Origin of the sequence: Planctopirus limnophila DSM 3776 (assembly GCF_000092105.1) — a bacterium.
Lineage (GTDB): Bacteria > Planctomycetota > Planctomycetia > Planctomycetales > Planctomycetaceae > Planctopirus > Planctopirus limnophila.
Genome location: NC_014148.1, coordinates 930,856 through 988,526, shown reverse-complemented (window position 1 = coordinate 988,526; position 57,671 = coordinate 930,856). Strand labels below are relative to the sequence as shown.

Below are 57,671 nucleotides of genomic sequence, written 5' to 3'. Positions count from 1 at the left end.
TGTCTCTGCCTGTTATCACCCTGTGGCAATTGTTTCATCAACGGGTGCCACCTCAAGATTCCTACAACTGCATCACCGAAGGCATGTCATGTCGTCGAGTTCTTCGCCTCAAACCGATTTGGCTTTCCCTGGTTCCGGAACAGGACATGCAGTCCATTATCCGAATTGGGATCAGTTTCAAGATCTGGCCAACCAGGGATTAGAAAAAAATCGGACCACGGCAGAGCAGGCCAACGCTGAGGGAAAACCATTTGCCGTCATGGTGCCGGTGTATCGCCAGCTGTTCAGCGATACGCTCACGCCAGTGAGTGCCTATTCGCGAATTCGTTCCTCGACGTGTTCGTTTCTGTTTGAGAGTGTTGTGGGAGGGGAACAGGTCGGCCGCTACAGCTTTTCCGGTGCGAATCCATTTCTGACGATCAGTGCTTCCGGTGAGTCGGTCGTCATCGAGACAGATCCTTCACGGACAATGGAAGTACCGACAACGTATACGTCTCAAGATCCTCTGGGAGAATTGGAAGCACTTCTGGGACGCTACCCTGGTGTCCACCTCCCGGAACTCCCGCGCTTTATTGGCGGTGCCGTCGGGTATGCCGGTTATGACACCGTGAGATATGTCGAGCATCTGCCCAAGGCACCTTATGATGACCGGCAACTTCCGGATCTGGTCTTTTCGATTTATGATCTGATGGTGATCTTTGATCACATTCAGAAGACCGTGCTGGTCGTGGCTCATGTGCCCGTCTATGGCAAAGTGAGTCTGGCTGATTACGAAAGTGCCTGTGAAAGAATTGACCTGCTGGTCGAGAAGCTGTCGCAACCGGATCAACTCGCGATTGCCGACGTCAAGCCTCTGGGGCCGGTGAGCGAAGGGTACACCTCGAACTTCTCTCAGGCAGGGTTCGAGGAGATTGTCGAGAAGGCCAAAGAATACATTCGTTCGGGCGATATCTTCCAGGTGGTTCTGAGCCAGCGTCTGACGCGTCGCAGCAAAGCTTCACCTTTGGATATCTACCGAGCGCTGCGAGTGGTGAACCCCAGCCCGTTCATGTTTCTTTTAGAGACCGCCGATTCTCAACTGATTGGTGCTTCGCCAGAGATCATGGTGCGTGTCGAGGAGGGGGAGACAACCATTAGGCCACTGGCCGGTACTCGACGAAGAGGCCGCACGATTGAAGAAGACCGGGCCCTCGAAATTGAACTGCTCGCCGATGAGAAAGAACTGGCGGAGCATATCATGCTGGTCGATCTCGCTCGGAATGATGTGGGACGAGTGGCGGCTTTTGGCACGATTCGCCTTTCCGACATGATGCGAGTGGAACGCTACAGCCATGTGATGCACATCACTTCGAATGTTTCTGGTCAACTGGCGGAAGGGAAAACACCACTGGATGCCCTGAGATCGGGGTTGCCGGCAGGGACCGTATCTGGTGCACCCAAAGTGCGTGCCATGCAGATCATTGATGAGCTTGAGCCTCATCGCCGCGGGCCTTATGGAGGTGCGGTTGGCTATATTGACTTTTCAGGCAATCTCGACACGTGCATCGCACTGCGAACATTGGTTGTGAAAGATGGCGTGGTGTATCTGCAGGCCGGTGCCGGGATTGTCGCTGACAGTGTTCCTGCACTGGAATACGAAGAGACGCTCAATAAAGCCAAGGCTCTCTTGAGGGCGATTGAAGTGGCCGAGAAGCAACTGACTCAATAGCTCGATCAAAGGATCTGGAGCGCTCTGGCTTGTCGAGCCAACGGGTGTTGATTGCCCGAAGCGGCTCTTTTCCACACCTGAATCTCACCAGGATGTTCTTCTTCTCCCTGCGGCACCTCGGATGATCTAGGTAGAACTTGAGCCAGTTGCGGGAAGACCCACGTTGTGCATTATGTCTATCTGATAGACGTTTAATTCGCTGTTAATCCGTGGCATGTATGCTCAGGTTTCGGGCGATGAAACCGCTGTTATCAACTGATAATCATGAGAGCACGAACCATGATTGAGTTGTGCAACCTTATACTTGACAGGTACTTACAGATCGAATAGACGCCGAAACCCTAGTTTGGCACACAATCTGCTCTGTATCGTCAACCGTGATGTTTCACATCGTCTTCATCACAACTTGATGAAATGATGCGATTGCTATTTCCGTCCTGCCAATGCTTCCCGCCGATTGACTTCCCGCCCCGTTCGGTCCTGTGAGTGTTGAATCATTTCAGCATGAAACAGCGATGGCCGATTGCAGCCTGCTTCATCGAGACGAATGTACTCGACCCGGAGATGTTCTCATGTCTGCCGACTTACTGAACCACAATGTTTCAGGTACCTATGTATCAACTGTCTCTGAGACTCAAGGTCCTGGAGCAATCGGCGGAATTCGGACCATGCTGCAAGGTGTGGTGGCCTGGGGCCGAGAGTTGCTCATGATCGGCTTTGTTTTCGCAGGAATTGTGTGCCTTGGTTCGGGCATGACTCAATCGACAGATTCAGAGAGTCCCGTCGCTGCCTCAAGCACCAGTGAATCGGGAGTGATTCGCCTCTTTCCGATGGAAAGTGAAGACGCAGTCTGGATTGTGCGTGCCCATGGCCCGATTCGCCTTGTAGCAATTTCATCGGGAGAAGTTCTTCGGTCCTTCGACATCTCTTCCCGGTGCTATCCCACATTCACGGCCTCTCCGGATGGAGAGACTTACCTCTCGGTTTCCGAATTGGGTAATAACTCCGTGCTGTACCGTTCGATTGGTGAAGCCAATGCCCTCAATCTGCGAGATACTTTTGGCAGCCAATGGCCTGCTGATTTCTCTTTTGCTCCTGACAACGAAAAACTGCTGATTACGATGTCATCAGGTGAGGTGATCGAAAGATCCCTGGATGACATTTCCTGCCCCCAAGGTGGCAATCTCAGTGAATCGGCTTTACTGGCCAAATACAGCCCAGATGGTTCGCGCATCGTGATTGCCGGTACCGATGGAAGCCTCACGATCCTGGATGCCAAGACGAAAGCCTGTCTGCGACATGAGATCTGTGTGACCGATCGGGCAATCAGCCTGGCCTGGAGCCAGCGAAATACTGTGGCTGCTGGTTATTTGAACGGGACGGTAGTCTGTCTTTCCGAAGATGCCAGCCAGCTTCCTGTCAAAGAAAAGATTGCTCAGGACCAGATTTGCTCGCTGGCCTTCAGTCCGGATGGATCGGTGATTGCAGCAGGTGGATTTGACAAGAATTGCCAGTTGCTGAATGCGGACACTCTGGCACAGATTCGAGTCCTGAAGGGTCATACAGGGGCTGTGCGGCAAGTCTGTTTTGTCAACAATGGAGAACGCCTGCTGACTGGCGGACTTGATGGCAGCATTAAAGTCTGGGGCGCGAGCGGCTCTACGCCGATCTATGAACTCAACTAGTAGCGTATGATGGCTTCGCCCCAGGATCTTCGCCACATGCGAACTGTGCCTGATGTTCTGGGCGCGAGCGAGGACGTTTGACTTGAGCCACACAGTCTCCAGTCATCATGCAGATGGGCACACGTTTGATGCCTATGCCGGAAATAGATGACCTTTCGAGAGTCTATCAGGCATGCTTGCTCCGAGCCGCAAGGATGGCACACCTGACGGTGGTAAAACGTGGAATCTGCTCAAGCCACCCCAGATCTTTCGCCGCACAGACCTCTCAATGCACAGGTTTCTTAAACTGCTCGTTGCCAGTCGCTTGATGAGTTTCGTTCCTTGAGCACGGAATGATCTTGCGTGCATTGTGCGAAGGCCGCATCGCTCGTGATGCCAAAGTTGATTTTCCGAGTCTCGACTTTGGTTTCTTGGTGGATCAGATAAGATTCATTATTGTCGTATAAAGAACGGAGGTTGAACGCCACCGAACAGTTCAGACGCGATGGGAAAGCCAAGCCTCTTTCAACATCGCACGACTGACAGCCAGTGAAGCCGGGAGAGTCTGCTTTGAACACAGGTTTGAAAACTGGTTTGAATACAGGGCTGACTATGGGCCCACTTGAACCGGGAAACGGCGTCTCCAGCCCTGCTACCGCAATGGTGAGCAATCGTGGCTTAAATGCCTCGGATCCATTGACGCTGACGGTTGATATCGGCGGTACAAACATCAAGGCACTGGTTCTCAAAAACAGCGGTGAGATCGTTCGTCCGCGGGAATCATTGCCCACTCCCTCACCAGCCACACCTGTGGCCGTACTGAGTGTTATCGAAACACTCGCGGAACGACTGTCTCCGTTTGACCGAGTGGCCATCGGCTTTCCGGGTGTCGTGCAAAAGGGGATCACCCGCACAGCACCAAACCTTTCGCCCGCCTGGAAAGACTTCTTTCTCGAAGGAGAACTCGAGCAGCGTTTGAAAGTTCCCGTCCGGATTGCCAACGATGCCGACGTGCAGGGGTTTGGCGCCATTTCCGGTAAAGGGGTTGAGCTGGTACTCACGCTGGGGACAGGGATGGGGTCTGCATTGTTCATCGATGGCATTCTGGTCCCTAATCTTGAATTGCCCCATCATCCATTCGAGCAGAATGCAACCTATGAGCAACGACTCGGCCAGGCTGCTCTGGAGCGTCTCGGGCTTGAGGAATGGCAGGCTTCCCTGTCGAGAGCCATTGCTTTGTTAAGAGCCACATTTAATTTTGACTGCCTCTACATTGGTGGCGGGAATGCGCGCATGCTCCATGAAGCGTCGCTTCCGGCTGATGTCCGATTGGTGCAGAATATTCTCGGGTTGATCGGCGGGCTGGCATTGTGGACTCGAGTGCAAGGAACGTCGCTCGTTCGAGCGCCACAGGCCGAAGGAGCCCATTGCCTGATTGTGGACTCCCCAGCCTCAGATTCCCCCTTTGAATCAACACCCGGCGTGGGTTAGGCCTCACTCCCGAAGGCTGATTCCGAATTTTGCCTTCTAGCCAGTTTCAGGGATTGGTCACTCCCGATTTGTGATGTCGCATCAAAACTTACCAAAGTGAGTGTGTGGTCAATCGACTCGGACTCGCTCTTGAAGCGTAACTCTGCTACGACTCTCCACGCTGACAACCCTCCTGCCAGCTGTGTCCATCGCGAGGATGAAGCCGTGTTTCTGAAAGATCTTCTGTTAGTGTTTCTCTGCGCGGGCGTAGTCGTCTATCTCTTCCACCGGCTCAAGATTCCGACGGTGGTGGGATTGCTGGCGACTGGAATTGTGGTCGGCCCCTATGGTTTGCAGGTGGTCGATGATGTTCACCGTGTGGAACTTCTGGCCGAAATCGGGGTGGTGGTGCTGCTCTTTACCGTTGGTTTAGAGTTCTCACTTTCCCGTGTGGTCAAAATGGCCACGATGATGCTGCAGGTCGGAGTTCCTCAAGTCGGGTTTTCATTACTGGCCGGGACAGTGGCCTGCATGGCGACCGGCATTGCCTGGAATTCATCGGTCTTTGCCGGGATGTTGATGGCGATGTCTTCGACGGCCATTGTGATCAAGCTCCTGGCTGATCGTGGGGAACTGGGAACGCCGCATGGGCGGATCTCAGTCGCGGTGCTGCTGTTCCAAGACCTGCTGGTCGTCGTCTGTGTACTTGTGGTGCCGCTTTTGGCTGCAGAATCGGGCCAGCATCATTCATTCATATGGGATGTTTCCCAAGGTCTGGCGATGGTGCTGGCGATTACCATCGTTGGACGGTTTGTGGTTCCCCCACTGCTTTACCAGATCGTCCAGACTCGCAACCGGGAACTCTTTCTCATCTGTATTTTCGTGATCTGTATTGGTACAGCCGCACTGACCAATATGGTTGATCTCTCTTTGCCACTGGGAGCATTTCTGGCGGGGCTGATTATTGCTGAATCGGAGTATGGTCATCAGACACTCGCGGAGGTCATGCCATTTCGAGATACGCTGAGCAGTCTGTTCTTTATCTCAGTCGGGATGTTGCTCGATATCAACCATCTGATGACCCATGGATGGTCGATTTCACTGTTACTGATAGCCATTCTACTATTGAAGGCATTAACTGCGACAGTCCCTTCACTGCTGGCTGGGTATTCATTCCGTACGGCAGTGCTCGCAGGGGTTTCGCTGGCACAGATTGGTGAGTTTTCTTTCGTACTTGCGAAAAGTGGACTCGAAGTCAAGCTGATGACTGCAGATCAATATCAGCTCTTTCTCGCCGTGTCCGTGCTATCGATGGTGGCGACGCCTTTAGTCCTGGCCGGGTTGCCTCGATTGATTGATGTGATTGAGCAATCGCCACTGGTTAAGTCGTGGCAGAAGTACACTCCTCCCGAAGATGACTCGATTGATGAACTTCACGGCCATGTCGTGATTGCTGGATATGGGTTTAATGGCAGGAATCTGGCGACGGTACTTAAAGAATTGAAGATTCCTTATGTCGTGCTGGAAATGAATCCACAGACTGTCCGTCGGGAAAGAGCCCAGGGACAATCGATTTATTATGGTGATTCAGGCCGGGAATCCGTGCTGGAACATGTGCATATCGAGAAAGCCAAAGCACTGGTGGTGGCGATTAATGACCCGATCTCTGCACGCCGCACAGTTCAACTGGCCCGTCAGATGAATCCTGACCTGCATATCGTGGTGCGCACCCGCTACTTTACGGAATCGTTCGATTTGAAAAGACTGGGTGCGAACAGCATTATCTCCGAAGAGTTCGAAACCTCACTTGAGATCTTTGCTCATGTTCTGCGCGAGTATCATATTCCTGGCAATATGATCAATCGTCTGGTGGCCAATATTCGCTCGGATCATTATCAGGCATTCCGAGGGCAGGCTCTGGGACGAACACTTCTTTCCTTTACTCCCGATGGAAATCTCGACGCTCAATTTGAAAGCTGCCAACTGGCCCCGCATTCGCATGCGATCGGGAAGACACTGGGGCAGCTCAGACTGCGAAATTTAACGGGGGTGACGATTGTGGCTGTCAAACGCAAAGGCCAGGTCGTGACCAATCCCGCTGCCGACCTGCAACTGGAACTGGGTGATGTTCTCGTACTCCTTGGCCAGCCGGAACAGTTTGAAACGGCCATTGAGTTGTTGGAACTTCCTGCCGAAGGAAAAGAAGAGCGACCCGCCTGACGAAAAGCATGATCCATTCTGATGTGTTCTGCGTTGAACCTGGCAGATGCCCTGCGACTTCCCGTCGGAGATCAAACTCAGGTGTGCATTCGAGGGAGTTCTTCCTCATCAGTCCTGTTACGTACGAAAGGTTCAAGCAATGAGCGGTCTTCACTGGCTGGAAACTCATGGCCTTTCGGTGATTTCTCTGCTGGCGATCGTCGGCACGATACTGCTGCTTTATCGGGAAATTCAGACTCAACACGGACATCGCCTGCTCTGGCATAGCTGCCGGGTAGCCGCTTATCTGATGGCGATGATTCTGCTGTTCATGACGCTGGCGGGCTTTATCTGGTGTGAATGGAAACTGGGCGGTCTGGCGGTCAGTGATCCTGACGTGCGTAACGATTGGTTTTTGTGGTTGAATCGCTGGTCACTGCTCCTGTTTTTCACATACAACAGCGTACTGGTCCTGGCATTCAGCCGTTCTTCAGGCTGGAAACAATTATTCAACATACGCAAATCACTGAGCCGCTAATGAGTGGTCCGCAAATCACTGGGCAATGGTCAATAAATTCCAGTGCCGCATGAGATTTCCAGGTCGCAGGGATTCCCTCATCTTTTTCCCAAGGAACCACGATTGATGCCATCGCCAGAACATGCGCCGGAAGATCGCCCCGCTTCAACAGATTTACCCATCGAAGCGAGTGCTGGATCTGACCGGGAACATGTGGTGGCGACTTCTGTTCCTGTGATTGAACAAGAACCGATGGTTGGACCGGTGCGAACACCGGTTAATGTCCATGATGTGCTTGCCGATCCCGTCACAAAGCATCTTGTCTCGGCTTCACCAATTCTCAAAGCCGACGACACGGTGCAGCAGTCGCTGACAGCCTTGCGGGCATCGAATGACGTCGGGCGGATCGTTTACTTCTATGTTGTGGATGAAGACCACCGGCTGCTGGGCGTGGTTGCTAGCCGCCGGCTGCTGCTTTCACCGCCAGAGACGATCATCCGCTCCATCATGTCTGCAACCGTCATTTCGATTCCCTCGACGGCCACTGTGCTCGAAGCCTGTGAATACTTTACTCGCTATAAACTGCTGGCGTTCCCTGTTGTCGATGAAGATCAGAAGATTCTCGGTGCAGTTGACGTTGATCTCTACACCGCTGAAATCATGGAAATAGATCGTCGGCAAGACAGTGACGATCTATTTCAGTTGATCGGTGTGCATCTGACAGAAGCCTCGCAGCGCAACTCGCGGGCGGCATTTCTAGGCCGGTTCCCGTGGTAACTCTGCAATGTTCTGGGAGGGATGCTGGCTGCCTTTACTGCCGATGCCTACGACGACGTGGCGACTTTGGCAGTGGTGGCTCCTTTTATTGCTCTGGTCACTGCACTGGCTGAAAGCGTCAGTATCCAGTCGGTAAGTCTGGCACTGCAGGCTCTGCATGGTCAACATCCCACCTGGGCGATTTTTTCGCGTAAAGCAGCTTTTGAAGTGATCGTCGGTGCTCTCTTGGGAATCAGTTGCGGACTCTCTGTGGGAGTCATTGCCTTCCTCTGGAAGGGAAGCTGGGCGGTTTCTGCCAGTCTATTTCTGGGAATCGCCGCTGGGGTTACCGCTTCGGCACTGGTGGGCCTGAGTATTCCCTTCGTGCTTCGATTGATTCGACGTGATCCTCAGTTGGCCTCCGGCCCGATTGCACTCGCATTAAGCGACGTGGTGACGTTGCTCTTCTACTTCAATCTCGGTCGCTGGATTCTTTGAGTTCATCACATCGTGAACTTTTCATGTTGCCGGTGAATCGTGTGGAGGTACCACGGGAGTTTCTGCCGAAACCTGGCTGGTGGTCGTCGACTGCTTGATATTGAAGAACTCTCGCTCCACCCGGTCACGCTCTCGATCGAGTTGGTCACCCGTGGCACCGAGGTCTTTGAGGATGGATGTTGCCATGGCCAGACCAATGGCTGCTTCATCGACAAAAATTCTGGCGGCACCAAAATGCTCCAGTTCGGGAAGATTATGCAGAAAGCGTGTGCGCACGAAGGTGATGATCTGGGGATGCAGAGTTTTCGCCTGCTGGATGATCTCTTCGACACCATGGCTTTCCGCACTGCTGAAAATGAGATACCGGGCCGACTCGACGTGGGCCTGCTTGAGGACTTCGACTTGTCGTGCATCTCCATAGACGACACACATTCCTTCGTTTCGCAGTCGCCGGAATGTGTCGAGATTCATTTCGATAATGACAGGCCGGATACCATTCTCAATGAGTATTCTGGCAACCATGCGGCCAATCGGCCCATATCCCACAATGATGGCGGGTGTGTTGGTTCCGAATTTTTCGTGGTCTTCAGAGACTGCCGGGGCGGCATCAAGTCTGGCCAGCAAACGCGTTGACAGCCACGGCACCTGATGCATCCATCGTTCCAGTTTGGGAATGGCTCCGTACAGCAAGGGATTGATCGTGATCGAGAGGATTGCCGCCACGATGAGCCCCTGGTTCGCCTCTTCAGGGAAAACTCCCAATTCACGGGCGAGAGACCCGAGAATAAAGGAAAATTCTCCGATCTGTGCTAAGGCAATAGCGACAGAAAGGGCTGTGCGCGGCGGATAGCGCAACAACATCACAATCACAAAGGCAGCGAGAGGTTTGCCGATGAGCACAATGGCCAGTGTGCCAAGAATCACGCCAGGGGCCTCGACAAGTTGAGATGGATCAAACAGCATCCCCACTGAGACGAAGAAGAGCACTGCAAAGGCATCTTTCATCGGCAGTGCATCGGAAGCGGCTCGGGCACTGAATTCGGATCGCCCCACAACCATCCCTGCCAGAAAGGCTCCCAAGGCCATCGATACTCCAAAGAGTTGGGCAGAAACTACAGCGATCCCTAGAGCTGTGACCAGAACTGTGAGTGTGAAAAGTTCTCGGGATCCCGATTTGGCCATGCGTTCAAAAACCCATGGAATCACCACGCCGCCGCCGTACATCACGACGACGACAAACAGGCCAATCTTTCCGAAAGTCAAAAATGCCGCAATGGTGACACCTGCCAGATCGGCTTTGGCAGCAAGCACTGTCGGCAGGAGCACGAGGGTCACGACCGTGAACAGATCTTCGACCACCAGCCAGCCCATGGCGATGCGGCCGGTATTGGTATGAAGCTCACGGAAATCGGCCAGTACACGCGCCAGGACCACAGTACTGGCCACGCTGAGTGCCAGGCCAAAAATGATGGAGGGCACAAGCCCCCAGCCGACAATCAGGCCTAATCCCGTGCCGAGTAGAGCAGAAATGAGAATCTGGCCCAGCGCTCCGGGAAGTGCCACTTTGCGAACGGCAAGCAGATCCGCCAGATGAAAGTGCAACCCGACACCGAACATGAGGAGAATCACGCCCACTTCGGCCATCTGCTCAGCCAATTCGGCGTTGGCGACAAATCCGGGAGTTGCAGGACCGACGCAAATCCCGGCCAGCAGGTAGCCCACGATGGGTGATAATCCGAGCCGGTTGGTGATGTAACCCAGCACCAGAGCCGCCGTCAGGCCACCCGTGAGAGTGAGAATCAAATCAAGATGATGCAATAGTTCTAATCCTGTTGTGAGAAGTCGAAATTGTCGAGTGTCCTCATTCAGCCACTTGTGCTGAATTCAGCCACTCACAGTTGTCGACTCTCTCAGCAGGCAGGTCAACGGCAGCGAAGTTGATTTGTTCATGGATTCAAGAAAGAGATGATGATCCTCATTCGAGAAATCAATAGCCAGATGAGGGGCGTCTCCAAATTTATTTGCTCAGATTATGACAGAGGTCTTTAACAATCGGGTGGTTGGGGTCGGATGTCTTCATCCGCCCCCAGTTAGAGAGCTTTGTCAACGCAAATGCACCCGAAAAATGTTCTCCTGATTGGAGAGCTTATCGGCTTTATACGACGAAAGTTCAACGAACTGGGGGCAAACGAGGACGTTTGACCACAGCCACCCGCCGAGCTTTACTCACGTTGGTCAAATGATCGAAGTGAGCAGTACGCGGTGGACTTCATCAAGAGTCGTGATTCCTTCGCGGACCTTCTGCAGACCAGCTTTTTCGAGGGTGATCAACCCTTCGTCGATGGCGATCTGGCGAAGTTGTGTCACAGGTGTTTCCGAAAGGATGGCATGTCGCAGGCGGGCATCAATGGGTAAGACTTCAAAGACCGCAGATCGTCCCGAATAGCCTGTCCCAAAATTGACGGGAGCTGGAACTCCACGAACCAGATCGACGGTATCAGCAAAATCGGGAGAAATGTCGAGATAGCGGCATTCTGCCTCGTCTGGATGATAGATTTCTCGCGATTGCGTGCAGACTTTACGAACCAGTCGCTGAGAGACAATACAGTTCACTGCATCGGCAATGAACATTGGAGGAATGCCAAATTCCCGCAGTACGTCAATCGTGGCGGCTGTATCATTGGCATGTAATGTCGAGAGGACACGAACACCCGTGAGACCGGCACGGCAGGCAATATGCGCCGTTTCCGCATCACGAATTTCACCGACCATCACCACGTCGGGATCTTGCCTTAACACTCCTCGCAAAGCATCCGCAAAGTTAAAGTTAATGCGAGGATCGATCTGAATCTGATTGATCGATTCAATGCGCCGTTCGACAGGATCTTCCAGTGTGACGATACTGCGGTGAGGTGAGTTGAGTTGATCGAGCAACGCATAGGTTGTGGTACTTTTTCCACTGCCGACCGGGCCGACGCAAAGGAGCAGACCATAGGGCTTTTTGAGTGCTCGATTGATCAATTGAAGCTGGGTGTCGTTCAGGCCGAGATCTTCCACCTTGGTGAAAACGGTTTCGTCGGGCATCAACCGCAGGACGAGGCGTTCACCATGAATGGTGGGCCCACTCCCCACACGAATATCGCGCGAGGCTCGCAATGAGGCGCCGCTGATATGGCCATCCTGCGAGAGGCGTCTTTCGGTGATGTTCATGCCAGCCATCAGCTTGAGACGGCTGATAATCTGAGAAGTAATTTCACCCGGGAGTTCAATGATGTCGTGCAGGAGTCCATCGACACGCAGCCGAATTCTCAGGCCCGTGGGAGTCGGATCGAGATGAATATCTGTCGCATTGAGCTGAAAGCTGCGTTCGAGCAGAAGATCAACTAACGGAGCTGGCCCCACGACGTCTACGAGTTCACGTAGTTCCTGTTGAAGAGCTCGTTGACGGGAATCACCTGCGGTTTCCGTGACGACAGCCATGGGAGAGTTTCCTGAGTGAAAGAAAGTCAGCAGACAATCTCTGTTTCAATAAATGACGATGAACATCGCAAAAGTAGAAACTGTGTATGGCAGCAAACCAAGTCGTACTACCTGTCATCGATCTGAAGAACTCAGCTCGATCAGAGTTCTTGAACGTTGTCTGCCAACAGTTTTTTAAAGGTCTTTGAGCGTCGAGCGAGGAGTAATGGGTTCTGCTGGTTCTGTTGCCGGCGTGGCAGCTGGAGAATTGGTTTCAGGTGAACCAGTTCCTGAATCAGCAGCATCTGTCGGTGTGGTCGCTTTGGGTGGTTCGTTTGTGGCCTTGACGGCAGCAGATGGCTCTGCTGGAGCCGGTTGAGTCTTCGGGAGATCGTCCTGAGGAGAATTGACCTTGGGTTTTACCACTTTGGCTGGAGCCGGGGAGGCCGCTTGACTGCCCGCTGCTGCCTCTTCACCTTCAGACTCATTGCGGCGAAACTCGCCTTTGGGCTGTGGCAAAAGAAAGGAGATCAAAACGAGAACAACCCCGGCAGAGACTCCACTCCCGGCAAACAGACGCAACGTGCCAAAGGTGGTCAACAAGCCCCAGATGCCAGCGGCAAGTGCCATGATTCCACCTGTGACCAACAAGATTCTCCCCGGTGAAATCGCATCCATCCCGTAAGCAATGAGACCCAGAATTCCCACGACACAGGCCGCCAGCAGTGCATAGGCCGGGAGAGGTGAGGCATCACTCTGATCATCATCGAGGGTCGGTTGAATGTCTTGACGGCCCAGTGCGGCCTGAGCCTCCTGAGAGGTTTCGACAAGTTTCCAGACACGGTCGAGCCCCGAAAGTGCCAGAACTTCACGCACAGTGCTGTTCGATGTTGCCACGACCAGCGCACCATCCTGGACTTTGACTGCCTTCCATACGCGAATCACCAGAGCAACCTGGGAACTGCCAATGTAATTCAGTTCGGTGAGATCAACCACAACTTGAGGTTTGGCCAATTTTTGAACTTCCGAAACAGCCTCGAATCCAGCCTGCTCAATTTCTGACCACGGGGCTTCCGTCAATCCGGGCAGCAGTTTGAGGATGAGTTGTCCATTCTCTAATACGAGTTGATAACTGTTTGGCTTTGTCAGCATGGCCCGCTTTCAGCAAACGACAGCATGAGATGGTCGGTCAGTAAATTGTCAGTGGAGCAAACGTCAGTGAAACCAAGACAGTTATGAAAAGATTTCAAGCCGCCTGAATGACTGAGTGAATGCCTGAGTTGCCGCTATCATGCTGCCAATTGCCCAACCGGACAATCGGAAGGATCGTCATTCACGGAAAAAACATAAGATGCTGCTGCTTATGAAGCTCTCTTGATGATGATTCTGACGCCTCAGCCAGCGATTCTGCGGTCAGTAGCCACTGAAAGCCGAAAACCCAGATAAGACTTGAAGTCTTGCCCGATTCCTCGTTGACACCGATTTTTCTGCATTTCTATAGTAGAGAAGGTACGCAAAGCTGGATGAAGTGTTCACACTGATGTTCAGCAGGTGGTGCAACGCATCGATACGAAGAGTTTGCCTTTTCCCAATGAGAACGAGTTTCAGGCTCGATCTGGGTTCTGCCCATCGTTTGTTTTCATTAACAGATCTATGGATTGCTGAGTAACAATTTCTGGGGATTTGCCGACGAATGGCTCAGCTTGGACGAATACTGGTGGTGATCGTGGTGGCAGCCAGCCTGGGCTTTGCCGCTTTTGCGGCTTCGCTGGCGAATGGTGGTCGCAACTGGGTTGGTGACACCCAGAACTCTCCGCTGAATGACTATTTCGAGTTCAATTCGCAGCCGGGTGAGAAGACGACGTACACTGCAACACATCGATTGACTAAGGAATCTGCTGGCTCAGGTGTGATTCTCTCCGAGGTGGTCAACTCGGCCAAACAGAAGTTGAATCAGGAGCTGAGTGACAAGCTGCAGAAAACTCAGGCCGAAATCGACGCGTTGAAGCCACGTATTCCACAGATTCAGGCGTTACGAAAAGACGATGAACAGGCTCTCGTGAGCCGAGAAGCTGAACTGCTCAAGAATCTCGATGCAGTGCGAGCAAAGATTCTTGCGGCGACTGAGGAAGCGGCTCGCCTGGGTGGCGAGATTGAAAAGGTTCGTGGTGAAGGTGAAGAGCGCAGGGCTGAAGTTTACCGGTTGAAAAATCAGCTCGAACTGATTCGCAATGATTTGTTTGCTGCCACACAGCAGAAAAATGCACTGACAGATGAACTGTTGCGTCTGGAACAGAATCTCGATCGTTTGAAACGGCGTCAGGCTCAGTTGAAGCAGTTATTGGGTGAGCCTTACGACGATCAGGTGCCTGCTAATGGAGCGCCGCTTTCATTGAAATCTGCGACATAGTATTCATTTTGAAAAATCAGCATCGCGATTCGAAACGTTGTAATTGCTGCTGAAGTCTGACATTGAATTTGACGTTTTCCCGGCTGAACGGACCTGAGGTTCGCTATGACATTTGTTGGCAAAATTCTCGTTGTGCTGCATCTGGTTCTGGCCGTGGTTTTCATGGGCTTTGCCGGTGCCATTTATACAGCCCAGGTGAACTGGCGTACGGCGAAAGAAACCACTCAAAAGCAACTCGATGTTGCCAAAAAAGAACTCGTCGAGAAGTCGACGGCATTGACTCAGGCTGCCGACGCCGCCGCCAAGAAAGAAGCCGATCTGCAGCAGCAGGTGACTCAACTGACCGGCGAAAAAAATGCACTGACATTGCGGAATACTTCTCTCGAAGCCGAAACAGCACGACTGAAAGCGTTGGCCAATTCGGAGCAGAAGATTGCCGGGCTCAGCACCTCGGAAGCTGAACAACGTCTGCTCGAGGCACAGCTGCAGCGGGCCAGGAATATTGAACTGGAAAATTCCCGTAATCAGTTGATTACGGCAAACAACAAATTGAGCGACGAGATTTTTGGTGCCAAGGTCAAATTGGATGCACTGCTTGCTAAGCATGAAGAATCGCTGCGGGAAATTGCGACGATGAAGTCGTTCCTGGCATCCAAAGACCTCCCCACCGACATCAAGAGTATGGTGGTTTCCACCACACCGCCGCCACCTGTCACTGGTGTGGTGATGGATCTGCGCCCTGCCCGCCCTGGAACCAGTGAGACTGTCGAAATCAGCCTGGGCAGCGACGATGGGTTAACCAAAGGCCACGAACTGACGATCTATCGCAATGATCGATATCTGGGAAAAATCCGCTTAAACTTCATCACGCCTGATCGGGCTGTCGGTGAAGTTGTCGAACGAACCAAGAACAGCACTATTCAACGAGGCGATAATGTCACCACGCGGCTCTAACTCCAGTGATGCACCCAGCCCCGGGATCTACGACGCCCTGCTGTTTGTTTCGCTCTCGGCACTGATTGCCGGCATTATCTTCTTGGTGCTGGAATTGGGTGAATACGGCTGGAAAGTCGTGCCGTAAGTCCATCCGGAAGATTTTCATGCAGCATTGCTGCAATATGATCAGCCGTCAGTGAGCCAGCACTTTGGGTAAGCAAGTGTGATGGCTGTTCATGCGAAGGCAGTGGTCAGTGCAAACGCTGAGACGTATCTCAGCGATAGATCTGAGTCTAAAGTGTGTATTGCATGCTTGCTCAGAGCCGCAAGCATGGCACACAGAGCGTAATTCAGGCTGGATTTCGTGCTATACGCTTCTTCGCTGCTGCATGAGTGACATCACTTCGGCCCGGCTAGCCTGGTTGGTCTTGAAAAGTCCACGCACAGCGCTGGTGATTGTGAGCGACCCAGGTTTGCGGATGCCGCGAATCGTCATGCAGGTGTGAGTCGCTTCCAACACAACGATGACACCTTTGGGATCGAGGACGCTTTGCATGAGATCAGCAATCTGCTGAGTCATGCGTTCCTGTACCTGGGGTTGATGAGAGATCTCATCCACGATGCGGGCGAGCTTACTTAAGCCCACAACTTTTCCCCGCGGAAGATAACCAATGTGAGCCACGCCCATAAAGGGCAACAGATGATGCTCACACATGCTGTTGAAGCTGATATCTTTAACCAGCACGAGTTCGTCATACTGCTCGGGAAAGACGCGTTCGAGATGCCTGGCGGGATCACAGCGCAAACCCGCTGTTAATTCGGCAAACATACGGGCCACGCGGGCGGGAGTTTCCTGGAGACCTTCCCGATCAGGATTTTCGCCAATCGCAGAGAGAATCTCACGGACAGCCCGCTGAATTCGCGGCAAGTCAGGCTCAGCTCTCATTTCGCGAGGCGAAGGTGGTAAGGCGGAAGAGTGACTGCTGGTGAGGAGTTGAGTCTGGCTGTTATCCCCCAGAACATCAATCGCGGAGTTCGAACCATGCGGCATTGTGGCGTTACCGTGAATGCAATCGCCGTCGTCATCAGAGTATTCATCGGCCATGCTCATGGTATCTCCGCTGTGTGAATGTCGCAGTGAGTCAAATCGGGGAGGAAATCAGAGACCGAGAATGTCGGGATCATTTACCCGAGGATGACTGATGGGGATTCCATCAGAATGCCAGATATTCTCGCCGTAATCACTTCGAATGGTAGGCGGATGAGGGCACCATTCAAGGATTTGCATGCGATTTTCTGTCAAGAAGACGAATATCCCTCACGCTGAATCGCAGGCTTATGGGGTTCCCAGAGACGACAGTGCAGTGTTGATTGCAAAGACATGCTTGCCCAGAACGGCAAACATGGCACACTAAGCTGGTGCGAACGGTTCATCAGGCGAAAGGTTTCAGCTTTTGGTGCTGTTGGAGCATTGGACGCAGAAGCCTTTGAGCAGAATCTCATTGACTTTGCCAATACGGGCCCAGCTCTCTTTGTCGAACTTGGGAAGTTCGCTGCCATGGAGGCAGGTCACTTTTCCACAAGTAATGCAGACAAAGTGCGGATGCTGATCTTTCTCGGGATTATTGAGATCATTCAGCTCAAATCGCCAGACATGGTCGCCCAGTTCACTGCGAGTGACGAGCCCGGCATCCACCAGATCGGTCAGATTGCGGAAAACTGTCGCTTTGTCGAAACCCGTCGGTACGAGTTCTTCAGCGACCTCGGCATGAGTTACGGGAGCAGTCGCCTGCTGCAATTGGCGAAGGACAGCAATACGAGCCGCTGTGGTGCGTAGATTGGCCTTACCCAAAACACGGCGAATTTCAGCCACCGAACCGGCATCGGTTTCCGCTTCCTTCGACATACCGAAAATTCCACAGGCGAAACGGCTGGTAATTGACAATTGCAAGTTTATGCAACTATAGAACCTTGTATGCGTTTTCGCAACTTGTCATGCGTAGATCGGGCGGCAGATCGAGGAAATGCATCGCTCAGGCAGGTTTCTTGACCTCTGTCGATTTACTCGAAGACGACGTGGAACGGGCCGCTCGTTCCTGATCTGCAAGTCCTTCGGCTGAAATCAAATCGACAAGATCCTGCGCCAGCCCATCCATTTCGATGATCAACGAATCGACGCGCCCGGCAAAATACATGTACATGATCAATGCAGGGATTGCGATGAGCAGACCAGCCGCTGTCGTCAGCAGTGCCAGTCCGATGCCAGCCGCAAGATCTTCTGTCCTTCCCATCGCCTGCTTGGCAGCGATGGTATTGAAGCTCTCGATCATACCGGCCACTGTTCCCAGCAGACCAATTAACGGAGCAACTGTCGCAGCCCCATTCAGAACCCGAATGTGTTTTCGCAATTGGCTGGTCTGGCGTTCGCCTCCATCAATGATGGCCTGTTCCACTTCCACGCTCGGCTTGCCCCACTTCCGCAGACCGTGTGCAAACACAATCGAAATCGGGCTGCCATTTTCTTCACACAATTGGAGAGATGTTTTGGGATCGAGATGTCCTTCCCGCATGTGATCAAAGAAACGTCTGACAAAGGGCTGGGGAATCACGCGGCTGCGTCTCAGCACAACCAGGCGCTCAATGGTCACCCACAAGACCAGCACGGAAGCCAGGCCCAGCGGATAAACAAAAACACCCAGCCCGTTCAGAATCTCCAGAGGTGTTTCCGGGATTTTCGTGGCCGGCTTCTGGCTCTCTTCTGTACTCGGCACTGCCTGAGCATTTGCTGCACCAGAAGCGGATGGATCGATGGCGGCGGAATCTCCCCCTTGTGCCAGAGCATCACTCTGGTGGACTGCCACCATCCCCGTGGCCATCACCAGACACAGCATCAGGCAAAGACAGGCCTGAGGAAGGATCGAGATCTTAAAGCTTTTGCGGTGAACTGGTTGCGTACGACTAGCGCGGGGGCGATGACCCTGGTTTCGGGATGCCGGAATGTGAGTGAGACCTTGAGATTCCATTCGCATGATCGCACCGGAAAAACTGCCCATCGGAAATTTTGCCAGAAAGTGACAGAAGTCACGATGGCACAACAGTCTATCGACTTGGGCAATTCATGGTGAGAGAGGTTTTTGGAGATTTCGGCCATTGGAATTGAACCGTTTCCATCTTCGCGCCAGAACTTCTCCAAAGTACAAGCATTTGCAACGGCACTTTCAGGGAATCTCTTCCCCCCATCGAAGACTGCGGATCGATGATTCGATCGAAGAGATCTTTCATTGTGCGGCGAGGAATCAAGGATGAACCCGATGGATCGATCGAGTGACCTGGGCGTCGCTTCCATGTTCTGGTGGCCTGAAGTCATTTTATCGATTGCTATTGGCCTGGTGATTTGTGGAATCGCCGTTCCCGCAGTTCTGAATTCTCGCGAGAGTCAGCGTAAGGTTTTGTGCCAGCAAAGGTTGTCGCGTTTGTCCACGGGATTGGCAGCCCATGAATCGGCTTATGGCACATTGCCACCTGGTGTGCTCTGGGGAAGATTTCAATACGACGCGCCACGGACCACCTACTATGCCAATCTTCTAGAAGTTCTCGGAGAAGGAACGCTTTTGCCGGTTCCAGGCGTCACATGGTGCTCGTCACAAAACGAACATGTCACCAGCATGCCCCGGCCGGAACTGCTCTGTCCGTCAGATTTGCGAGGCGGAGCCGTCAAGAACAATCTCAAGTGTGGCGACCAGGCCATGACCAACTATATGGCCTGTTTTGGTCGAACGATGGCTGATGTCGCCCTCAAACGTGGACCATTCTTTGCGAATTCAGGACTCGATCTGAATCGTGTGGAGCGTGGCCGAGCTTCACTGCTGCTCATGGCTGAGTACATCACGGGAACACCTACTGACCTTCGTGGCGGTCTCTGGGGCGATGAAGCGGGCATGAGTCTGATATTCACCTCTTTGCCTCCCAACAGTCCTGTACCCGACAGGCTGTACCCGAATCCGAGGCTCTGTGATCCACAGAATGCAGTCCACAACAACGTGAAAGCCAACATGCCCTGTGCGCATGGTGATGGCTACCTGACAGATACCGCAGCAGCCCGGAGCCATCATGCGGGTGGTGTGCATGCGCTGTTTGCTGATGGACGAATTCAATTTGTTTCGAGTCGGATTGATCGTGAGCTATGGCAGAATTATGGAGTCACGCATCCTGAGTCGGCAGCATGGGAGACTGCAAGCCTCTCAGAACAGGAGATTGATAAGCTCAAATTGCCTTCAGGAAAGCTTGCCTCCAGTCAGATGACGAGGGAGTAATGCTTCATGATGCGTCAACTGACGTACTGCCTGTCGATCATAGCGGCCTTGAGCAGTCTGCTCTTAAGTGGTGCTCACATTGCGCTGGGGCAGACAGGTGCCAGTCAGCTACCTGGTGCAGCAGATTCACCAGGCAATACACATGCTGTTGCCACCGTGCGAACCTATTATGGTGAGGTTGAGCCTCTTCTGCGGGCTCATTGTCTGGAGTGTCATCGTCAGGGAGGACTGGCACCATTTTCGTTAGAAAGCTACGCGCAGGCAAAAGCCCATGCACTGACCAGTCTGCAAATGATTCAGCAGGGAAGTATGCCTCCATGGCCACCCTCTGCCCGAGGTTTGCTTTTACAGCATGAGCGGCGTTTAACAGCCACTGAGCAGCAACTCTTTGCCGAGTGGATTCAACAGGGGAGACTGGCCGGTGATCCTTCGCCACTCAACGACGACATGACCAGCAAGGTAACTCCGCAATCGGTTCAGACAAAGAGGCCGCCACTGGGTGAGCCTGATGCCGTTTTTGAACTTCCATCGAATTTTGAAGTCCCGGCAGAGGGCGACGATATCTATCTGTATGTGCCAATCGGCACAGGCTGGACGAAGGACCAATGGATCCAGGCGATTGAATTTGAGCCGGGAGTAGCCAGCGTGGTGCATCACGCCAGCTTTATGGCTGACACTTCGGGAACGGCTCGTGAGATGGATGCCGAAACGACCGAACTGGGTTACCGGCGATATGGCGGCAGTGGTTTTACAGCCTCAAGCACCTTAGGAGGCTGGGCACCGGGGGCACAGCCGATGGCATTTCCTCCCGGGGTCGCCCGCAAGGTGGATCGCGGTGCCGATCTCGTCTTGCAGATGCATTATCACCCCTCAGGGCGTGTGGAGCATGATCGCTCGCGAATCAAAATTCATTTCGCCAAAGAACCTGTCCAGAAGCAGGTGGTTGAACTGATCATGGCGAATCTGGATCTTCAGATCCCTGCGGACCGTGCTTCTCATCGGCATATCGCGGAGTACGTTTTGCCAGTCGATGTGACGATCTACGGGATTGCTCCGCATGCACATCAAGTGGCGACTTCAGTGCTCATTGAAGCGATTGATTTTGAGAAAGGTCCTACAATTCTGCTCGAGATCCCGCGCTGGAATATGAACTGGCAGCAGGTCTACCTGCCGCGAACACCACTGACATTACGCGGTGGAACACGCCTCAGGACGACGTTCGTGTACAACAACTCGTCGTCGAACCCCAGAAATCCCCATCAACCGCCGCAAGACATTTTCTGGGGAGAACAGACTGCTGATGAAATGGGAGTGGTTTTCTTCGATGTAACTACGAATACACCAGAAGATCTCAAATTCCTGCAATGGCACAACCAGAATCGCCTGACGGCTTCTCGTGAAGAGGCGGCACGCCATCCCCGCGGAAAAATTGAAGCACAATGAACTGCCAGCAAAGCAGCCCGGCCTCAATCAAGAAGCCGGGCTGATGAGTTGTGACAAGGTCGATGTTTCGATGGATCGCATGATCGATCAGCATGTCTCTCACCTGTTCATGAGAGAAAACCAGCAGAATTTCAGCGACCAAAACCACCATCAAAGACAGGGGCTACGACCGATCGTGTCAGCATGAGATCAATGCTGCGATTCGGATTGCCGCGCGTAATGACCTGCACGGGAGTGGCTGTCGACCACTGGAGTCGGCCCTGTGTCCAGATTTGTGCATCAATGGCGTAAATGCGTCTTTGATCAATCTCGTCACCATCGAAGTTCAGCCGGAAAGAAACGGGCACACTGCGTGGATTTTCGATGACTTCATCGACCAGCACGCGAGGGAACCGGGGGTTATCCGTGATGTCGACCAATCGAACTTCGACCACGGAGTTTGGTGGCAGAGCCATGCGCTCGCGGTAGGTGACTGTGCCGACCAGAGTCGATAGCCTGGAGGGAGGATTGGGTATCAAGGACCGTTCAAGTCGAACCACTCGATTGGCCAGTGTGCGATCCCGGTGATTCCAGATGAGCAGGTTGACATACCCGCGAGAGTCGGCTCGTTTTTGAAACTCTTCTCCGATGTCAAAGAGCTGGCCGTTGACGATACCGACCTGATAGCCGTTGACGGTAATGATGATATCGTCGACCTCAATCCCGGCCCGGCTGGCCGGCGTGGGCCGGTAAACTTCAGTCACACGGACGCCGACATCGAAGTCTTCGCCTTCAATTCCCATTTTCCAACGGGGAAGGTTGGGTTGCGGGAACTGTGGAGTCGGAGGCAACAATCGAGGTTGAACCAGACGAGGATCCACGCCTTGAATGCCGCGGGATCGATCATCGGGTTGAAAGGTTCCCAGTTGCGCCTGAACCGTCCCACTCGAGCTAAGAGCCAGAAGTACCACTAACTGACACAATCCATGACCAGCAAACTTCGTCCATAACCTTGCCATCACTAAGCCTCCTGAGATGTCTCGCCTTGAAGTTTTCCGTAACTCCATCGCTCCATTTGGTGAATGAAGCTGAAATTGAAACTGGCTGGTCGGTATCTTAACGACCAATTCAGTCGTTCTCGCATGAAAGCGGCTGTTTTGTCCACTGGAAAAATGGAAAAGTGTCAGCATCGAGTTCTTCGTTGACCCAGATCGCCCTAGGGAGAATTGTCAAAGCACTCAATGGAATTGACCTTAGCGGTTGAAATGCTGGGAGACGGGCTATTACTCTAAAGCGGTTGTGTTGCAGACAATTCCGCGAGGGGACTGGCAATAAGACAATGGCCATGGTTCTCTCAGACGATGCATGGATGTGAAGTTTGTCACCCGCTGCTGTCGATTCCCGCCCAAATACCGCTAACGAAGCACAGGCTCCAGCCCGTCATCTCGTATTGAGGCTGCTCGGCCTGGCGTGGCGATATCGCAAAAAATGTCTGGCTGTGGTCTTCCTCAATGGATTTGTCGCCATTCTGGGACTGGTGGGATTTCAACTCACGGGGTTAGGGATCGACGTCTTACGAAAGGCTGTGGATCCGGCGGCTCCGGCTGTGCGCTGGCCTCTGGGCTATGCACCACCCGAGAGCTGGTCACTGGTGGCAGAATTGTCAACGGTCGCTGTCATGATGGCGTTGATGGCGGTTTTGTCCCTGGCGATCAAATACTGGGCGGCGATCGTATCGGCCCAACTGAGCCAGCAGATTGTGATTCAATTACGAACCGAGGTTTACGACAAACTGCAGAGATTGTCGTTTCGGTACTTTGACGACCATGACAGCAGTTCGCTGATCAATCGAGTGGCGGGTGATGTCCAGGCCATCCGGCAGTTTGTGGATGGTGTGGTCATCAAGTGCCTGGTGGTGGTGATCACACTGGCTGTCTGCATTGTCTATATGCTGCGGTTGAATGTCGGCCTGACGATTGCCTGCCTCGCGACGACACCACTCTTGTGGTGGGGTGCCATCTGGTTTGCCCGGGTGTCGCGCGAGCAGTATCTCGAGGCCAGCAAACTGGGCGACGAGATGGTGCGGGTTCTTTCCGAGAATGTGCAGGGCATTCAAGTCGTGAAAGGCTTTGCTGCCGAAGAGGGACAGATCGAGCGATTTGCCGAAGCCAACCGCAGGATTGTGGAACATAAGTTCGGGATCTTCTGGAGCCTGAGCCTCTATCAGCCCATCATGGGGATTCTCACGCAGATCAATATGCTGGTGCTCATCGGGTATGGCAGTTATCTGACGATTCGTGGCGAATTGCCTCTCGGAACGGGGTTATTCGTCTTTGCCAACCTGCTGCACGAATTTGCCAACCAGGTGGGCCATGTCACCAATATTGCCAACAGTATTCAGAGCAGCTTGACCGCTTCGGAACGTGTATTCGAGATACTCGATGCGCCACTCGAAGTCGATTCTCCCGCATCGCCACAGCAGCCAGTTCAAGTTCGTGGAGAATATGTGCTGGAGCAGGTGAGCTTCGAATATGTTCCCGGCAAGCCTGTGCTCAAAGAGATCAACCTGCGGATTGGTTCGGGCCAGATGGTGGGGATCACCGGAGAAACCGGTGCGGGAAAAACGACCTTACTGGCTTTGTTGACCAGGTTTCATGATCCGACTTCAGGCCGCATATTGCTCGATGGTGTCGATTTGAAAGCGTGGGATCTGCCTCTTTTGCGACGACAGATCGGGATGGTCTTTCAGGAAAGTTTTCTATTCAGCAATACGGTCTCGAACAATATTGCCTTTGGTAAGCCCTCGGCGACTCTCGATGAAATCGAATTTGCGGCCCGCCAGGCGGCTGCGGAAGAATTTATCTCGGCCATGCCCGGGCAATACCAGAACGTGGTTGGTGAGTATGGCACTAACCTTTCGGGTGGTCAGAAACAGCGAATCTCACTGGCGCGTGCGTTGATCCTTCGTCCGCCGGTCCTGATTCTTGATGACGCCACAGCGGCTGTGGATTCTGAAACCGAGCATGCCATCCAGCAGACGCTTGATCGACTTCGCGGCGAACGAACAGTCATTCTCGTTTCGAGTCGAGTCAGTACGTTAAGACATGCAGATCAGATTTTTGTGCTGAATGCCGGGATGCTGGCTGAAACGGGCAATCATCAGGAATTGATGCAGAAGCATGGCCATTACTTCCAGATGGCCCAATTGCAGGCGTGGGAACAGACACTGACTGAGCCTGAAGATTCGTTACCAGAGGATCGTGAAGCCAGTTCGTGGCCCAGTGCGCAAGGAGCGGCCTTTCCGCAAACGAAAGGGATCCGCAACGTATGAAGTCATCTGCTCCGCAAGCGATCATCGGGGATCTTCAAGGACTGACGCAGGTTGTGCGTAAGGAGGAATCCGAGGCACAGACCAGGCCTCTGGATTTCCGGCTGATTTCCCGAATTCTGACTTATATGCGGCCCTATGCAGCCAAACGGAATGCACTTCTGGTGGCGGTAGTGCTCCGAGCGATTCAGCTACCGGCATTGACCTGGGCGATTGCACTGACCATCAATGGCCCTGTCACATCACGAGATATTCCAGGGGTCTGGCTGGCTGCGGGGGGATTTTTCCTTCTGGCACTTTCGACACAGTTCGTGATGCATTTTCGACAGCGTTACGCCCTCGAACTGGGTGAACTTGTCGTTAAAGATCTCCGCAATGAGTTGTTTGCACATCTGCAGAACATGCCCTTGAGTTTCTTTAACCGTACAAAAGTCGGGCGAATTATCAGCCGCATGATTTCGGATATGGAAGATGTGCGTGTCGGTGTGCAGGAAGTGTTGTTTGTCAGCCTGGTGGCGTTTGGACAGTTGCTCGTCGCGGCAGCCTGCATGCTCTATTACGACGTGGGACTGTTTCTTCTGGTGCTGGGGATGGCCCCGATTCTGTGGTTGACCAATCGGTACTTCCACAAGCTGATGAGTGAACTATTGCGGCAACTGCGGGAATCTTTCAGCCGGGTGACAGCCACTTTGGCGGAATCTGTCCTGGGCGTGCGAGTTACGCAAGGGTTCAGTCGGCAGGATGAAAATGCGAGATTGTTCAAGTTACTGGTGCAGGATCATTCGAAATACAACACGCGTGTGATGCAGGCCCAGGGGCTCTTTTTGCCACTGCTGGAATTCAACAGCCAGTTCTTTGCGGTGCTGCTTTTAATTGTCGGGAGTTACCGCGTTTTACAACCCGATTCGACACTGACCATTGGCGAACTGGTCGGTTTTTTCTTTATGGCGAACATGTTCTTCTCGCCGATTCAGATTCTTGGCAATCAGTACAATCAGGCACTGACAGCGATGGCCGGGGCTGAGCGATTGTTTGCACTGCTGGATACGCCGCCGGAATGGACAGATTTGCCAAATGCCCGGCCCTTGCCCGATGTGCGAGGACAAGTCGAGTTCGACAATGTGTGGTTCAGTTATGAACCTGGCCGGCCTGTTTTGAAGGGGATCAACTTCAAAGCCGAACCGGGTGAAACGATTGCTCTGGTGGGACATACCGGAAGTGGCAAGACATCGATCATCAATCTTGTGGCTCGCTTCTGGCTCCCTGACTCTGGCCAGATCCGCGTGGATGGAGTCGATCTGCGGGGAGTGACGAGTGAATCTCTCCATAGGCAGATTGGAATTGTCCTGCAAACCAATTTCCTCTTTGCGGGAACGGTGCTGGATAACGTCCGGTTTGCCCGGCCCGATGCCTCTTTCGAAGAGGTGCAACGTGTCTGTCGGCAATTGGGTTGCTGGGAGGAATTCAGCGGGTTATCGCAAGGTCTTGAAACGCCGGTGGGAGAACGTGGTGCCCAGCTTTCGCTCGGGCAGCGGCAAATGGTCTGTTTTGCCCGGGCATTGCTGGCCAACCCGCGAATTCTGATTCTTGATGAAGCGACGAGCAGCATCGATATCGTGACGGAAATTCGTCTGCAACAGGCACTCAAAGTGGTGATGCAGGGCCGCACCTGTTTTGTGGTGGCCCACCGGCTCAGTACCATTCGTGAGGCCAGCACCATTCTGGTTCTCGATCATGGGGAAATCATCGAGCGGGGAAATCATCACCAGTTGATTGCCAGGCAGGGGCATTACGCCCGGCTGTACGAACGATTTTCCCGTGCCGTTACGCTGCCACCAGCGGGCTGAACAATGCAGCCTGATTGCTTCCGAACTGGCTCCCTACAGGCTCAAGAACTGGCACTGCGATACTGGGTCAGTGCGAACTGAAAGATCCAGCGCGAACATATGAGCGAAAATCCAGCAGCGACTAAGGTCAATAACGTCCACAGGGATGGCGCCGTGATCATCGACATCACCACCTGCGCGGGGACAGTCACAACCAGCAGAATGGGAATCACGAACTGGAATGTGAACCGTATGAGTTCTCCAATCGGCGAACCGCTGTAAATGCTGGCTGGGTAGCGAGCAAAGACGGTCACATAGAACCAGAAATCGAGCAGACCCTGGTTTCTGCCCAACCAGATACTGGACGCTGCCAGTGCCAGCATGAGGCTGTAGAAAAAGGCGACAGCCGAGAGCAGCAATAACGGATAGATCACCAGCACCCATCCTGAGGGCCAGACACCATTCTGATAGATCGCGTAGCCTAGTAACCCGATCGCGAACACAATCTGGTTCGCCATGGAGAGATCCATTTTTTCAAACGAGACCAGGAATTGGGTATCAATCGGCTTGAGCAAAGCAAAATCAAGTGAACCCGTACGGATCATCTCGCTGAAGTTGGCACAATTGGGCATAAAGATCGCCTCGACGATCGCGTTGATCAGCATGCCCGTGGCCATAAATCCGAAGTATTCGGCTCTCGTCCACTCGTTGATTTGCGGGACGACGCGAAATATCAGATCGAACATCACGATTTGAGCCGCAAACCAGAAAAGTCGCGAGAACAACGTGATCATGAAGTTGCTGCGAAACGAGAGCTCGCGCACCAGAGCATTGCGGAAGAAAACCATCAGCACTCGCAGATAGTTGGCCTGGAGCTGCCGATTTTCAGTTGTCATCCCACGTACTCCACGCCGGCTTCGCCACTTTTGACTTCGCCAATGCGAACAGGATTTTCGCCCATAGCGAGAAGCTGCTTTTCAATACTGGCAGCAAATTGCGGTCTGACAATCAGGACAAACCCGATCCCCATATTGAAGACTTTGTACATCTCTTCCCGGTCGATACCACCCAGCGACTGTAACCAGCGGAAGAGTGCCGGGATTTCCCACGATTTTCGATCAATCACCACATGGGCGCCGGGCGGCAGAAATCGCTCGATGTTATCGCGAAGACCACCACCTGTGATATGTGCCAGCCCACTCACCGCAATCCGGCTGGTGTATCGTCGCAAGACACTCAGCACCTGACGAACATACAGCCGCGTGGGCTTGAGCAAGGCTTCGCCGACTGTGGTGCCGAGTTCGGGAATCTGTTGCTCGACCTTGAGTTTGGCGACTTCGAAAACCACCTTGCGCACGAGGCTGTAACCATTCGAGTGGAACCCACTGGAAGGCAAACCAATGAGCACGTCGCCGGGTTTGACTGCTTTTCCGTCGATGAGCCGCTTGCGTTCGACGACACCCGTACAAAAGCCAGCCATATCAAAATCGCCAGCCGCATAGATATCCGGCATAATGGCGGTTTCGCCGCCTAAGAGAGCTGCTCCACATTCTTCGCAGCCTTTAGCAACTCCTTCGACCAGGCTGGCGACAAGATCAGGATCATCTTTTCCTAAAGCCAGATAATCTAGGAAGAAAAGTGGCTCGGCTCCCATGCAGAGCACATCGTTGACGGACATCCCCACCAGATCGATACCAACCGTCTTATAGCTCTTGAGCTGAATCGCCACTTTGAGTTTGGTACCCACGCCATCAGTCCCCGAAACCAGCACAGGGTCTTCGTAACTGTGCTGCCCTGGTTTGCGGCTGTGATTGAGTCGGAACAAACCGCCAAAAGCGTCGTTGATTGACACAACCCGCGGTGTATGAGTTCGAGCCATGAGCGCGGGCAGCCGCTTCATCGCCTCATCGTAAAGCTTGAGATCAACCCCTGCAGATTCGTATGTCAACGAAGCCATTGTTTTTGCACCGAAAAGGCTAAGGAAAGCGTTTCAGTGCAGTATAACCCGACAGAGGCAGGCTCGCACAGCGAACGGCAAATTCCTGACAAGACGCTGGCTGGCAGGCTTAAAGTCGCTGGAACTCGCTGAAAGAGATGCGAAAAGCCGTTGAAAAATTGAGAACCTGTGACTGGATCGCACTGTCAACATCTGGCGTTGTGATAAACACACCAGCGAAAAGGATTACCGAATTGAATCGCCCGGCCATGCGACAAGAATTGATCAGTTGGGATGATTTTGAGCAGGTCGAATTGCGTGTGGGCACGATTGTCGAAGTCCACGATTTTCCCGAAGCTCGAAAGCCGGCTTATCGATTGACCATCGACTTTGGCGAGGCCATTGGGCTGAAGAAATCGAGCGCCCAGATCACAACACGGTATGAGAAGGAGCAACTTCTCGGGAAGCAGGTGATTGGTGTCGTCAATTTTCCAGTGAAACAGATCGGCCCTGTCCAGTCGGAATGTCTGGTGACAGGGTTTTACCATCCCGATGGATCGGTCATTCTCGCTGTTCCTGATCAAGCGGTGCCGAATGGCTCCAAACTCGGCTGAGCCACCAGGAACACCCGCAACAATCCCATACTGATGTGTTTCAATTGAGGGATGGCGGACTGGATTTTTCTTTCCGGTCGATCCATGCGAGCCAGGGGCCGGTCATCATCGTGGTGACAATGGCCATAATGACCAGCATCGTGAACAGTTTGGGAGAGAGAACACCCAGATCGAGGCCGAGATTCAAGACGATCAACTCCATCAACCCGCGGGTGTTCATCAGCGAGCCAATGCGCAATGCATCGAAGTGCGATACGTTCGACCAACGTGCCGCAAGATAGCTGCCGCCGAATTTTCCAAGAATTGCCATTGCGATGAGCGTCAGGCAGATAAGCATATCAGTGAAGGAGGAGAGCAGACCGATTTGTGTGCGCAAACCCGTGATGGCAAAAAACGCGGGGAGCATGACGGGTGCGAAGGAGTTGAGCAAACTGGCAAGTCCCTTCCCTGCGGCCGATTGGTGCGAGATCAGTGCACCGAAAAAAAACGCACCAAAAAGTGCATGAATCCCGATCAAATCAGTGATTCCAGCCGAGATGAGTCCCAAAGCCAGCAGGAAGATCACCTGGCTTGAACTGCGGCTTTCACCCATTTCTTCGCCGCCAGAATTCTGGATCCCGGCCACAGTGGAGGATGTCGTGATGCGGGTTAACAAGGGTTTAAAGGCCAGCAGCATGAACAGGCAGTACATGACAGCACAGCTGACAACCCTGATGGCATCGGCCGCAGTCGATTGGACGATTCCGATGACAATCGCTAGCAGGCACCAGGCGGTCACATCGTCCGCAGCGGCACAAGTGAGTGCCATGACACCCAGCGGAGTCTGTGACATCCCGCGATCGGCGAGAATACGAGCCAGCACAGGAAAAGCCGTAATCGAAAGGCTGACACCCACGAATAGAACAAAGGGGGTAAAACTGGCAGCTTCGCCAGCCAGTGACGGATAAAGGGCAATCGCAGCCATGCAGCCGAGAATCATGGGGAAAATGATACTTCCATGAGATATGGCAAGGGACTGATGGCCTTTCGAACGAAGTGCCGAGATGTCGAACTCCAGGCCCACGTTCAGCATGTACAGGATCACCCCCAACTGGGCAATCACACTGAGAGCCGGCATCACGGTGTCAGGAAAGAGCGTGGCTGTGGCTTGCGGGAAAGTGGCTCCAAGCAGCGATGGGCCCAGGGCAATCCCGGCAAGAACTTCACCAATCACAGCCGGTTGATTCAGCCGGTGGCACACCTGACCCAGGCAGCGACCGACAATTAAGACCGCGGCCATGGCAAACATGAGTTGTGCCACCAGATGAACGGCATGTCCCTGAGGTTTGGCTGTGGTTGAGTCCTGAGGTTCGTCGGCGATACTGTTGACGGAATGACTGCGATTCACCAGCAGCTGTTCGCCAGACTGGCAGATGATGACCACAATGAAGATGGCGACGACAATCGTGACCAGATAGGTGGCCCAGAATTTCCACACGTTGATCTTTAACGCGCTGTGAGCCGGAGGATCGCTGGATGGAATCTCCATGATGAGTACAAAATCCCCGAACCACCCTATTAGTCTACCAAGCTGCGAAAATTCTATTGTTTAAACAATAATTGTCACAACAACTGTATGCAAGCAGAAGACACAGAGAATGTCACAAGTTGTTTAACAGTAGAGGATTGATAACAAACATCCACTGGAGATTTAATCGCCAGCTGGAAGATCGGCGTCATTCGGGATTGCGACTGCCCGCAAGTCGTAGCCGTCGCGAGCCGTGATTTCGACGGGAATCATCTGACCTGCGCGAAGGTTTTCACCAGTCACGAAGACATTCGCGTCGATGTCTGGCGCATCGAAAAAGCAGCGGCCGAGCCACGTCTGCTCGTCGATCTTGCGGTCGAGTACGGCATCGAGTTCATAGCCAATCCATTGATCAGCAAAGGCAAACGCATGCGGCTGCTGAATTTCCATGAGTCGATCACGCCGGGCTGCTTTGACATCTTCGGGAAGATGATCGGGGAGTCGCACAGCCGGTGTTCCCGGCTCATAGGAATAGGTGAACGCTCCTAATCTGGCAAAGCGACCTTCATCGACAAACTGGCAGAGTTCTTCAAACTGGGCATCGGTCTCTCCCGGGAAACCCGTGATGAAGGTGGTACGGATCGTAAGATTCGCAATCCGATCCTGCAGTTTATCGAGTAATTCCACGGTGGCAGCTCTGTTCGTGCGACGCTGCATTCTCCGCAGCATCGTGTCGTTAATGTGCTGCAAGGGGAGATCGAGATAAGGCAGAATCTTGCCTGAGCCGGCAATGGTATCGATCAGTTCATCAGTGAAGTGAATCGGGTAAAGGTACATCAGGCGGATCCACTGAATCCCCTCGACTTTTTCCACTTCTCGAAGCAGTTCTGCCAGACGCACTCGACCATACAGATCGAGTCCATAGTAGGTCGTATCCTGGGCCACAAGAATCAGTTCTTTGACGCCATCCGCAGCCAGCTCCCGAGCTTCCTGAATGACCATCTCGATTGGCTTAGTGATGTGCTTCCCACGCATTTTAGGAATCGCACAAAACGTACAGGTTCGATCACAACCTTCTGAGATTTTGAGATAGGCGAAGTGTTTGGGAGTGACTCTTAAACGCAATCGGTCATCCATGGCCCGGATGGGGGCTGGACGGAAAACTTCGCGTTGTTCGCGTGCTCCACCGACCATTCGATCGGCGACTTTGCCAATTTCTTCCCGGCTGAAGACACCCATGACATGGTCGATCTCCGGGATTTCCTGCAGGAGTGCGCCACCCATACGTTCTGGCAGACAGCCAGCGACGATGACACCACGAGTTCCGCCGTGAGACTTGAGTTGGAGCATTTCGCGGATGACCGATTTTGATTCTTCGCGGGCACTGTCGATGAAGCCGCAAGTATTGATGACGACGAAATCGGCTCCTTCGGGATTAGGAACCAGCGAGTAGCCTTCCTCGGAGAGCGTACCGAGCATACGTTCGCTATCGACGAGATTTTTGGGGCAACCCAGGCTGACGAAGGCGTATGTCCCTTTCGAGTTGGTTTGGGGGCCAGTACTAGCTTGTGGCAAGCTGGGCGTTTCGTCGAGCGAGATGATCGGCAACTGCATTGTCTGGTTCATTTCAACGAAAAAGTCATGATCTGGATAAAGGCGAAGCGAGCACTGGCTCAACTGAGAAAGTCAGTCTCACAGGGATTATTCAAACAGGCTGTCCACAACAACTTCGAAGCCGGGCAGGATATCGGGAAACGTCAAAAGGTCGGCACTCGTCAAAATCTGTGCTTCCTGGTCGGCTGAATAAACATGGACATGTTTAGAACTGGGGTCGATGATGGCCACTGTGAGAACATTGGCATTGAGGTACTCAGCCACCTTCTGCAGGATGTCTTTCCAGCGATCGTTCTGGGAGCGAATCTCGATGACCAGTTCGGGACTGGCTGGCCAGTATCCCTCTGGTAATGAACCTGCCGGGATTCGTTGATAGCTGTAATAGGCGAGATCCGGGCCACGTACAGTATCGGGATCGTGTTGTGTCACGACCCCCGCATCACCTCCGACGACCCTCCCCAAATTTTTCTGCTTCACAAACTGCGCCAACCAAAAGCTGGTATTGATGAGAATGTATCCATGCGATGTGAACGGCCGATTCATCTCGACAACTCTCCCACGGACAAGTTCTGTCAACCGGCCGTCGTTATCCAGTCGGCCGTATTCGTCTGCGGTGAGTAATTTTGAGCCCAGCAGTGTTGTCATGATGGATGGTTCCCCGGCAAAACGGGCTCGCTCTTCAACTTCGTCCTGATTCTATCGCAACGGAGGCCCGGCGGGAATCACCCACTGGGGTACGACTTCCCTGGATCGCAACTTGCGAGACTATTGTCGATTCGATGGCCTGCCACGTCATCCGAGAGATACCTCGATTCAAGGTGTCTCATCCAAAGATTTGAGCCAGTCAGCCTGTACGGGAATGAGAATCTGCAGAATATCTGACAAGACTTTTGATGGTCTCTGTAAGGCATCCACGAATGCGACTTTGTCCGAGTCGTAGCAGTTGATCACAGGGTCGCTCTCGCGGCGGTACACTTCGAAGCGTCGCCGGATCACCTCTTCCGAAGCATCGTCAGCCCGGTTTTCCCGAATGGCCCGGCGTTTAATGCGGTCAATCATCTGTTCATGATCGGCACAGATAAGATGAATGACCTTCAGGACGTTGATCGTCGAGTTGAGAATTTCCGCCTGAGTCACCGTTCTGGGAATGCCGTCCAGAATCAGAATTTCTTCCGGCGGTCGAAAACGCGAGACAGCAATGTGTCCCAGGAGTGCCTTATTCCAGACGCGGACTGTCAATTCATCTGGAACGAGTTCGCCGCGTGAACTGTGGTCGTAGATTTCCCGGCCTTCAGGAGAGCGAATGTTGAGCGAACGGAAAACATCGCCACAGGCCAGATGAAAGAACCCGGGAATCTGACCCAGAATTGTGCCTTGCGTCCCTTTCCCTACCCCAGGGGCACCGAACAGGAGAATGGTGGGATATCGATCATCGGACATAAGTGTGCCCATCAGCAGGAGATTTGCCAGAACGCCTGGGACTTCGTTTCAGCTGAACTCAAGACAATTTGACCAAAGACCAAATCACGATCGACAACAAACAATTAGCCCCCGAAGGATGATCCTTCGAGGGCCTCATGATGATTTCCGCAGGCATGTTGAAATCCGAAATTGAAATTTCACAGCCCGAATGGACGGTTTATCGTAACAACTGATTATCGTGACATGAGGGCGACGACGAGACCAATCTCGACGGGCAGGCTGATGTCAGTAGCTGTCGGCAGAGCCATGACGCGGATCTCAAACCCGCTGCGATCAACGGCCAGCCAGTCGACTGAAGGAAGAGAGGCACTCTCGACCAGGTCGGCATAAAGTTCTTTAACGTTTGGACGGTTCCGCAGAGTGATCACGTCGCCTGGCTTGACCAGAATCGACGGAATGTCAACGGTGTGGCCATTTAACTGGAAGTGACGGTGTACAATCCCCTGTCGTGCCTGGAGGCGGCTCTTGGTGAAGCCGGCACGGCGGACAATGTTATCCAGCCGACGCTCGCAGGTCAGAAGGAGAAACTCGCCGGTATTCCCCTTCTTGGCGCGGGCCATTTCGAAGTATTTTCGCAGCTGTGCTTCGCGCAAGCCATAGTAATACTTGATCTTCTGCTTTTCGAAGTGAGCTGTCCCATAGGCGGACAGTTTTCTTCTTCGCTCGGCCATACCTGGCGGAGTATTGCGACGCTCCAGCGCACGAATGGCACCGGCATTTTCGAAAACGATTGCACCCAACCGACGATTCACACGTCCCTTAGGACCCGTATAACGACCCATGCACCAGACTCCTGCACGACCTTAATCGTGCGCACCCAAAAGCTCTTGTTGGTTCAAAGCCAGAAACCGCGAATCATGGCGATTGCTCCGCCTGTCGTCAACCATACAGAGGATTTGATCCCGACTGAATCTTGCCCTAACGGTAAAGATGTTTCGATGCAACATATTCCTGGGCAATATGTTACTTCGATTTTTGTGGGGCTTTGTCGCGTTCCGTCAGTTTTTTCTGCTTTTTCAATAACTTGGGAAGCTGCTCGGGATCGACAATCCAACCCCGGCATTGGCTGGCGCCGCATAAGCAGGGAATCGCCCCAACAATGTCCCAGGCGTAGTCGATGCGGACTTCTTCCTCGGGCTCAATCGTGCAGAGAGCCTCAACCGTCACTTCCGTCGGGCCGGGTGTGCCGTCTTCATAGACTGTTTCATGCAGAAACAATTTCGCATTCGGCTCGCAGCAATGATTCAAATAGCGGAACGGGCCCCGTGGCTCCAGCGACTTAACCCCATCTCCCAGATCGATGCAGTAAGTCGAAGTGTACTCCGGATCATCGATCACTTTTCCGGTGACCTTCCCGATTGTCTCGCCTGCGGTAATTGTCCGGATGGCAAAGACGCCTTTCCCATAAGGAACTTTACCCACTCGAATAATCTCATACCAAGCCGGCATCTTGCTGTCCTTTTCTCCGGGCCGCACGTTTCACGGAATCATCTCGAATATTGACACGGGATGGAAGATCCCGATCTCTGATGAATCCATCAACTCTCGATAACAATCCACATGATAACGGTCGGCTGAGCGTGATTCCGCGATGAGCATTCCCCCGCATGCGGTGTTGTTCGCAAAATCTCTTTGGGAACGGCACGGAAAGGTATCGCTTTGCGAGTGGAATTACACCGGGTGACTTTCAGCCGGTCGTACGACGATCCGTACTCCATCGACAGAAATGACTTCGATGGGAGTTCCCGGTTGAACAAAGCCACCATCACTCACCACATCCAGAATCTGCTGCCCGACTCGAGCTTTACCGGAAGGCCTTAGCACAGTGGTGGCCACACCATGAGCTCCCATTAAGTCCGCAGAAATCGCCTGGAGTTCGTCATGCCTTAAACGAGGTCTGCCGGTGGCTTCGATAGCCGCTGCTCCACCAGGAGGTGCCAGGATCATGGCTTCCATCCAGGGGAGGTTCGGGAGGTACTTGCTCACGAAAAATCCAAAGATCATCACACCCACCATCGCTGCCGAGATGGTGCCTAATCCATGAGCGATATTGATGGAGGCTCCCCAGGCATCGACATGGCGAAACGATTCAATGGCCATGACCAGCGAAGTCAGCACCAGGAGGATCCCTGAGATCCCGGTGACTCCAAACCCTGGAATCACGAAAATCTCCATGGCGATCAACACCACTCCCAGGAGGAAAAGCGAGACTTCCAGCCAACCGGCAGTTCCTCCTAAAAACGCAGCCCAGAAAAACAGCGTAAAGCTGGTGGCCGAGACAATACTCAAAATCCCGGTGAAGAAGTGAGCTTCAAGGTAAAGTGCCCCCAGTGCCACCATCAACAGCAAGACCTTCATGGGGGTGGTATTCAACACAAAGACCAGTGAATCGACCCAACTGGGTTTGATCGGCTGGAGCCTAAGCTCTGCAGAAATCCCCAGTTTTTCCTTAAGCGCATCCAGATCCGGAACAATGCCGTCTGCCATTTTGAGTTCAACAGCTCGTGGTGCCGTGAGCGTGATCACCATTTCGCCGCGAGTCTCTTCAAGTTGAGGCCCTTTTTCCCACAAATCGCCAGCGGCTTCAGCCTCTTCCTCTGTCATGAACCACACACGACCCGAAGATTTTTCCCGCATGCGGAAGACTCGCGTTCCCCGGTCAGCCATCGCAGCCGCAATTGCTTCGGGACGCCCTTTTTGCTTCGCGAGTGCCAGCAAGGTGGCCCTGATGACGGTCATCACTTTATCGGGAACACGTTCAAAGGCTTCACCCGGGCGTGCCTCGATGGGCTGTACATCCCCCATCTTGGCATTTGGAGCCATGTAGATTTCATCACAGCCCAAAGCGACCATGGCCGCACCACTGATTGCTTGACGGGGAATCCACGCCACTGTGCGAATCTTCTCCTCGGAGAGACTCGCGATCAGTTCGGCAAGTTCTGAACTGACGGTTGCCAGTCCTCCCGGCGAGTCAATTTCGATAATCAACAGTTCGACACCCTGGGCCTGATATCTGGCAATCTGCCTGCGCAGAAATGTCCCATTCATCTGATTGATGACGCCATCCAGACGAATGATCCCCACCTTCTGCTGTTCTTCGGCCGGCCTGATTCGCATGGATTCTTTGGGCAACTGATAAAGATCGGCCACTTCGGTCTTGGTCTCGGCTGTTTGTGTGCAAACCATACCCCAGCTTCGCAAAGTGTCACCGCTGAATCGACCGACCAGACCGGCTTCTTTCAGCCGCTGGGTTTCCAGAATGACAGCTTGCGATGCCTGGAGTTGCTTCAGTTCTTCCGCATCGACAAAGCGGATATCTGTCCCTTTTTCACCACCAGCACCCGGTTTTTCGACAGTCACCTTCCACAGCACGGCCTCTCGATTGGTCAGACTCGACAAGACGGCTGAACTGACGCGCGGGTTGACCCGCCGGGAGGCAATCATCTGCAAGAGCTGCTGATCTTCTTCGGGTAATTTCTCGCCGCGACCTAAGTCTCCCAGCTCAGCATCTGGTTTCACGACAACATCCTGACAGGCCAGTGCGACCATCGCCTGCCGACCGGTGACTGTCTGAGGCACCCAGGCCACAAATCGCACACGCGGTGTCTGTGCCGAAAGGAGGAAACGAACCAGACCCTGCACCTGATGCGGTGGGCTGACTCCCGGTTCGATTTCGAGCACCATCACGGCTGGTCGATTTTCGGCAGTGGCAGTCGCCTGGAGTTTTTGTGCTGTCCCCGTGATCTGATTGAAGACCACATCGTTGATCGGTGCTGTCACACGGACGAACTGCCCCAGTGGTTGACCAGCCTGAAGCGCATTTGCATTGGCAATCCCTGAACCATTATTTTCTGCCGGGGCCACACCCTGAGGGATGAGCGGTACACTGGGGGACTTCGCTTCAGCACCTGAACTCTTCGCACCTGAACCCTCAGGAATTGGTGCATCTTCGCGGGGTGGTGCGCCAGGCACTGGATCGACGGCAGCAAATCCTGCCTTAGGTGTCAACCACAGGCTTCCACACAACATCAACAGCAGCAGGCATTTCGGCTGCAGGAACCACGTTTTCGAGGTCCTGCTGACTGACAGAGTTTCTGGTCGTGGAAGCCTCGCCTGATCGGATGAGATCTTTAAGCTGCCGTACGAACTCGCACTCATGGGCACTGCTCCTGCCAATAGTTGTGAAGGGCTGCCACTGCTCATCATTCACTCATGCTGAAAATGCGTCGTCGGTTTTCTGATAACAGTCGTTCAAAATTATATCCAATTCCAGCGAGCAAAGTGTGAGTGCTTCCAAGATTCATATCGGTTTGCAGTCTGACCTGTGAGCCTGATGGCCCACAAGGAGACTCATCGAACGAATTCCTTAAAATACGAGATAGACCTTGCCGGATTTCTGCGGAGCTTCTGCCGCGAGCACAGCCTGATGAACTTCATCGATAGGAAACTGCAATCCCACTTCGGTTCGCAGAATTCTGCGTTCCTGGAGATAACGGATGGTCTTCACGAGAGAAAGTTTCTTCCATAAGTTCATCCTGGCCATCTCAGCACCGAGCCAGAAGCCCCTCACGCTGGCTCCGTACGTCATTAATGAACGTGGGGAAAAGCTCATCGGTTCATGCGAAAGCGTCCCATACAAGACAATCTGGCCAGATTCACCCAGCATTGAAACCAGAGTGGCTGCCAACTCTCCGCCGACGGGATCAATCGCATAACGTATGCGGCCACCCGGTAACTGCTGCTGAAGCTCTTCTTTCCACAAGCCTGCGTCATCTGTCACGATGACGGCATCGCCACCGGCTCGCTTCACAATTTCTAGAGCGCTGGCCGATCTCACCAGATTCATCGTGCGGAAGCCGTAATGCTTCCCGAGGGCACAGACCATCTGCCCGACAGCCGAAGCTGCTGCCGACTGTACGAGCCAGCCACCTTGAGGAATCGACAGGCTCTGATTCGTTAACAGCCAGGTGGTGGCGGGATTCACAAAGAAACTGGCCGCTTCGAGGGAATTAAGTTTGGAACCGACAGGGATCACATTTTTGGCTGGCAGATCCAACTCTTCGCCCCAGGTGCCGCCATCCGCAGCGAGGACAGCAACGCGCTTCCCGACCAGCCATCGTCCATACAGACCGGCATTTGCCGCACTCACAATCCCTGCACCTTCATAGCCAATGCGAGCCGGAAGGGGTGGCTGCTTAGTGTACCGGCCGCGAATCGTCATCAGATCTGAGGGATTGATCGGCGCTGCTTCCATCCGCACACGCACCATGCCTTTTGCTGGCGTTTGAGCAGCATGGGCGGAAGCAGAATCTGCTCCTGAAGGTGATTTGTTTGTGTGGATGGATTGAATTTCAATCACGTCTACGGGTTCACCTGTTCGACGAAAAATCGCAGCCTGCATGGCATCGCCTTATGAATGTTCGAGTGGCTTCAACACGTTTGTATCTGAAGTTTTGATTGGTCTGCGATGATGGCAGAAATAGATAGCAAGGATAGACTCGGCAACTGGCTCTTACACCTATCCTTGAAGGCAATGACGTGAAAGAAACCGTCAAGCATACTGTCTCGGATCTATTGTCTTTTCCACAGAACTTCGCTGGTTTGTTTCTTGACATGTGCTTGGCGAAAGGATCGCTGACGATGGTGAAGTCCCGGGAAACATCGAAGGCTGAGCCCGGCGTGGAATCGCACCCGGCATCTGTCATCGCCGGCTGAGTTCCTGATTACTAAAGGAGACGGGAAACCCGCTGGGATGATGCTCTGGCCCGGATTCGAAATTCCCAAGACCAGCCGGCGCCTTCAGAAAAGCCTCGCCAGCAGGTGTGGGTATCGATCAGGACGGACGGCCCGTACCACCCAGCCGAAGCCTATCCAGAAATCACCAACTGCTTAAGTTTTCTGGTCAACCTCTCAGCATATTCCTGGTCATTTCCTCAACAGCATAGTTTACATCTTCATCTGCAGTTCCATACACGTCCCTGGTGGTCTCAGCAACAAGTGTCGCAATTGCTTGAAATTGCTCTCTCTCAGAGAATACATAACGACAGTGATTTTCAATCGATGTAATCCATGATGTGCAAATCATTGTTGGGTACTGCTTTCTCGATGCGATATGCAGCAGGGCAGTTGATAATGCAATTGGACGGCAGGACTTGATTTTGCATAACTCAATCATACTGGATATACGATGCAGGCGACTCGAAGTCGGCCTCAAATAGAATGAACTTGTACATAACGCTATGAAAAACTCATCCGGCCCATGAGATGATATGTATGCACTTGCAATGCCATTCACCAGCGAAGCTCGCGAATTGAACGCCTCTTTAACAATATCATCAGGGATTGGTGTCGAAAGTGTCATGCAGACAATTATTGCACAAAACTTTAATTTCTCTGGCATTAGTCTCCACTTGGCAATCAATTCTTCGCTTGTGTCAATATGATGCCTTTCACACCAATTCAAGAAATGTGTATAAACGTTTTGTATAGTATGATCCTCTGGAGATAAAGTGGCAATTATGTGCGTTACAACATTTTCGATCTTGTGTACTTTTTTCTTTTTGGCCAACTTCTAGCCTCCTCAAATGAAACAAGGCGGATTTTATAGTGGGGATCAGTCAGCACCCTTGACCCCTGCTACTCAAACGCCAACTGCACCCAAAGTCCGTACTTACGCACATTTGTGAGCAAAATACAGTGACCTGCAGCTAGCATACTTGCTCAACTCTCCCCGCGCGATCGTCTTTTACGGTAGATATGCGGAGTAATGACGCCCGAAACAACGCGTTGCCAAAACCTGGACTTTTGCCAAATTGAGGCTTACATGCGACATGATCGGTTGCGCTACCAGGGCGTTTCCATCATGTTGACAATCCGGCGGGCCAGCCTCGATGTCGAGTCGGCCGTCGCGGTGGCCAGAGATTGACCAACTTCAGGTGCGAAGTCGGCTTGAGAGGCCATGGCAATCGAACTGGTATCGAGTGGTGCGGTCTCTTTACCGAGGACCTCACCACTGCGAAGATCTTCCCAGGTCACATGCACCATCAGTGAAAATTGCAGTTCGCGAGGATCATCCCAGGTGGTTTCTCCCAGAACATCTTTGCGGATTTCGACAATTTTCCCCGAAAGGCGTGTCTCGGCTTCATCGCCATTCACCAGTTTAAACGGGGTTCGTGTGCGAATCTCACGCTGCACAGCTTCCGTCAACTGGTACTCAATCCCCCGGCGGAAAGTATCGTTCTCGAAAATAGGGACAGTCACTGTCCGAATCTGAGGACTGAAGGCTTTTCCAATCGTGTATCCACAGCCGGTGAAAACCCAGGGCAAGGTCGAGAGCATCGCCAGACAATCACGCCGAGAGATTTTTTGTGCAGCCGGAAACGATTCCCGCGGCGCAAATTCTCCCTGACAACGCTGCTGATCTCGAGGAGTGGTCATCGCCCCTCCTGAGGTCTTTCACCTGCGGCCTGAATAGTGCGTGGATCGACACCATTATCGCCGGGAGAACCGCGATCATCGGGTGGATTATCTCCCGGATTCAATAACTCTCGCCCTTCGGATTCCTCGGCAGGAGTCTCTTTGCTGCCACCCCACCAGCTTCGGGATTTTTCTGTCTTTTCAACAGGTTTGAGTTCGGGTGGCGTGGTGGGTGTCAAACCGGGAATGGGTGGAATCAGTGAGGGCTTCGGTTGAGGCGGTGGTGCGATACGGTACTTTTCACCAGTGGCGTATTGTGGCCCTAATTCATTGAGGATTTGACGGGCTTGAGGAGCATAGGAACTGTTGGGGTAGCGGTCGATCAGCATGTGGCAATACAGACCCACAGCACTGTCGCGGCGTTTTCTCTGATAAAAACGAATCTGTTCCCAGAGGCGAGCAACTTCGGCTTCCTCAATCCCAGCCAGTTCTTTTTCCAGACGGGCGCGATCTTCAGCTTCCGGGTAGAGGCGGAGAGCTGTCTCTTTAAGTTGACGAGCTTCTTCAAGGCGGCGGCCATCGTAGCCAGCCCCTTCATAAGACATCAATTTGACGTGAGAACCCAGCAAAAACGCCTTTTGAACGTGCGGGCTGTTCGGATACTGCTCTCGCAGAAGTGAGAAGTAGTTATCAGCTTCGGCCCATTTGCTGCGTCGCGCAAAATGACTGGCGGCGAGCATCAGAGCGTCATCGGCCAATGGCCCGGCAGGGTCATTGAGCCAGATCGCCCGTAAGGCAGCGATTGCATTTCCTTCGGGATCAAAAACGGGCTTCTTCTCGTCGAACAGATTGAGAGCAAAGGCGCTTTGTTTCTTATCTTCCACTGGGGAAGGTGGCGGAAGTCGTTCGCCTGGATTTTGCAGATTGGTCTGCTGAATTTCATCGATTTGAGCAACCTTGGGATCATTCAACCAGATCCGGGCAATTTCAAAGAGACGTCGCGAGATCGAATCCAGATACCGGGATGATGGATACTCTTTCAGCAGTACAGCGACGATGTCATAAGCGTCGGCATAGTGCTGTCTCTGGAAAGCAGATTCCGCCTGCATGAAGAGGGCGTCCTCTCGAATCTCGCTCTTTTTGTACTTCTTCGCGATTTTCTTGAACGCACTTTCGGCTTCGGCGAACTTGCCTTCCTTGAATAACTCTTCGGCCTTTGCGAACTCTTCGGAACCAGCGATCGGGGCCAGAGAACGCTCGTCTCCATCCGCATCTTCCGTTGCACTGGCCTGTGTGATCAGACCGCGGCGAAGGCGTCTTTCGGTGGGACCTTGAACGCCATCAATTTTGGGTTCTTTGAATCCGGAGACCAGGGGCGATTGCCACTTGGTCGCTGCACAACCCGCTCCTGCAAATGCGCAAAGGGCCAGCAGCATTGCCGCAACGACGAAGCGTGCAGCAATCTGATCAGGTCGTGGGAGCGAATTTATTGGGCCGGTTCCAGACATGGTCATCCATGACACTGAGTCGGACGTGCGAAATTTCAGTTGGTGGGAGCAATGAAAGGCTTGAATAGCTGCTTGTAGCAGAAGCTTGAATTTACTGGAAGCGCAGTAGTTTCAAAGTGTTGGGCCGCTTTCCTAAAGTGTGAGTCACGGCTGCCAGCATGACTGCCCGAAGTTCCTTAACCTGTTGTGGTGAAGGGATTAACCGCGACCAGGTGGTGTTTTCATTGCTCGCCATCCGCCGCAATAACTGAGCCGTCCCCGCGTGAACAGGAATCTGAGAATAGTCGTCGCGCTGGCATGCAGGGCAAATCATGCCCCCTTGCCCGGGCCAGAAACCAAACAGCCGGCCTTCTGTCAATTCGGCTCCACAAGCCATGCAGGTCTCGAAATCCGGAAGCTGGCCACACTCTCTGAGCATGATCAATTCAAACCGAGTTAACTTGATCGCCAGGTTCGAAGCATCTGCCAGACTCTCGAGCAGCTTCTGGGCTTCGTCGTAAATCTCAGGATGGGGATCGTAATCTTCCGTCAGCCCCAGAATGAGCTCAGCAACGTAATACCCGGCATACAGTGCGTTGAGTTGATTGGGCTCAGGACGGAAGCGATGCACCAGCCGGGCTTCTGTGAGGAGATCCAGCCCGCTGGAAGCTTTCTTGAGAAAGACCACATCACAAGTTGATAGTAAATCCAGTGACGACTCGAATGGCCCTTTTAAACGCCGGCCACCTTTTGCCAAGGCCGAAAAACGCCCGTGCTCTCGGCTGAACATGACGACGATGCGGCTGGTCTCACTGAAGTCAGTGACCCGTAAAATGAGCGCCGTCCCCTTTTCTGCCGCCATTGCCGGGCCTCTGTCCTCTCTGCGGGATGGTCATGCTGAAAAGTTAAGGCGTATACAGAACAAGTGACAGAGAATCGCCAGAGACCCAAACCTGGACCTGAAACCTGGAAAAGCTCCAGCCATGCCTCGGTTACGGAGAGATTTTTTTGGGCTCCGGTAATGCCAGTGCAGTCTCTAATTGCATGAGAACATCAGGCGATTCGACATAGACCAGAGGCTTCAGGTTGGTGGTCACTGGAGGCAAGCGGTAAAGCTGTTCAGCCCACGGGATTTGAGCCCAGGAGGCTGGCCCCTGTGTCACTTCCCAGCCTGTTTCGGTCTTTTGAAGGGGGACGACCAGCCGGGTCTTCGCAGGAAATTTGCTGAACTGGGAAAGTTGAGGGAGTTTTTCCGGGGGCTCTCCCTTCCAGGTTTTTACGACTTGATCGAATGATTGGCCTTGCTCGCTGGTTCCCAGTTCAACTGTCACCACCGCATCAGAGAGGGAAATCTGCAGTTGATTGACCACGACGGGATTGGCTGTGGAAGCCGCCAGACAGGTGAGAATTAAGATCCAGACAACGAGCATTCCTCCGGCCACATACAAGGGCCACTGCCTCGTGGGCAGCAGATCAGGAGGTGAATTCGAATCTCGCAACTGTGATTCAGCAGACAATATACCTCGACCTTTCGCTGCCATCCTCACCCGTCATCCAGTTCTGCAGGAGCAGACCGAAGGCACCTCGGAAGGGATGCATTGATATGGCGTCACCAGTGGATCAATTCGTCACGGTTGACGAAACGCCTTAGTCGTATCCACCAGATAAGAATTCAGGAAGACTTCATTGAACTCGTAGATACCATCAAAATCCGTCAGTTGATCTTCATCGGTTTTGCGGAGTTCCCCGCGCTCAACGAGGTCAAAGACCACCCGGCCAAAATCGTGTGTCGATTCGATGCCCCACAAACGAAATACAGTGGGAGCCATCATTCCGAACATGCGACTCCCGAGAATTCGCACACCTTCGAGCAGTTCTGCGCCGGAAATGTGAGCAGATTCTTCAGATTCATCCAGATTGCGAAGTTTTCCAGCCTGATCCTGGGCAACTTTCAGGGCTTCTGTGACAAACAGGTAAGCCTGAGGTGGAAATTTCATCTTGGGACGAGTTGCACGATCGATCAAACTCATAGTTTCTGATGCCACCGTTAAGATTTGAGGGATGTAAGAAGAATAAAATAGGACAGCCCTCTGGCGTCTCATTGGATGATACACGCTGTGTCGAGCGTTTCGAAAGTCTGAAGTCGCGAGCATTTCCGCAAATTTATGCTCTTTATTGTCAAATTGACAATCACAGTTCCTGAGGTCTCCGGCCAAATCTGATCTCGAATCAAATTCTCCAGCCAAAACTTTGGGGATCAACGCTCTGAGAATCATGCTTTCCCGCAGAAATCACCAGATCGAAGACATAAAAGCCCTGATGATGGCCTTTTGTTGTGCGATGCCAGTTCAGCGGAGGCCTGCCAATCCCTAAGCCCAACTTCTGGAATCGTCCAGATTTTTCGTGGGTCATGAAGGGTTTTTACCGGCAGTTGATGAATTCGATCGACATCCAATTGCCAGAGAAGGGGCTGACGTGCAGAAGACTTCCTGAACTGTCGGCCAAACCTGCCACTAAGCCAGCCAGAGGAGAAACGACTGCCCGAATCATGGCATTGCAGGCTATTTTTGTGAGTGGAGCGCAGCACACGCGCGAATCTGTTAAACTCTCGGGTTTTGTCGAGTGCAGGTCATTCAAACCAGCGATTCCATGAACTCGGTCGAGGTCAAGAATCGCCGGTGAATATGACTTGGCCGTGGAAGACAATACTGCGATCAAAGCCTCAGAAGGTCATTGATTTCGGGATCTGTTTCCACGGATGCTTCCCAGGCTGGCTGGTTTTTACAAATCACCAGCACCAGGGCAGATAAACCACACGATCAGTCGACGACATCACGAACAGCATTTGGAGTCAAAACAGCTCTCGCCAGAGTGAGGTTTTGATTCCCAGGTGTTTCCAGCGATTGGGAAGCGCCTGAATTCACTGCGAACAACTTGAGGGTAACGGTCTATGGGCGCCTTTCTCGGGATCGACATCGGCACAAGCGGCACAAAGACAATCGTCATGCGGGCTGACGGCGAAATTCTAGGCTCAGCCACCGTCGAGTACCCACTTTCCAACCCAAAACCCGGGTGGTCTGAACAGGATCCAGAAGACTGGTGGAATGCTGTCGTCGAAAGTACCAAAAAGGCCATTAAGTCGGCAAAAATCAAAGCCGAAGAAATCAGCGGGATTGGTCTGAGTGGCCAGATGCATGGCAGTGTCTTTCTGGATAAATCCAGCGAAGTGCTCCGCCCTGCCATTCTCTGGAACGATCAGCGAACTGCCGCCGAGTGCCTCGACATCGAAAAAAAGGCCGGTGGCCGCGAGAAGCTGATCGAAATGGTCGCCAATCCGGCACTTACAGGATTTACCGCTCCCAAGATTATGTGGGTCAAGAAAAACGAACCCAAAATCTTCGACAAGACTGCCCAGATCCTGTTGCCGAAGGACTACATTCGCTTCCGTCTGACAGGGACATATGCGACCGAAGTCAGCGATGCTTCCGGCACATTGCTGCTCGATGTCAGCCAGCGAGTCTGGTGTAAACCACTGCTCGACAAGCTCGACATCCCACTTTCGTTGCTCCCGAAAATGCACGAATCGGAAGAGATCACCGGGACTGTCAGCGCAATTGCTGCCAAACAACTGGGACTCAAAGCCGGGATCGCTGTCGTGGGAGGGGCCGGTGACCAGGCTGCCGGTGCTGTCGGAAACGGCATTGTCAAACGCGGCGTGATCTCTGCCACCATGGGAACCAGCGGCGTGGTCTTCGCTCACTCCGATGAAATGCAGATTGACCCTCAGGGGCGTGTGCATACTTTCTGCCATGCCGTTAAAGGAAAATGGCATGTCATGGGCTGTGTCCTTTCCGCTGGCGGCAGTCTCCAGTGGTATCGAAATACACTGGGCCTCGTCGAAGTGGCCGATGCCCGCAGATTGAAAACAGATCCTTACAATCTGATTACCGAACAGGCAGCAGAAGCTCCTGCAGGTTGCGAAGGGCTCTTCTTCCTGCCTTATCTGACGGGCGAGCGCACTCCGCATGCCGATCCACTGGCTCGCGGCGCCTGGGTGGGGCTGACGATTCGGCATGGCCGGGCACACCTCATTCGAGCTGTGATGGAAGGTGCCACTTATGCCATGCGGGATTGCCTGGAAATCATCAATGAATTGAAGATTCCCATTCGCGAAATCCGCGTTTCTGGCGGTGGGGCACGCAGCCAGTTCTGGCGACAGATGCAGGCAGATGTCTATGGACGCCGCGTGGTCACGATCAATGCGGAAGAGGGGCCTGCCTATGGTGTGGCACTTCTGGCTGCCGCTGGCACTGGCGAATACAAGAGCGTGGTCGAAGCCTGTACTGCCACCATTCGTGTCAACGGCGCGACCGATCCGAACTCCGAGGCCAAACGCGTTTACAACAAGTCGTACCCCATGTTCGGTAAACTCTATCGATCGCTTAAGCCCGACTTCCCGGAACTGGCCAAGCTGGTCGATGTCTAAAGCCGCTGGAGCTGCATAGATCTGGCTCGATGACGAACAATTCCCCTCCTAGAGACAACCATCATGACGGCATTCTTTCTCTCAGAAGGGGACGTTCGATTTGTAGCCGATATGCCTCTGGCATTGGCAGCGGCAGAACAGGCGTTTCAGGAACTGGCGACCGGGCATGCGGTGAACATTCCGCGCAGCCGGGCGTCGATTCCCGGAGTGATTCTCCACAGTATGTCAGCGGCCTCGACCGGGGTGAAGATTCTGGGCACCAAGTCGTACACCACGACAAAGCAAGGTGCCCAGTTCCTGGTCACTTTGTGGGATGCCGAAACGGGAAAGCCTTTATGTGTCATGGAGGCGGATTATCTCGGTCAGCTACGCACCGGGGCGGCCTCAGGACTTTCCTGCAGGTTAATGTCCAATCCTGAATCGCAGTTGGTCGGTTGCTTCGGCTCAGGGCTGCAGGCGCGCACTCAGTTGCAGGCCATCTGCATGAGCCGCCCTATCGAGCGTATTGAAGTCTACTCACGAAACAGTGAGAAGTGTTCGCAGTTTGCCGATGAAGTCTCACAGCTTTGCGATGTCCCGACGATTCCGGTACACAGCCCCGATGATGCTGCCAGTGAGAAGGACATTGTGGTGTGTGCCACCACCAGTAAAAGCCCGGTGTTTCAAGGCGCTTCGTTAACACCCGGCACTCACCTGTGTGTGGTGGGAAGTAATCATCTGTCGCGAGCCGAGATCGATCTGGAAACAATACGCCGCAGTGACTGGATTGCCTGTGATGATCTGGCTGCCTGCCAGAACGAAGCGGGCGATTTTGTCGCAGCGATTGAGGCCGGCTGCCTGGAATGGCAGCGTGTGCAGGAACTGGGGCGAGTGCTGGTGGGTGAACAGACAGGGCGGGCTCACGAAGACGACATCACGCTCTTCAAATCGGTGGGCCTGGCGATACAGGACATTATTCTCGGGACACAGGTTTATATCCGTGCCCGCGAAGAAGGCCTGGGTCAACCACTGCCATTCTGAACGGCAGGTCCGATCGAGAGCGTGCATGCTGGTAGGTGAGCTTAAAGCAACTCTCAAATCGTGCTGTAGAAATATCGCGTGAAGTGAAAGAAGAACGGCGCGGCGAAGCAAAATGAGTCGAGCCGGTCCAGTATTCCGCCATGACCTGCAATGGCCTGCCCCCAGTCTTTAACGCCTCGATCTCGTTTGATGGCAGACATAACGAGACCTCCACCAAAGCCGGCCAGGCAAATCGTGAGAGACATCCCCGCAGCAGCTTGTGGCGAGAATGGGGTCACCCACCAGAGTGCGGTCCCCAGACCAACGGTTAATGCCACTCCACCGATCAATCCTTCCCACGTTTTGGAAGGGCTGACCTTGGGAGCTACGGGATGCTTACCAAACAGTTTCCCGCAAACATACTGCAGTACATCGCTCGCCTCGCAGATGAGAACGAGATAGCAGAGAAGTTTTCCGTCGCGTGTGGGATAGTCAGGTATCTCGAGCATCGTGAGAAGTGCCGGGCCATGACTAAGGCAGTAAACACAGATCATGAGCCCCCATTGGATAATGGCCGTTCTCGTGAGGAAGTTCTGGACATCTCCTGCTGCCGCGCTGCGAATAGGGAGAATGAGGTACACATAGACCGGAATAAAGATTGAAAAAAACGCATACCAGTGGATTCCAAGAATGATGTACTGAATGGGAAGAACCACGAAAAACGCCCAGAACAACGCACGATGATCACCCAGTCGTGTGGGTGTCAGAGTGAGAAATTCGCGGAGTGCCAGTAATGAAAGTAATCCAAACAGCACCACAACCACGATCGGGCCAGAGAGTACTGCTCCCAGAAAAACCAGAATCATGAACCACCAGGCCATGATGCGGGAATTGAGATTTTCAATCGTCTTCGTGGGACCGCATTGCCACCTGAGAATCAATCCCATAAGACTGGCGCAGCCTAACGCTATGAATGTACCGATGATTAAACAGCCGAGTTCGCGATCAGGCCAATTCATTCGCAAAGGTCTCGGCTGGGTGAAGGGGGGCGCTTTCCATTGGTTCGATTAACGTTTGCTGCATTAGCGCGATAATACTTTGTCTGGCGCGATTGAGAAAATCGTGTCTGCCCTCGGATTCGATCCATCCTAACGGTGCTCCAAATGTGGCCCGTGCAATGATTGGTAACGGGATGAACTCACCCTTGGGCAGAATTCGATTCAGGTTTTCGAGGTAGACCGGGATAAATTCCACATGTGGCAAATCGCGGGCGAGGTGGTAAAGCCCACTCTTGAATTCCTGAATCTGTCCATCGGGCGAACGGGTTCCCTCCGGAAAAACGATCACCGAAGCCCCTTCTTCAATGGCCTGCCGAATGAACGTCACCGGATTGTTGCGGGCCGTAGGGAGTTTACGATCAATCAGAATCGCATTCATCACGCGGCTGGCAATAAATCGCCTGAAAGGCCCTGCCGTCCAGTAGTCTTGAGCAGCCACAGGGCGTGTGGTTGCCCGGCAAATTGAAGGAAGCGAGGCCCAGATGGCAGGGGCATCCAGGTGACTGGTGTGATTAGCAAAATAGACGCGAGGCTCGACTGAAGGAAGGCAGCCTTGCCATTCAGCGCGAAGTCCAGTCAGCAGTCGCAGGCATGCGGCAGAAATCTGTTGCATGTTTCTAGACTCCTTCCGGCGGTGAAGATGTGGCTGGTATCGATTTCTTTTCCAGAGGAGCGTTTTCGAGAATCACGGCGATATTTCTCGCCCGACGAAAAATGGTGATCAGGCTCCCCAGGGCGATGATGATCAGTGACCATGTCATGATCCAGCCATGAAGCCATGTTGACACAAAAATTGCTTCCCCCACACAGGCAGTCGTCAGAACTGCCATGCGTTGAGGTTTTGCCATAGGGCCTTCAAAGTGCTGGCCGGCACCTGTGGAAGCACCGAGAGCACGCACATAAGCCGTAATAATTGCCAGAGCAGCAGCCAGCCAGCCGACATCGACCACCCAGGGCATTGCCGAAACAAAATACCCCCCCCCCTGCAAGTGAGAGGGCATCTGAAAATCGATCCGGGATCTCGTTAAACAGTTCGCCGGATCGCGTCGACTTTCCCCCTTCGACAGCGACCATCCCGTCAAAAAGATTGCAGAGCAGCCGACACTGTATACCCAGTGCTGCCATTAAAAGGCAGACAATCTGAAGAGACAGCATTTCGCTTTGTCCACCGAGAATCAGTGCGAGTGCAGCCAGAATAGAGAAGCCAATGCCTGCGACTGAGATCGTGTTCGGTGCAATGTTCCACGTGGTCAACAGATGAGCAAAACGCCCAGCCCAACGCGTCTTGCGAACTTCCAATGGTCTGCGGGAGAGGGGAGGCTCTGTCGGAGGCGATGTGTTCAAAAGACTCTTTCGCCATGCGAGGAACGTTCAATGGTCTCAGCAACAAATCACTTCATGAGGAGACAACTGATCATTGCACAGTGAGAGTCGCTAATGCAAGCTGGATGTACCAGTGCTATGCAATGCCATCGAACTGGCATAGACCACTCAATTATGGTTGTAGTGAAGATTGACCATCATCGATGATCTGCCGCAATCCCTGCAGAGATTGATCGAGCTGAAGTGTGAGTTCCGGGAGAAGGGAACGGGAGGTTTCAAAATCTCCTGCAGCAATCAGTTTCTCGATCCTGGAGGCAGTCGCTTCACAGCGAGTGCAGCCGACGGTCGCCACCAGGCCCTTCAGGCTGTGGGCATGCCGGTGGGCTGATTCGAGATCTTCCTGCGTGAGCGAGGTCTTCAGTTGCCCGAGAACAATCGAGGCATCTGTCATGGTCATTGAGGCGAGTTCTTCTGCCAGATCCCAGAGACCTCCGAGGCGTTCCATCATCGATTTGAAGTCAATTTCGTGGCGATAATCAGTCACGGGATATCCTTAAATCATCTTCCGCATGAATCAACGGCGGGAACTCAACGTGGAGGATCGATGGAGACATTCTTGTCGAGATTGATCCCGAAGGCGGCAATCCGATCACGCACTTTACCGCGTGTGATCCCCAGGATTTCGGCCGCTTTGGATTGATTGGCCTGGCTGGCCTGCAGGACGCGGGTGAGGAGATACTTCTCCATCATTTCCAGAGCTTCGGCATAAAGATTGGTCGAACCGGCCTGGAGCCTGGCTTCAATCAACTGGCCGATGTCCGAGCTTGGCAGTTCGCTCATTCCAGAAGCCTGGGTATGCGTCTGCGGAATCCCATGAGGTATTGGAGCAACACCCGCGATAGACGAGTCCTCCGGAAGTTGCGAAAGAGGTCGCACTCCGGCAGTGGAAGAAGGATCATTGTTGATCGATGCAGGGGTGTTCTCTGGAAAGAAAACTCGGTTCGTAGCTTCACCATGGGGAGCAGCTTTGTAATCGAGAATCGCTACTGGCAGAAAATCCGGAACGATCACGGGCCCCGTACATTTGAGAAGACATTGCCGCACAACACTTTGCAGTTCTCGGATGTTTCCCGGCCAAGGGTAGGCCATCAGCAATGCCAGCGCATCAGGTGAGAGTCCTTCGACATCTGGCTTATCCAACTCACGCCTGGCACGCGAAAAGGAGTATTTGAGGAGCAGTGGAATATCCTCGACACGCTCCCTGAGTGGCGGCAAAGAGATCGTAACGACATTCAGGCGGTAGAACAGATCCGCACGAAAGCGGCCATCCTGTACCATCTGCTCGAGGGGACGATTGGTGGCGGCGACCAGACGGACATTCGTTTCAATGGTGTCGTTGCTGCCCACTCGTTCAAACCGCTGCTCTTGCAGCAAGCGGAGTACTTTGCCCTGCGTTAAGGGGGACATATCGCCCACTTCGTCGAGGAACAACGTACCGCCATTACACTGTTCGAACTTGCCAATGCGGCGGCGATCCGCACTGGTGAAGGCCCCTTTCTCGTGCCCGAACAGTTCAGATTCCAGCAATGTATCTGGCAAGGCAGCGCAGTTGACTGCCATAAACGGACGCGTCGAGCGGCTGCCGAACTGATAGATCGCCCGGGCGACGAGTTCTTTTCCGGTACCACTTTCTCCGCGCACAAGGACTGTGACATTCTGTTGAGCGACACGGCCAATCTCTTTGAAGACTTCGAGCATCCGCGGGCTGCGACCGACAAAAAAATCGCCCTGGTCGCCGGCTTTATCATCATCAGTCACCGAGACCGCTACCGGGACACTCATCAGCCTCCGCGTTTCCAACGCTTTGGAAACAAGTTGCTGTAACTGGGCCAGATGCAAAGGTTTGGCCACATAGTCGTAGGCCCCCATGCTGATGGCACCAATCGCCGATTCGCTGGCGGCATCGGCCGTGATGAAGATGACCGGTAACCGCCGGTCGAGATCTTTGATGCGTTGGAAAAGTTCCATTCCCGAAATTTGCGGGAGCACCAGATCCAAAAGCACGACAGAGGGTTTCAATGTGCGAATGGCTTCGAGGCCAGCCTGTGCCGTCGTGACCCCCTCGACTTGAACGTTTAACGGTTCCAGCGCGCGAGAAATCTGCAACAGAATCGTACGGTCATCATCAATCACCAGCACAGTTGGTGTCACTGTTTTCAAACTTTCCATGGTCGGGGTTTTTGAGGCATCCTGTAAAATCATGTTTAATTTGGAACCATCAATGATGCCCGACAACATTCATCGTTCAGCAGGGCCTCTGATTCATTTTATCAGGACTATGCGCCTGACTACGGATGCGAGGAGATCGTCTTCCCCGTGTGTTGTGACATTTCTGCTCCTGATGTTATCGCAGATGATGAAGCCCCAGATGGGAGGGACTGTGGCTGCGGCTGGATAATTTTCAAAGCTCGTTCAATGACTCGAATGTGGATCAAGCTGGCTTTGAAACTTTCGCCATCAGTAGTGCATGGCCAGGGTTCCTGAGAGTTGATCGTAACGGATTTTCCACGGCTTGTGTGAATCAGCGGATGTTCAGGAACTTCTCCACGGAAGTAACTGGCGGGGAGCGAAACGAGTTCTGTGGGTGGGCCATCGGCAATCGCCAGAAGATTTAATGTGCCATCCAAAGGAGTTGCATTCGCAGCGACTTCCTGGCCACCGCCAGAGTATCTGCCATTGGCCACGAAGAGATTGAGCCACGATTCTCCCTCAATTTTCTGGCCATCAATTTCAATCTGGCCCTCGTAAACCTGCAGGTTGGCCACGACATCCACGACTCCTCTAAGGTAACACAGCGGGCCCCAGCGCGCTTTGATCTCCTCAGTCAGATTTTCGAGGTACTTTCCGGTATTGCCGGCTGTGAACATATTCAGAGCCACCCGCGATTGACCATCGGCCTCAAGTTGCAACAGGTCGCAATCGATGAGGGAACCTTGCTCAATGGCTTCCCAGGCAGCGAGCGGTTCGAGTGGCGAATTCAATGTACGGGCAAAATCATTTCCACTCCCCAATGGGAGTATTCCCAAGGAAAATTCGGGATCGGGAAAAGACTGTTGATGGGCATAAACCCGACCAGCAACCGTACTGGCAGTTCCGTCGCCTCCAGCAGCAATGAAGCACTGAAAACCATCAGCAAACGCCTGCTCGATCAATTGATCCAGCGTTCGCCCGCTCGCAGTGGAATAGAGTCCAATCTCAGAATTCTCTCGAAGCTGCTGTTCCAACTCTCTGGCGTGAGTGATGGATCCGGCGTGTGCATTCCATAGCACTGCTTTGCGAGTCGGGATGGGCATGACCATATCTTTTGTTTGGCTAAAATTCCAAACTTATCGTGCTGTCAGTTTGTGAAGTTCGACTGCAAGGTGCAGTTCAGTCAAAAGCAGGCTCTGGGCGTTCTGTCCTATCAATAGGACAAAATATGCAACGAACATGCCAGAGTGCCATTTTCAGCAGGAATGAGCCAGAAGCAGTCGAATTTGAGTGAGCCATCACACGACTGATCGTTGATCGCTCACTCTGGAGGGTTATCCGCCAGAACCCTCTGCTGCACCGCCGGCAATCAAGCTTAGCCAGCGTGAATGGATGGACTCGCAAAATGAGCGCGTGCCTCCTGGCAATCGCGATGAAGTTGTGCCAGCAACGCCTCTTTATCAGCGAACTTCGTCACCCCGCGAATACGGGCCTGCAGATCGACAGAAAGCATCTGACCATATAAATCGCCGGCAAAGTCGAGAATATGGACTTCAATCTTCGATTCCTGCTCGCCAAACGTGGGGTTGGGCCCAATGTGAATTGCTGCCGGATAGCTTCGATCCAGGCGAACCCGACCCGAGTAAACACCATGAGCAGGAATGAGATTGGGGCATTGAGTGAGATTCGCTGTCGGGAAGCCAATTGTCCGGCCGCGCTGCATCCCTGTACCCACGACACCACTGATCTGATACGGATGCCCGAGCAGATCGACAGCTTCTTTCATCTGGCCTGCACCGAGCAGTGAGCGAATTACACTGGAACTGACCAGTTGATCCGCCACAAGAATCGGCGGGACAATATCCAGCGAAAGCCCGGCTTTCTCGCACAATTGCTTCAGGAGCGTGATATTCCCTTCGCGTTCTCTGCCGAAAAAGAAGTTCGGCCCTTCGATCAATCCACGGGCATCCAAAGTTTCGATAATGATTTGCTGAAAAAAGTCGCTAGCTGAAAGTTTGAGGAGTTCGTGGGTTGTTCGGCAGACCAGCACTTCATCAGCGCCGTAGCGCTTGAGCAATTCGACACGATGCTCTAGCGTCATCAAGCTGGGAGGCGCACCACTCGGTCTGAGAAGTTCCCACGGATGGGGATCAAATGTCATCGCTAAAGCCCTGCCCCCCAGCTCTCGCGCACGCTGAGCAAGCAATGCCATCATGGCCTGATGACCGCGATGAACACCATCGAAGTTTCCAATCGCTACAAAACCGCGACGGCATTCTGGCGTGAAAGAGATCAGTTCTGTGGGCAATTGTGGCAAGTTGTTTGCAGCCAAAAGTCGCCTTTCCCTCATGCCGGTCAATCGACAAGTCAAGCCTGATGCTGAAGAGCTGTCAGGAGTGATGCTCACATAATATACGTTCCGAAAATCATTGGTGTATCGAGAGGCATGAAGACATGCTTGCCCGGAGCTGCAAGCATGGCACATTTGACGCTGCTCAATTCATAGATTCGTATATCATCATTTTAGCCAGGACGAACTCAAACAGTGACTGATTTCATCCGGCGGGAGTCATTCCTGAGGAGAGAGGACTTCCGTCAAGATACGTCCATCGGTTTGCGGGAGTTTGAGTTTCAACAGATGGGCAATGGTGGGAGCCACATCAACATTTCGAACAATCCCCGGGCTGTTTTCTGTGCCAAAACTGGCACCGGTCCGAATACCGCGACCAGCCATAACGAGGATGGCGTTCATTTTCGGATTGGTCGAAAGAAAACCGTGCGTTCCCAGTGTGGTGTCGCTTTCGACAATCGTTTCATCACCTGTGGCGACAGCACTGAAGCCATATCCATCTTTGGCAACGAGAATCAAATCGGCCATGCCGGGATGATCCGCAGGATCTGGCAGACCATAGGTAGCGAATTCCGCAGGTTGCAGAATCGACGAGATGCCTTCGGAGTCTTTGAACAGCTCGACCACTTTCTGCCTGTCGGAAGCTTTTGATTCGGGAACAGTCAGGAAGACCATGGCAATCCCCCCTTCAGGGATGGCGTAGGCCCGGGCAGAATCCACCCGGTTTCCTGATGTCGTCAACAGACCTGCCTGTTTCAATTTGACGTTCGGACGAATCGATTGGGGAATCGAGATAAATCCATGGTCAGCGGTGACAATGATCGTCGTATTCCCGGCATTTCCCGAAGATTCGATCGCGTCCAGAATCCGGCCCAGGCAGGTATCGATGTACGCCACTGCGGCATCGCCACCGGGAGTTCGCGGCCCATATTTGTGATGGACACCATCCACATTCAGAAGATGGATTGTCATGAACTGTGGCATACGGTGGCGAATTATGTAGGTCGCGGCAGCCGTCCACATGTCATCGCGGATTGTTCCGCTGTATTTATAAAAATTCTTGATGAGTTCTTCCGTGAGTATCTGATTCTGCTTGAGGTCGTTGATCAGCCCTGGAGTCGATGATTCGAAGAATTCAGGAACATCGGGCATGTTGTCGTCCACCGACTCGATGTTTCGAGTGCAAGGCCAGTTAATCCCTGCAGTCGCCAGCCCGGCTTGCTTGGCAAAATCGAACAATGTCGGCACAGCAACAAGTTCGCGGCCATCCTTTTTTGCTTCCGTCTTGGGTGGCAAACCCAGGCCCGGTCGTTGCAGGACACCATTGAAGAGGACGCCGTGAGTTGCGGGGTAAACGCCGGTAATCAAGGTTGTATGATTGGGCCAGGTAACCGAAGGATTCGCCACGACCATGCCTTCGGCAGCCACTCCTTGCTGAGCCAGTCTTCTCAGATTCGGCAGCGAAACGGCAGGGTCTCGCAAAAATGTGGCGGGTAACCCATCGAGTGTGATCAGGACGACCGAAGGTTGACCTTTAGCCGGTGCAGGTGCTGTTTTCGCTTGAACGACAGGGCCATCAGCCAGCACAGAAGTCATTAGTCCGGGCAGTAACTGAGAAGCCAGAAAGAGTGCCAGCAGACTCCAGAAGACGCCTCTTAAAGGGAAGCCAATCTCACACGAGCCAAAAGATCTGTGATTGAGTCTCTGCATCGTCTTGAGCTTCACCCTGAAAGTTTGGGAAAGACCGGGAAGCAGGCCTTCCTGCAGATTCACCATTAGTAACGATTCTTGCCGTCAATAACGATTTTTGCCGTCAATAACAATTTTTGAGAGTGGGCAGGAAAATTGCGGCGAGACTGAATCCGGCTGGTAAGACCAATCATTGCGGGAGGAGGGACTCGAACCCACACGCCTTGCGGCACCAGATCCTAAGTCTGGCGCGTCTGCCAATTCCGCCACTCCCGCGAGTCTGGCTGAAGTAGTCTAATTGAATTTTCTTGCCCTGCCAAATCACTTGATTCGCAATTCACGGAACTGCAAGTTCGCGGCAGGCTATCGAAAAGCCGCCAAAATTGGCCTCAGGCCCCCAATTGGCGCCGCAGATCGTCAAGAGCGTCCTTCAGTGCCGACACCTGTGCTTCCAGCGCACTCAGGCGGCTTTTCATCTCTTCGTGAGACTCTTCGAGACGACTGAGTACCGAACCCGGAGCATGTGCAGCAACCACTTGCTGGGTACCATTGCGGTCGCTTTCACTCGGAGAGGCTGGTTCAAACTTGTGAGTGATCGAGGTCGTCGGCTGTTCATCGGCGAGTTGTGCGAGCGGTTCGTGATTTTCACCCGGTGCGTAAAGATTATGATCGACCTCCACGCCACGTCGGTCGAGCGGGCCATTGGCACGAATCCACTGGCGATCTAACAAACCTTTCAGTTGTGTCTTCAACTCGTCTTGAGAATCAATCGCACACATCCGGCTGGCGCGAGTTCTCAACTCTCCCAGTTGCTGACGACCGCGTAACAGGAGTTCCGTGAGTATGGCCAGTTGTGGCTCGCTGATGGAAAGCTTCTGGCGGCAATAGTGCCGATAACGCTCGGTGCGACCCGTCTCGGTCTGAATAAACGCCACCAGCCCCATCTCGCGAAGT

50 protein-coding genes and 1 tRNA gene (1 of these 51 running past the window's edge) are annotated in these 57,671 nt (G+C 53.2%); 17 read left to right on the top strand and 34 right to left on the bottom strand.

What is annotated here, in order from left to right:
- Positions 1-88 precede the first annotated feature (88 nt).
- The 7 genes from trpE (at position 89) to PLIM_RS24675 (ending at position 8,812) form a co-directional block, all read left to right on the top strand.
- Positions 89-1,708 carry an anthranilate synthase component I gene (gene trpE, locus PLIM_RS04025; RefSeq protein ID WP_013109037.1) on the top strand — a complete coding sequence of 540 codons (1,620 nt, stop codon included), beginning with the start codon at positions 89-91 and terminating at the stop codon, positions 1,706-1,708.
- A gap of 572 nt (positions 1,709-2,280) precedes the next feature.
- On the top strand, positions 2,281-3,393 hold the full coding sequence (locus tag PLIM_RS04020; protein ID WP_013109036.1) for a WD40 repeat domain-containing protein: 1,113 nt from the start codon (positions 2,281-2,283) through the stop codon (positions 3,391-3,393).
- 591 nt (positions 3,394-3,984) lie between these two features.
- A complete protein-coding gene (locus tag PLIM_RS04010) occupies positions 3,985-4,863 on the top strand; it encodes an ROK family protein (RefSeq protein ID WP_013109034.1) in 879 nt (292 codons plus the stop codon).
- A 204-nt stretch (positions 4,864-5,067) separates the two neighbouring features.
- Positions 5,068-7,062 carry a cation:proton antiporter domain-containing protein gene (locus PLIM_RS04005; protein WP_013109033.1) on the top strand — a complete coding sequence of 665 codons (1,995 nt, stop codon included), beginning with the start codon at positions 5,068-5,070 and terminating at the stop codon, positions 7,060-7,062.
- A 139-nt stretch (positions 7,063-7,201) separates the two neighbouring features.
- Positions 7,202-7,579 carry a hypothetical protein gene (locus tag PLIM_RS04000; RefSeq protein WP_013109032.1) on the top strand — a complete coding sequence of 126 codons (378 nt, stop codon included), beginning with the start codon at positions 7,202-7,204 and terminating at the stop codon, positions 7,577-7,579.
- 105 nt (positions 7,580-7,684) lie between these two features.
- Positions 7,685-8,335, top strand: a complete 651-nt coding sequence (locus PLIM_RS24680; protein ID WP_230849394.1) for a CBS domain-containing protein — start codon at positions 7,685-7,687, stop codon at positions 8,333-8,335.
- 21 nt (positions 8,336-8,356) lie between these two features.
- Complete coding sequence (locus PLIM_RS24675; RefSeq protein ID WP_230849393.1) at positions 8,357-8,812, top strand: magnesium transporter; 456 nt, start codon at positions 8,357-8,359, stop codon at positions 8,810-8,812.
- A 21-nt stretch (positions 8,813-8,833) separates the two neighbouring features.
- Here the strand turns inward: PLIM_RS24675 and PLIM_RS03990 are convergent, their stop codons facing one another.
- The 3 genes from PLIM_RS03990 to PLIM_RS22375 form a co-directional block, all read right to left on the bottom strand.
- Positions 8,834-10,630, bottom strand: a complete 1,797-nt coding sequence (locus tag PLIM_RS03990; protein ID WP_013109031.1) for a cation:proton antiporter — start codon at positions 10,628-10,630, stop codon at positions 8,834-8,836.
- 417 nt (positions 10,631-11,047) lie between these two features.
- Positions 11,048-12,292, bottom strand: a complete 1,245-nt coding sequence (locus PLIM_RS03985) for a GspE/PulE family protein (protein ID WP_013109030.1) — start codon at positions 12,290-12,292, stop codon at positions 11,048-11,050.
- A gap of 174 nt (positions 12,293-12,466) precedes the next feature.
- On the bottom strand, positions 12,467-13,423 hold the full coding sequence (locus PLIM_RS22375) for an STAS domain-containing protein (protein ID WP_013109029.1): 957 nt from the start codon (positions 13,421-13,423) through the stop codon (positions 12,467-12,469).
- A gap of 541 nt (positions 13,424-13,964) precedes the next feature.
- Here PLIM_RS22375 and PLIM_RS03975 point away from each other — a divergent pair.
- From PLIM_RS03975 to PLIM_RS24515, 3 genes are all read left to right on the top strand, one after another.
- Positions 13,965-14,681: a hypothetical protein gene (locus PLIM_RS03975; protein ID WP_013109028.1), complete on the top strand. Its 717-nt coding sequence runs from the start codon at positions 13,965-13,967 to the stop codon at positions 14,679-14,681.
- Positions 14,682-14,786: 105 nt separating this feature from the next.
- The gene (locus PLIM_RS03970; RefSeq protein ID WP_013109027.1) at positions 14,787-15,635 is read left to right on the top strand and encodes a hypothetical protein; all 849 of its coding nucleotides are present in this window, start codon (positions 14,787-14,789) and stop codon (positions 15,633-15,635) included.
- A complete protein-coding gene (locus PLIM_RS24515; protein ID WP_013109026.1) occupies positions 15,616-15,762 on the top strand; it encodes a hypothetical protein in 147 nt (48 codons plus the stop codon). Before PLIM_RS03970 ends, PLIM_RS24515 begins: the two co-directional genes overlap by 20 nt.
- A 222-nt stretch (positions 15,763-15,984) precedes the next feature.
- Here PLIM_RS24515 and folE read toward each other — a convergent pair whose 3' ends face one another.
- The 3 genes from folE to PLIM_RS03955 form a co-directional block, all read right to left on the bottom strand.
- Complete coding sequence (gene folE, locus PLIM_RS03965) at positions 15,985-16,563, bottom strand: GTP cyclohydrolase I FolE (RefSeq protein ID WP_390416239.1); 579 nt, start codon at positions 16,561-16,563, stop codon at positions 15,985-15,987.
- Positions 16,564-17,064: 501 nt separating this feature from the next.
- Positions 17,065-17,523 (bottom strand): Fur family transcriptional regulator, encoded by a 459-nt coding sequence (locus PLIM_RS03960; protein WP_013109024.1) that lies wholly within the window; start codon positions 17,521-17,523, stop codon positions 17,065-17,067.
- Positions 17,524-17,650: 127 nt separating this feature from the next.
- Positions 17,651-18,670: a MotA/TolQ/ExbB proton channel family protein gene (locus tag PLIM_RS03955; RefSeq protein ID WP_013109023.1), complete on the bottom strand. Its 1,020-nt coding sequence runs from the start codon at positions 18,668-18,670 to the stop codon at positions 17,651-17,653.
- A 258-nt stretch (positions 18,671-18,928) separates the two neighbouring features.
- Between PLIM_RS03955 and PLIM_RS03950 the strand changes: the two genes are divergently transcribed.
- Together PLIM_RS03950 and PLIM_RS03945 are read left to right on the top strand one after the other, a co-directional pair.
- Positions 18,929-19,930 (top strand): DUF1559 family PulG-like putative transporter, encoded by a 1,002-nt coding sequence (locus PLIM_RS03950; RefSeq protein WP_013109022.1) that lies wholly within the window; start codon positions 18,929-18,931, stop codon positions 19,928-19,930.
- Positions 19,931-19,936: 6 nt separating this feature from the next.
- A complete protein-coding gene (locus PLIM_RS03945; RefSeq protein WP_013109021.1) occupies positions 19,937-21,373 on the top strand; it encodes a secreted protein in 1,437 nt (478 codons plus the stop codon).
- A gap of 131 nt (positions 21,374-21,504) precedes the next feature.
- On the opposite strand, the gene PLIM_RS22370 is transcribed toward PLIM_RS03945, so the two are convergent.
- Positions 21,505-22,371, bottom strand: coding sequence for a YbaY family lipoprotein (locus PLIM_RS22370; protein WP_013109020.1), 867 nt, complete (start codon positions 22,369-22,371; stop codon positions 21,505-21,507).
- A 359-nt stretch (positions 22,372-22,730) separates the two neighbouring features.
- Here PLIM_RS22370 and PLIM_RS03935 point away from each other — a divergent pair, with 359 nt between their 5' ends.
- Together PLIM_RS03935 and PLIM_RS03930 are read left to right on the top strand one after the other, a co-directional pair.
- A complete protein-coding gene (locus tag PLIM_RS03935; RefSeq protein ID WP_013109018.1) occupies positions 22,731-24,683 on the top strand; it encodes an ABC transporter ATP-binding protein in 1,953 nt (650 codons plus the stop codon).
- Positions 24,680-26,527, top strand: coding sequence for an ABC transporter ATP-binding protein (locus PLIM_RS03930; protein ID WP_013109017.1), 1,848 nt, complete (start codon positions 24,680-24,682; stop codon positions 26,525-26,527). The genes PLIM_RS03935 and PLIM_RS03930 overlap by 4 nt, the downstream gene beginning before the upstream one ends.
- A 41-nt stretch (positions 26,528-26,568) precedes the next feature.
- Here PLIM_RS03930 and PLIM_RS03925 read toward each other — a convergent pair whose 3' ends face one another.
- Positions 26,569-27,402, bottom strand: coding sequence for an ABC transporter permease (locus PLIM_RS03925; RefSeq protein WP_013109016.1), 834 nt, complete (start codon positions 27,400-27,402; stop codon positions 26,569-26,571).
- Positions 27,399-28,463: a phosphoribosylformylglycinamidine cyclo-ligase gene (gene purM / locus PLIM_RS03920; RefSeq protein ID WP_013109015.1), complete on the bottom strand. Its 1,065-nt coding sequence runs from the start codon at positions 28,461-28,463 to the stop codon at positions 27,399-27,401. The genes PLIM_RS03925 and purM overlap by 4 nt, the downstream gene beginning before the upstream one ends.
- 248 nt (positions 28,464-28,711) lie before the next feature.
- Here purM and PLIM_RS03915 point away from each other — a divergent pair, with 248 nt between their 5' ends.
- Positions 28,712-29,056: a tRNA-binding protein gene (locus PLIM_RS03915; RefSeq protein ID WP_041402873.1), complete on the top strand. Its 345-nt coding sequence runs from the start codon at positions 28,712-28,714 to the stop codon at positions 29,054-29,056.
- A 40-nt stretch (positions 29,057-29,096) separates the two neighbouring features.
- Here PLIM_RS03915 and PLIM_RS03910 read toward each other — a convergent pair whose 3' ends face one another.
- The 15 genes from PLIM_RS03910 to PLIM_RS03845 all read right to left on the bottom strand — a co-directional run bounded on the left by PLIM_RS03910 (position 29,097) and on the right by PLIM_RS03845 (position 44,974).
- Positions 29,097-30,584: a cation:proton antiporter gene (locus tag PLIM_RS03910; RefSeq protein ID WP_013109013.1), complete on the bottom strand. Its 1,488-nt coding sequence runs from the start codon at positions 30,582-30,584 to the stop codon at positions 29,097-29,099.
- A gap of 162 nt (positions 30,585-30,746) precedes the next feature.
- The gene (gene rimO, locus PLIM_RS03905) at positions 30,747-32,177 is read right to left on the bottom strand and encodes a 30S ribosomal protein S12 methylthiotransferase RimO (protein WP_081440196.1); all 1,431 of its coding nucleotides are present in this window, start codon (positions 32,175-32,177) and stop codon (positions 30,747-30,749) included.
- Between the two features lie 87 nt (positions 32,178-32,264).
- A complete protein-coding gene (locus tag PLIM_RS03900) occupies positions 32,265-32,822 on the bottom strand; it encodes a Uma2 family endonuclease (RefSeq protein WP_013109011.1) in 558 nt (185 codons plus the stop codon).
- Positions 32,823-32,990: 168 nt separating this feature from the next.
- Positions 32,991-33,617 carry an adenylate kinase family protein gene (locus tag PLIM_RS03895; RefSeq protein ID WP_041402867.1) on the bottom strand — a complete coding sequence of 209 codons (627 nt, stop codon included), beginning with the start codon at positions 33,615-33,617 and terminating at the stop codon, positions 32,991-32,993.
- A 215-nt stretch (positions 33,618-33,832) separates the two neighbouring features.
- Positions 33,833-34,441 (bottom strand): 30S ribosomal protein S4, encoded by a 609-nt coding sequence (gene rpsD / locus PLIM_RS03890; protein WP_013109009.1) that lies wholly within the window; start codon positions 34,439-34,441, stop codon positions 33,833-33,835.
- Positions 34,442-34,622: 181 nt separating this feature from the next.
- Entirely contained in the window at positions 34,623-35,108 is a 486-nt protein-coding gene (locus tag PLIM_RS03885; protein ID WP_013109008.1) for an SET domain-containing protein, read from the bottom strand.
- 222 nt (positions 35,109-35,330) lie between these two features.
- A complete protein-coding gene (locus PLIM_RS03880; RefSeq protein WP_013109007.1) occupies positions 35,331-37,817 on the bottom strand; it encodes an NfeD family protein in 2,487 nt (828 codons plus the stop codon).
- Between the two features lie 208 nt (positions 37,818-38,025).
- On the bottom strand, positions 38,026-39,060 hold the full coding sequence (locus tag PLIM_RS03875; RefSeq protein ID WP_013109006.1) for a zinc-dependent alcohol dehydrogenase family protein: 1,035 nt from the start codon (positions 39,058-39,060) through the stop codon (positions 38,026-38,028).
- Between the two features lie 501 nt (positions 39,061-39,561).
- The gene (locus PLIM_RS24020; protein WP_013109005.1) at positions 39,562-40,227 is read right to left on the bottom strand and encodes a hypothetical protein; all 666 of its coding nucleotides are present in this window, start codon (positions 40,225-40,227) and stop codon (positions 39,562-39,564) included.
- A gap of 275 nt (positions 40,228-40,502) precedes the next feature.
- A complete protein-coding gene (gene lptE / locus PLIM_RS03870; protein WP_013109004.1) occupies positions 40,503-41,096 on the bottom strand; it encodes an LPS assembly lipoprotein LptE in 594 nt (197 codons plus the stop codon).
- On the bottom strand, positions 41,093-42,583 hold the full coding sequence (locus PLIM_RS03865; protein WP_013109003.1) for a tetratricopeptide repeat protein: 1,491 nt from the start codon (positions 42,581-42,583) through the stop codon (positions 41,093-41,095). The genes lptE and PLIM_RS03865 overlap by 4 nt, the downstream gene beginning before the upstream one ends.
- A 91-nt stretch (positions 42,584-42,674) precedes the next feature.
- A complete protein-coding gene (recO, locus tag PLIM_RS03860; RefSeq protein ID WP_013109002.1) occupies positions 42,675-43,424 on the bottom strand; it encodes a DNA repair protein RecO in 750 nt (249 codons plus the stop codon).
- A gap of 130 nt (positions 43,425-43,554) precedes the next feature.
- A complete protein-coding gene (locus PLIM_RS03855; RefSeq protein ID WP_041401082.1) occupies positions 43,555-44,079 on the bottom strand; it encodes a hypothetical protein in 525 nt (174 codons plus the stop codon).
- A 111-nt stretch (positions 44,080-44,190) separates the two neighbouring features.
- On the bottom strand, positions 44,191-44,586 hold the full coding sequence (locus PLIM_RS03850; RefSeq protein WP_230849390.1) for a Minf_1886 family protein: 396 nt from the start codon (positions 44,584-44,586) through the stop codon (positions 44,191-44,193).
- A gap of 205 nt (positions 44,587-44,791) precedes the next feature.
- Positions 44,792-44,974 (bottom strand): hypothetical protein, encoded by a 183-nt coding sequence (locus PLIM_RS03845; protein ID WP_041401078.1) that lies wholly within the window; start codon positions 44,972-44,974, stop codon positions 44,792-44,794.
- Positions 44,975-45,512: 538 nt separating this feature from the next.
- On the opposite strand from PLIM_RS03845, the gene xylB reads away from it, so the two are divergent.
- Complete coding sequence (gene xylB / locus PLIM_RS03835) at positions 45,513-47,048, top strand: xylulokinase (RefSeq protein WP_013108999.1); 1,536 nt, start codon at positions 45,513-45,515, stop codon at positions 47,046-47,048.
- Between the two features lie 63 nt (positions 47,049-47,111).
- Positions 47,112-48,068, top strand: coding sequence for an ornithine cyclodeaminase family protein (locus tag PLIM_RS03830; RefSeq protein ID WP_013108998.1), 957 nt, complete (start codon positions 47,112-47,114; stop codon positions 48,066-48,068).
- Between the two features lie 53 nt (positions 48,069-48,121).
- Here PLIM_RS03830 and PLIM_RS03825 read toward each other — a convergent pair whose 3' ends face one another.
- The 10 genes from PLIM_RS03825 to PLIM_RS03780 all read right to left on the bottom strand — a co-directional run.
- On the bottom strand, positions 48,122-49,066 hold the full coding sequence (locus PLIM_RS03825) for a phosphatidate cytidylyltransferase (RefSeq protein ID WP_013108997.1): 945 nt from the start codon (positions 49,064-49,066) through the stop codon (positions 48,122-48,124).
- Positions 49,053-49,718 carry a lysophospholipid acyltransferase family protein gene (locus PLIM_RS03820; protein WP_013108996.1) on the bottom strand — a complete coding sequence of 222 codons (666 nt, stop codon included), beginning with the start codon at positions 49,716-49,718 and terminating at the stop codon, positions 49,053-49,055. Before PLIM_RS03820 ends, PLIM_RS03825 begins: the two co-directional genes overlap by 14 nt.
- A gap of 4 nt (positions 49,719-49,722) precedes the next feature.
- Entirely contained in the window at positions 49,723-50,106 is a 384-nt protein-coding gene (locus tag PLIM_RS24670; RefSeq protein ID WP_230849389.1) for a hypothetical protein, read from the bottom strand.
- A 494-nt stretch (positions 50,107-50,600) separates the two neighbouring features.
- Positions 50,601-50,972 carry an Hpt domain-containing protein gene (locus PLIM_RS03810; protein WP_013108995.1) on the bottom strand — a complete coding sequence of 124 codons (372 nt, stop codon included), beginning with the start codon at positions 50,970-50,972 and terminating at the stop codon, positions 50,601-50,603.
- Between the two features lie 44 nt (positions 50,973-51,016).
- Entirely contained in the window at positions 51,017-52,657 is a 1,641-nt protein-coding gene (locus PLIM_RS03805; RefSeq protein WP_041402860.1) for a sigma-54-dependent transcriptional regulator, read from the bottom strand.
- A 119-nt stretch (positions 52,658-52,776) separates the two neighbouring features.
- Complete coding sequence (locus PLIM_RS03800; protein ID WP_196349524.1) at positions 52,777-53,781, bottom strand: diacylglycerol/lipid kinase family protein; 1,005 nt, start codon at positions 53,779-53,781, stop codon at positions 52,777-52,779.
- 272 nt (positions 53,782-54,053) lie between these two features.
- On the bottom strand, positions 54,054-55,010 hold the full coding sequence (locus PLIM_RS03795) for a bifunctional riboflavin kinase/FAD synthetase (RefSeq protein WP_230849388.1): 957 nt from the start codon (positions 55,008-55,010) through the stop codon (positions 54,054-54,056).
- Between the two features lie 237 nt (positions 55,011-55,247).
- Positions 55,248-56,804, bottom strand: a complete 1,557-nt coding sequence (locus tag PLIM_RS03790) for an alkaline phosphatase family protein (protein WP_052301480.1) — start codon at positions 56,802-56,804, stop codon at positions 55,248-55,250.
- Positions 56,805-56,911: 107 nt separating this feature from the next.
- Positions 56,912-56,993 (bottom strand) — tRNA-Leu (locus PLIM_RS03785).
- Positions 56,994-57,106: 113 nt separating this feature from the next.
- On the bottom strand, positions 57,107-57,671 hold the 3' portion of the coding sequence (locus PLIM_RS03780) for a YceH family protein (RefSeq protein ID WP_013108990.1). Its footprint extends 209 nt past the window's final position; only the last 565 of its 774 coding nucleotides appear in the window; the start codon falls outside the window, past its right edge; the stop codon is at positions 57,107-57,109.

Coding starts and splice junctions, on each gene's coding strand:
- PLIM_RS03845 (WP_041401078.1), bottom strand. CDS start 44,974: ATGACCCACGAAAAATCTGGACGATTCCAGAAGTTGGGCTTAGGGATT.
- PLIM_RS03805 (WP_041402860.1), bottom strand. CDS start 52,657: ATGGAAAGTTTGAAAACAGTGACACCAACTGTGCTGGTGATTGATGAT.
- PLIM_RS03800 (WP_196349524.1), bottom strand. CDS start 53,781: ATGCCCATCCCGACTCGCAAAGCAGTGCTATGGAATGCACACGCCGGA.
- PLIM_RS03895 (WP_041402867.1), bottom strand. CDS start 33,617: ATGTCCGATGATCGATATCCCACCATTCTCCTGTTCGGTGCCCCTGGG.
- PLIM_RS04000 (WP_013109032.1), top strand. CDS start 7,202: ATGAGCGGTCTTCACTGGCTGGAAACTCATGGCCTTTCGGTGATTTCT.
- PLIM_RS03865 (WP_013109003.1), bottom strand. CDS start 42,583: ATGTCTGGAACCGGCCCAATAAATTCGCTCCCACGACCTGATCAGATT.
- PLIM_RS03970 (WP_013109027.1), top strand. CDS start 14,787: ATGACATTTGTTGGCAAAATTCTCGTTGTGCTGCATCTGGTTCTGGCC.
- rpsD (WP_013109009.1), bottom strand. CDS start 34,441: ATGGGTCGTTATACGGGTCCTAAGGGACGTGTGAATCGTCGGTTGGGT.
- PLIM_RS03945 (WP_013109021.1), top strand. CDS start 19,937: ATGATGCGTCAACTGACGTACTGCCTGTCGATCATAGCGGCCTTGAGC.
- purM (WP_013109015.1), bottom strand. CDS start 28,463: ATGGCTTCGTTGACATACGAATCTGCAGGGGTTGATCTCAAGCTTTAC.
- PLIM_RS03950 (WP_013109022.1), top strand. CDS start 18,929: ATGGATCGATCGAGTGACCTGGGCGTCGCTTCCATGTTCTGGTGGCCT.
- PLIM_RS03955 (WP_013109023.1), bottom strand. CDS start 18,670: ATGGGCAGTTTTTCCGGTGCGATCATGCGAATGGAATCTCAAGGTCTC.
- PLIM_RS03900 (WP_013109011.1), bottom strand. CDS start 32,822: ATGACAACACTGCTGGGCTCAAAATTACTCACCGCAGACGAATACGGC.
- PLIM_RS24515 (WP_013109026.1), top strand. CDS start 15,616: ATGTCACCACGCGGCTCTAACTCCAGTGATGCACCCAGCCCCGGGATC.
- PLIM_RS04010 (WP_013109034.1), top strand. CDS start 3,985: ATGGGCCCACTTGAACCGGGAAACGGCGTCTCCAGCCCTGCTACCGCA.
- folE (WP_390416239.1), bottom strand. CDS start 16,563: ATGAGAGCTGAGCCTGACTTGCCGCGAATTCAGCGGGCTGTCCGTGAG.
- PLIM_RS03885 (WP_013109008.1), bottom strand. CDS start 35,108: ATGCCGGCTTGGTATGAGATTATTCGAGTGGGTAAAGTTCCTTATGGG.
- PLIM_RS03960 (WP_013109024.1), bottom strand. CDS start 17,523: ATGTCGAAGGAAGCGGAAACCGATGCCGGTTCGGTGGCTGAAATTCGC.
- PLIM_RS03820 (WP_013108996.1), bottom strand. CDS start 49,718: ATGCAACAGATTTCTGCCGCATGCCTGCGACTGCTGACTGGACTTCGC.
- PLIM_RS03910 (WP_013109013.1), bottom strand. CDS start 30,584: ATGGAGATTCCATCCAGCGATCCTCCGGCTCACAGCGCGTTAAAGATC.
- PLIM_RS03915 (WP_041402873.1), top strand. CDS start 28,712: ATGCGACAAGAATTGATCAGTTGGGATGATTTTGAGCAGGTCGAATTG.
- PLIM_RS24675 (WP_230849393.1), top strand. CDS start 8,357: ATGCTGGCTGCCTTTACTGCCGATGCCTACGACGACGTGGCGACTTTG.
- PLIM_RS24680 (WP_230849394.1), top strand. CDS start 7,685: ATGCCATCGCCAGAACATGCGCCGGAAGATCGCCCCGCTTCAACAGAT.
- lptE (WP_013109004.1), bottom strand. CDS start 41,096: ATGACCACTCCTCGAGATCAGCAGCGTTGTCAGGGAGAATTTGCGCCG.
- PLIM_RS03930 (WP_013109017.1), top strand. CDS start 24,680: ATGAAGTCATCTGCTCCGCAAGCGATCATCGGGGATCTTCAAGGACTG.
- PLIM_RS03875 (WP_013109006.1), bottom strand. CDS start 39,060: ATGCAGGCTGCGATTTTTCGTCGAACAGGTGAACCCGTAGACGTGATT.
- PLIM_RS03830 (WP_013108998.1), top strand. CDS start 47,112: ATGACGGCATTCTTTCTCTCAGAAGGGGACGTTCGATTTGTAGCCGAT.
- PLIM_RS03975 (WP_013109028.1), top strand. CDS start 13,965: ATGGCTCAGCTTGGACGAATACTGGTGGTGATCGTGGTGGCAGCCAGC.
- recO (WP_013109002.1), bottom strand. CDS start 43,424: ATGGCGGCAGAAAAGGGGACGGCGCTCATTTTACGGGTCACTGACTTC.
- trpE (WP_013109037.1), top strand. CDS start 89: ATGTCGTCGAGTTCTTCGCCTCAAACCGATTTGGCTTTCCCTGGTTCC.
- PLIM_RS24670 (WP_230849389.1), bottom strand. CDS start 50,106: ATGCCCTCTCACTTGCAGGGGGGGGGGTATTTTGTTTCGGCAATGCCC.
- PLIM_RS04020 (WP_013109036.1), top strand. CDS start 2,281: ATGTCTGCCGACTTACTGAACCACAATGTTTCAGGTACCTATGTATCA.
- PLIM_RS03880 (WP_013109007.1), bottom strand. CDS start 37,817: ATGAGTGCGAGTTCGTACGGCAGCTTAAAGATCTCATCCGATCAGGCG.
- PLIM_RS03790 (WP_052301480.1), bottom strand. CDS start 56,804: ATGGTGAATCTGCAGGAAGGCCTGCTTCCCGGTCTTTCCCAAACTTTC.
- PLIM_RS03825 (WP_013108997.1), bottom strand. CDS start 49,066: ATGAATTGGCCTGATCGCGAACTCGGCTGTTTAATCATCGGTACATTC.
- PLIM_RS03985 (WP_013109030.1), bottom strand. CDS start 12,292: ATGGCTGTCGTCACGGAAACCGCAGGTGATTCCCGTCAACGAGCTCTT.
- PLIM_RS22375 (WP_013109029.1), bottom strand. CDS start 13,423: ATGCTGACAAAGCCAAACAGTTATCAACTCGTATTAGAGAATGGACAA.
- rimO (WP_081440196.1), bottom strand. CDS start 32,177: ATGCAGTTGCCGATCATCTCGCTCGACGAAACGCCCAGCTTGCCACAA.
- PLIM_RS03925 (WP_013109016.1), bottom strand. CDS start 27,402: ATGACAACTGAAAATCGGCAGCTCCAGGCCAACTATCTGCGAGTGCTG.
- PLIM_RS22370 (WP_013109020.1), bottom strand. CDS start 22,371: ATGGCAAGGTTATGGACGAAGTTTGCTGGTCATGGATTGTGTCAGTTA.
- xylB (WP_013108999.1), top strand. CDS start 45,513: ATGGGCGCCTTTCTCGGGATCGACATCGGCACAAGCGGCACAAAGACA.